We start from the raw sequence: 57,671 nt of genomic DNA, 5'->3' as shown, positions 1-57,671 counted from the left end.
GGCCCGCAGAGGCCAGGACATCGGAATGGAACGCGTCACCCCCGAGGATCCGGCGCACGCGGGGGTCAGCCCCGCGGCCCTGCCGGTGTGCGGGCGGAGTGAAGCCGTAGCGGTCCAGGCTGTGGTAGCGCTCCATGGCGTCCAGCAGGGGTGCTTCGTTGTGGTCCAACATGCTCTCGCTTCCTTGATGCTAAGTAGGCTTACGATCTTCGTAGTAAGCCATCGTAGGGGAAGCAGCGGGCGAAGTCAGATCCCGGAGCCGGGCCCTAGATCCACTTGTTGTGCCGGAACGTCCAGTAGAGAACCAGCCCCATGGCAATCATCAGGCCCAGTGCGAACGGGTAGCCGAACACCCAGTCCAGTTCCGGCATCGAGCGGAAGTTCATGCCGTAAATTGTTCCCACGAGCGTCGGGGCGAAGAGGATGGCGGCCCAGGACGAGATCCGTTTAACCTGCTCGCTCTGTGCGAAGCTGGACTCGGTGAGGCGGCGCATCTCGTCGTTCTGCCGCTGGGCCACGAGCGCCGCGTTGACGGCGAGCGCGTTCTGCAGCAGTGCGCGGAATGAGGCCACGCGTTCGTTGAGCCGCAGCACGTGGTCCAGCACATCACGGAGATGGTCCTGGAGTTCCGGATCGGGCACCCGCTCCGGCGTCCCGGCCGTCAGGACCTGCAGGATGCCCGCCAGGGGGCTGGTGGCGCGCTGGAAGGTGATGACCTGGCGGGACAATTCGTAGATCCGGCGGGAAACCTCCGGGTCGGCGCCGAAGAGGTCATCCTCGATCTCGTCGATGTCGTTTTCCAGCCCCGCCGCAACCGGCTCGTACTCGTCCACCACCTGGTCCAGGATTCCGTAGAGGACGGCGTCCGGGCCCAGCGCGAGGAACTCCGGCATCGCCTCCATCCGGCGGCGGACCCTCGCGAGGTCCGGAGATTCGGCGTGCCGGACGGTCACCACGTAGTCCTGTCCCACAAAGACGTGGATCTCGCCGAAGTCCACCTTTTCGACGTCGTCCAGGTACCGGGCGGGCCGCAGGACCAGGAACACGCATTCGCCGTAGTGCTCCAGCTTCGCGCGCTGGTGCCCTGCGAGGGCATCCTCCACGGCGAGGGGGTTGAGGTCGAACTCCTCTGCCACGGACTGCAGTTCCTCGGCATCCGGCCGGTACAGCCCGATCCACGCCATCCCCTCACGCTGTCGGAGCGCGAAGTAGGTTTCATCCAGGCTTCCAGGGTCCTGGGTGCGCAGCCCGTCCACGTACACGGCGTTATCGATGATGGTCACGGCGAACCTCCCGGGGACATGGCTGATGACGGTGCGGTGTCCCGGCCCCAGCTTTCGCGTTCCCGCTCCCATTCGTCCAGGAGCGAGGGCATGCGGGCCGCGAGGAACCTGTAGAAACGGCCCATTTCCGCGACCCTCGCACCGGCAGCCGATTCTGCCGGCAAAGCCTCCGCCACGCCGTCGGTCAGGGCAGCAAGGCTCTGGTAGACGGGGCTCCGGCGGGTGGAGGCGATGTACCATTCGTCGTCGTGGAGCGCATAGATGTCGCGGCGGCTGCCCGGCCGGGAGACGCGCTGGACGAAGCCCACCGTCTGCAGGTACCGGACCGCGCCGGACACCGCCGCCGCACTCGCCCCGAGCTTTTCCGACAGCTCCGCCGCGGTGAGCCGCCCCTCCTCGGACGAGACCAGGGCCATCAGCGCCCGGGCCGGCATCTTGGGGAAGCCTGCGGCGTAGAAACCTGCCGCAGCCAGTTCGACGGCGGCATGAACCTCCGCTTCGTTGCCCGCCGCAGCTACCCCCGCCTTCACGGCAACGCCGTTTCCCGCCGCTGCATAGCCGTCATGGCCACGGCTGCGGCGACCCCAGCGATGGCGAGCATCCACCACGCACCGCTCCAAGCCGCCGTCGTACCGCCGGATTGCTTGTGCAAACCCACGGTCCTGATGACGGTCTCCATACCCCGCACACTACTCAGCTTCAGGGATTTGTGAAGACAAAAAATACTCGCTTTCCGGACTGGCTCCGGCGCTTCTTTCGGACAGGCCTGCCGCCGAAATTCCCCAGGTTTCGGCCGCAAACTCGGCGCGCCCCGGCAACACGCCGAGTCAAACACCGGCGTCACAGCAAGACGTGGGGAATCCCAGCACCGGCCGAACCCCGCTGAGCTGGGCCGGGCTGGAACAGTTGTTACACTCGCCGATGTGACCCCCTCCGGCTCCCGCCTTGCCACCCGTCCCTCGACCGGCCCGCTCTATGCGGCAGGATTCGTCACCGCGTTCGGGGCGCACAGCATCGCGGCGGGCTTGGGCGCCCAGAGTGGAAACATCGGCCTCACACTGCTTAATCTGGGCATCCTCCTGGCGCTGTATGACATCTCGGAGGTGTTCCTCAAACCCGTCTTCGGCGCCCTCAGCGACCGGATCGGCCCCAAACCGGTGATTGTTGGCGGACTCTTTGCCTTCGCGGCGCTGTCGCTGATCGGCCTCTGGGCTGACCAGCCGCTGATGCTCGCACTGGCCCGGCTGGGGCAGGGCGCGGCGGCATCCGCATTCTCCCCGGCCTCGTCCTCGATGGTGGCCCGGCTGGCCCGGGGCGGCAAAGCCGGCACATATTTTGGCCGGTACGGATCCTGGAAGAGCCTGGGCTACATCATCGGCCCGCTGCTCGGTGCCGGCCTCATCCTGGCCGGTGGGTTCCCGCTGCTGTTCGGGACCCTGTCAGCGCTCGCGGTAGTCACGGCGGTGTGGGTCATGGCCGCCGTGCCGCACCTGGAGCCGCTCCCCCGCCACCGGTACACGGTCATGGACCTTGCCCGGCAGGTTGGCGAACGGCGGTTCCTGGTGCCCACGCTGGTGCTGGCCGCCTCCACGGCGGCTCTTGGGGCGGCAGTCGGATTCCTTCCCGCGCTGGCGACCCGGCACGGGCTCGGCGCCGTGGCCGGCACGGCCGCCGTCAGTGTCCTCGCGGCCGGGTCCGTGTTGGTCCAGCCGTGGATGGGGCGGATGCGGGACAGCCAGCGCATCACGGACAACAGGGGCACGACGGCGGGCCTGCTGCTCGTTGCGGCCGGCGTCGGTGTGTTGGCGCTGGCCCCAGGCGTGGTCACCATCTTCTTCGCCGCGGCAGTGATCGGTGCGGGCATCGGGGCTGTTACGCCGCTCGGATTCGCCCATTTGGCGGACACCACGCCCCCTGAGCGGATGGGACGGACCATGGGATCGGCTGAACTCGGGCGGGAACTGGGCGACGCCGGCGGCCCGCTGCTGGTGGGCGGCGTCGCCACGCTCACTGCCTTGCCGTTCGGGCTGGGCGCCCTGGCGCTGCTCGTTGCGGCGGCGAGCATCCCGCGCCTGGCCCCGGTCAAGCCGATCCGGCCCAACTAAGTAGCGGTAAGTGTCGTTTTGAGCCTCCAGAACGACACTTGGGGCTACCCAGTTGGGTTGGGCTGGCTCCCAGCTTTTTGTGACACCCTTAACCGGTGACGATTTCGCGGCAGACATCCACCAGGACACCCAGCAGTCCCGCTCCGGGCTCGGCGTTCCTGTTTGTGCTTGCCACGCTCGCCTGCATTGCCGGGTTGATCGCCACGTACCACTACTTCGTCCAGACCACCACGGGCCAGTTCATCGATGAGTCCGCGCTGGTGGAGGCCGTCGCGATCCACGGGCCCGCAGGCAAGGCGAGCACCAAGTTCCTGGACCTGCTGCCCACCATCTCGCTGGTGATGGCCGCCGTCGTGGTCCTGTTTGTCACGGTGATCCGGAAGCACTGGACCGAGGCCGGCATCGCCGTGGCTGCGTGCATCGGTGCAAACATCGCCACCCAGGTACTGAAGGATTTGCTGCCGGCCCGGCCGGACAAGGGCGTGGTGACGCTGGACCTGAACTCGCTGCCGTCCGGGCACACCACCCTGGCCGCCTCGGCAGCCGCTGCGGTGTTCCTGATGGCGTCGCCGCGATGGCGTCCGATGGCAGGTTTTGTGGGCGGTTCGTTTGCCATCGCCTCCGGGGTTTCCACATTGATCAACCAGTGGCACCGGCCGGCCGACGTGGTGGCGGCATTCCTCCTGGTGGGCGCTTTTATGATTCCCGCGGGCTGGCTGATCATCCGGCGCGGGGCATGGAACGCCTGGGACGGCTTCGACGCGCATGTTGGCTCGGCGAAGATCTGGCTGTCGTTGCCAGTGGTGATCGGGCTGACGTCCGCGGCCGTGGCCATGTACTCGCTGGCCCGGATCGCGCCAAGCCCTTGGCAGGAAACGAGCACCACCAACTACTTCTGGGCCGGCATCTCGCTCATAGTCATCGCCGGCTACCTTGCCACCGTGGCCACCACAGCCCTCTTCGCCTACGCCGCCCGACGGCGGGACCCGGCAAAGCGCTGACGTCGCCGCTGTTTCCGGGTTGCCAACACAGAGTGAAGGGGGTGGCCACCGGGCCACCCCCTTCACTTTCCGCTTGCAGTGCTAGCTGCGCTCTGCCTTTCTTATCGCGGCCTTTCCTACCGCGCGACCACGCTGGCCGAACGGGCGGACTCCGGGCTGGTACCCACCGCGTTGATGGCCACCACCACGAAGCGGTAGTTGGCGGCGGTGAGGGTCATCTCCAGGGACCTCGCCGTCGCCGGCAGGACTTCCGAGTCGGTTCTTGAAACCACGGTGGCGTTGTTCGCCCCCGAGCTCATCCGCAACGCGGTGACCCTGTAGCCGGTGATCGCTGAGCCGCCCGTGTTGGCCGGCGGCGTCCAGGCGATCGAGGCGGTCACGGGTCCGCGGTTGTCGCCTTGCCGTGCCTTCCCGATCACCGGAGCGTTCGGCCTGTTGGGCGTCGTAACCGCATTGGATGCTGCCGAGGCCGCACCCACTCCGCTACTGTTGACCGCCCTGACCACGAAGCTGTAAGTGGTGCCCGGGGCAAGCCCGGTCACCACCTGGCTGGTGGCGGCGGTAGTGAAGGTGGCAGTGGTGACCAACGTGGTTCCCGTGCGGACTTCGATCTTGGACCCCGTGAGCGGGGATCCTCCGTCACTGACCGGTGCCGTCCACGTGACCGTTGCCGAATTGATTCCGGCAGTCGCGGCCACATTGGTTGGAGTACCCGGAGCCGCGGCTGCCGGTGTAACCGGGTTCGACGCGGCCGACAGTGCGCCCGCTCCGAACTCGTTGATCGCGCGCACCTGGAAGGTGTACGCGGTGCCGTTGGTCAATCCGGCGACAACGGCACTGGTTGCCGTCGCGGAGATGCCGGTGACCGTCTGGACTACTGAGCCGCCCGTGCTGACGACGACCTCGAAGCCCGTGATCGGCGAGCCGCCTGCAGCAGGCGCCGTGAAGTTCACAGTCGCGGAGCCGCTGGTTGCGGTCACGGTGACGATGGTCGCCGCAGCGGGCACAGCCAGGGTGACCACCTGATCGGTGAACTTCAGCTGTTCGATGTTCCGCAGCGTGTCGATCCCGTCGCTGGCCCGCTGGCCGGCCACGTTGGCACCGGTCTGGGTGACCGTCACCTTGGCCAGCTCGGTTTCCGTTGCCGGGGTGGCAACGATGGTGTAGTTGGAGCGCGGGCCCGAGAAGAGCGCCGTGTCCGTGCCACCGGAGCCTGCGAGGATCTCGCGGACCGCCACAATGTTGCCGGGGTTCACAGTTCCCGCGAACACCGCTTCCTGCAGCGTGGGTCCGGTCAGCTGACCGGCACCGTCCCGCAGGTACTGGGTGGTCATGCCGGCCGCGCTGCCAACCTCGGAAGCGGGGTTTGCCGCGTCGCGGACGCTGAGCCGGACACTGAAGTACTTGTCGCCGTCGATGATGTCATCGGCGCCACGTCCTTCAATGAGGTCGCTGCCGCCGCCGCCGAGGAGGATGTTGCCATCGCCCCACACGTTGCTGTTGGGAACCAGCAGCGGGCAGTTCTTGGATGCCGACGCCGCGGTGACGGTCGCCACCGGCGTGCTGAGTGCCGGTACCAGCGCATCAAGGCCGGAAACCCGGTCAAGGCCCGCCTGGTCAAGCACGTCGCAGCCAATGAATCCGGCGCCGCCGACGGTGCTGGGAACCAGGTCGTCGCCGCGGAGGGTGTCATCCAGGTTCGCGCCCGAGAGCGCTTCAAGTTCGTTGAACTTGTCCCGGACTCCCACCTGAAGGATGTCCAGCGGCGGGATCGGAAGGCTCAGGTCCGCGTCCTGCGCTTGCGGGTCCTGAAGACCGATCTCCCAGTCGAATCCCGAGGCTCCGGCGACCTTTTCAATGCCGGGTCCTGCGAGACCTACGTCGTCGCCGCCCTCCATGTCGTAGTCGTCGTCGCCGCCCTGGCCGATCAGAATGTCATGGCCCGGCTTCTGGGAATCGTCCAGGAAGAACAGGTTTCCGCTGTCCCCCTGAAGAAGGTCCGGCTGATCGCCGCCCTCTTCCCAGTCGTCGCCGCTGTCTCCGAACACGGCGTCTTCTCCCTGGCCGGCAATGACAAAGTCGTCACCGGCACCGGCGAAGGTTTCGTTGATGTTGGCTCCGCCGTTGGAGAAGTCCTTGCCATCGCCGCCCATGACGATGTCCAGTCCGGGACCGGCATCAATTGCATCATTGCCGGGGCCTCCCTTGGGAACGTCGTCACCGGCGAGATCGGTGATGATGTCATCACCTTCACCGCCCAGTGCGATGTCGGCGCCGTCACCGCCCTGGATGATGTCGTTGCCCAGGCCGCCCCAGAAGGTGTCGTTGTCGTTGCCTCCGTAGATCCGGTCCACTCCGGCAGTGCCGTTGTAGACGCTCTGTCCGTTGATCCCGGAGGGATCCTCGGTGTTGATGGCGCGGTACTTGATGGTGCCGTCCGGCATCCGGATCAGCAGGGCTGTCTCGTTGCAGTCGGAATCAAGGTCGTCCGCCACGGTGTTACCGAATTGCGTGAATCCGGCTGTGGTGCCTGCCAGCTTCTTCAGCTCGAACTTGCAGTCCGCCGTGGCGAAGGCGTCGGCCTTCAGTGTGTGCACATTGGTGTTGCGCATCATCATTTCCGCGAACGAGTTGCCTTCCAGCTGCGCCCGCAGGTTCATGCCCGGCGTACGTGCCAGGTAGTACAGGCGGTCGCCGTTTTGCAGGTCGGTCAGCTGGTTCTCGAATACGTAGTTGAACGTGCTGCCCAGCAGGCCGCCGAACAGATTGGTCCGCTCAGCGAGGCCGCCAACCCACAGGTCAACCGAATCGAGTCCGGTGACCGACTTGGTTCCGTCGTCGTTCGCCCAAGTACCGATGCTGTTCATAAACGCCGCGGCGTCACTCGGACCGACTTCGCCGGCAAGGGTGTCGGGGCTGACGATCTTGCGGGCAGCGGTGCGGCGTGATTCGAGCGTGGCCGGTCCGTCGTCGCCGGTTCCCAGTGTTGCGTCGGGGCCGGCATCCGTGAGGATGGTCGGGTGCTGCCCGTAGGCTGCCACAAAGTTGATCAGCGACTCCGGGTGCTTGAGGTTCTCGCCGAAATCGATCCAGTTGGTGTACGGCTGAAGCTGACCGTCGTTGGTCGAACCGTAAAGCTCCCGCCGAAGGTTGTTCAACGACGGGATGCCTTCAGACCGTGCCCTGGTCATATTGATGGTGGGCAGGTCCAGTGGCAGGCCAAGCAGATTGTTCCGGAGCGTGTCGGTGACGAACTCGTCGAGCTCATTGCCTACCTGGTCCGACATACCCATGATGACGCTGCCGGCCGCTTCCTCTGATGTCAGCACGCCAGCGTCACCGCCGTCCGTGTAGGCCGGCGGGTTGAGGAACCCGTCGAGGAGCGAGATGTCGTTGTTGCTGCCGCGGATGTCATCAGCGGTACCGAAAAAGGTGTCGGGTCCGGCCTTGTCTTCGTTGCGGCGGGCGATCGTTTCCGTCAGCATCGAGTGGCCGAACCGGTACACGGCATGCGCGAACTCAGCCTTGATGGCCGGGTTGAGCTCGGTCTGGGTGAACGCGAAGGGCTGGAAAGGGTTGATTGCGGGCTGGATCTTGCGCGCGAACTCCTCGAAGACCAGGTGCTGGTACTCCATTTCCGTGATGAACCGTGCCGCCTGGAACAGGCGCTCACCGTTCCAGCCGTCGGCACCCAGTCCCAGGTGCCATTCCGCGAGGGCGGCAACGCCGCTGGCCGACGTGTCGCCGTTCAGGACGTTCTTGATGTCACCGACGAGGCGGTCATGCTCGGAGTGGAAGATCTGGTGGATGGTGGTCAGGCCGATGTTCTCGTTCACGCGGCCGTCGCCGGCGATGAAGTGGGCGTTCAGCATCTCATCGTCATAGGTTCCCGTCGGCTGGTGGGCGAAGTCGGCCGAGGCCACGTTGTCGTCATCCGGGGCCGGAGCTACCGGTGCTGTAAGCGGGTCGTGGTCGGTGTCCACTGGGGAGGGGTCGGCGTTGTGCGCGATGTCCGTCAGGAACGGTGTGTCGAAGTGCAGCGCGTTGGCCGGAACGGGGACGGGTCCCGGGTCCGGCTGGCCCAGCTCGTCGAGGCAGACGTCGGACGCCCGGCAGCCTTCCACCATGCCTGTCGTGGTGACGTACTGAGGCAGTCCACGGGCGGGGCCGGGGATGAACTTGCCGTAGGGGTCCGCGGCAATCATGGGGATGTTCGTGACGTCAGCGTCCTTGAGCTCGAGGCCGAGCAGTGATGCTGCCTGTTCCTTGGTGGTGGTCCAGGTGGCCATACCGCCGGCCGTCGGACCTGCGGGACCGCCGAGCAGCTTGCCGGTGGAGACAGGCTTGCCGTCGCTGTTGTTGACGTACTCGCGGACGAATACCTGGTGGGACGGGTGGGAGGTGTAGGTCTGGCTCTGGTCCACCCAGGGCGAGTCCGTGTTGACGGCGTCCTGGACGTCGTCGTCGGTTCCCAGGATGCCGTCCGCCCCGGGCTGGTTCTGGCCGCGGGTCAGCACCATAAAGCGCAGGCTCGGGGGCAGGTCATCTGCATTCCCCAGTACGTGGTCCGGGCCAGCGATGAGGGGATCGTCGGCCTTCAGCGGCACGAAGACAGTGCCGCCGCCCTTGACGGTCTGGTCCACGCCGTGGTCAAAGAACTGCCCGAACAGCGTGAACATCGAGTTGTAGGGCGGTGAGAGGCCTACGTCGGTGGTCACGTTGGGGATAAACAATGTTTCGTGGGTCGGCACACAGCCTGCTGGCAGGCCGGTCGTGTCCGGGGGTGTGGGATCTGTGGTGCAGGGCACCAGGCCTTCGGCGCCCTGGGTCCGCACGGGGTTTCCTGCCGCGGCCACGGCCGCCGGGTTGGTGGAGGTCTGGTCAACCACGAGGTTGCTGATGACCCGGGGCTGGGAATCGAAAACGACCCCGGACTTCTGCTCATAGGATGTCGGGGCGGGTGGTCCTCCCAGCGATCCGGACTCGGCCGGCCGGAATGATTTGGAAGTCAGGCGGGGGAACAGCTGGTCGGCGGAGCCGAACCTTTCCTGGCCGGCCACCAGGTTGTTGCAGGAGCCGTCTACTGTACGCAGACCCTTGGAGACGAGGGGGCTGGCGATTTGGTCAGGGCCGGGGCCGATCAGAGTGTCACAGGGGTGCGCCGGCGACAGCGTCGCGGCGTGCGCCTCGGCGATTTTGATCTGCTGCAGGATGAACGCCAGGTCGGAGGGGCTCACTGTGAACCCTTGCCCAGCCGGCGCCACGACGGCCTGGGCTCCGACGAAGGGCAGGCCCATGCCCGCCGGCATGACCAAAGCTGCGACCGCTGCGACCATACGAATCCGTGCGGGTCTCACTCGTGCTGAGCGGGCGGCTGCGCGCCGCCCCCTTCGGGTGGGGAAACTGTTGTGTTCAGTGGTTGGGGGCGCAGACGCCTTACCGCCGGCTGAGCCCAGGGGCATCCAATTGAAAGGTCTCATGACATACCTGCCGTTAGGAGGGATGGAACGAGGTCATGGTGAGCCGGGCACCTTGTAACAATCTTGACTGGCCCACGCTCCGGGCGCTGCTGATGAAGTGTCTGTGCGCTCTTGGAAGTGCCACAGAATGTTCAGGCGAAGCGGCAAAACGGAAAAGAATATGCGGCTACTCAGGGCTCCAAGTAACGACCCCCCGGCGCAATCAAGTAATGGCTACTCGTGTCCCCGGCCGGATAAATCACAACACTGTAGCAAACCGCCGCAACTGAATTGCAGGTTCGCAGATGACTTCAGCAGGGCTCGCAGTAGAAGGCCGAACGACGGAGACTGTCCTCACCGGGCCGGATCCTTGCCGGCTCGATGTGAGGATTATTGGTCCGCTCCGGATCCGGCGCGGGGAGACAGTCCTGGGGTATGGGGAACTGGGCGGCCCGAAGCCCCGGCAAATTTTCGAACTCCTTTTGTTGAACCTCGGCGTTCCCATTTCGAAAGACCGTTTGATTGACATCCTCTGGGCCGGGCAGGCGCCAGCCGAGGCACTCCCCACTGTGGAGAGCTACGTCAGCGTGCTGCGGCGCCGCCTCCAGCCCGGAATGGGCAAGGACGGACCTTTGCGGACCGTGGCGGGCGGCTACATGCTGGACAGGTCGCTGGTGGACCTGGACCTGGACCGCTTCGATGCACTGGTCCGGGCTGCCGAATCGGCGGTGCCGCAGCGTGCCATCGTGCTGCTCCAGGAGGCGCTTGGCCTGGCTACGGCCCCACTGCTGGGCGAAGAACTGGTCCCCTCCTGGGCTGAGTCTGAGCGGAGCCGCCATGCTGCCCGCGTCTTCCGCGCCCGCACCCTGGCAGCGGAGTCAGCGCTGGCACTGGGGAACACCAAGCTGGCTGTCATCTGGGCCAGGGAGGCCATAGCGGATGATCCGCTCAGCGAGCAGGCGTGGACCGCCCTGGTCCTGGGACTGGAGAAAAGCGGCCAGCCTACTGAGGCACTGCGTGTCTTTGACCAGTGCCGGCGGATCATGAACCGGGAGCTGGGCTGCGGGCCGGGTGAGGCCTTGCGGTCCATCTACGCCAGGCTGCTGAAGGCCACAACCCATGTCATCGATCCCCCTGCCGAACCGGTCCCCGACGGCAGGCCAACAATTCGCATCATGATCATCAATCGCCACCGGACGTTCACCGAACTGCTTGCCGCAGCGTTGGAGCGGGAACCCGACATGAGCAATGTGGGGACTGCCGACTCTGCCCAGTCGGGTGTTGACCTGGTCCGCGAACTGGAGCCCGACGTCGTCCTTCTTGGCAGCCGCCTGCGCGATGCCGACGGCATTGCAGCGGCGCTGCGCATTCTCGCTGACGCCCCGCGGACGCGCATCCTGATGTTGGGGGGAACGCCGAAGCCCGAGGTGCAACGTCAGGCAGCCGCCGCGGGCATCTCTGCCTTCCTGCCCAATGACGGCTCACTTGCCACGCTGCTGAGCGCCGTCAGGCGGAAGACCGCTGATGCCCAGGTGAGTTGACGGACCTGCCGCCCGACGGCGGGACTCACCAACAGCGCTGACGTCACCACGGCTCCGGCCGCCCACGGTAGGAACCGGGCAGGTTAGTCCGGGGCGTTGAGGCGCGCAATCAGCAGGGCCTCGGCGAGGATGGCCTTCTCGAAATCACCCAGGTGGATTGACTCGTTGGCCCCGTGGGCGCGGGAGTCCGGGTCCTCCGCCCCTGTGATGAGGACCTCCGCCCGGGGGTACAGCTTGGTCAGGATGTTAACGGCAGGAATTGATCCGCCCACCCCCATACAAACCGCGGGCACTCCCCACGTCTCCTCCATCGCCGAAAGCATGGCCCGGGCAGCGGGCGAGGACGCGTCGCCGGCGAAGCCCTCGGTCCGGCCGGCGGGCGTAAACGTCACGTCGGCACCGAACGGAGTGTGCTTCTCCACATGCCGCCGGACCGCCTCCATGGCCGCGCCCGTGTCGCTTTCCGGCGCCAGGCTGAGGCTGAACTTGGCCCGCGCCACCGGCTGCAGGGTGTCCGAGGACAAGGCAACCGACGGAACGTCCATCCCGATAATCACCAAAGCCGGCTTGGTCCACAGCCGCGATGTCAAAGATCCCGTGCCAACCAGCGGCACCCCCGGCCGGACTCCCGAATCCGCCCGGAATTCCTCTTCGGACAGCGAGGGCCCCGGCACATCAGAGGAGACCAATCCGTCTACCGCAACACTTCCGTCATCGTGATGCAGCGTGGAAATCAGCCGGGACAGCACGGTCACCGCGTCCAGCAAAGGCCCGCCGTACGTCCCCGAATGGAGCGCATGGTCCAGCACCTGCACCTCGATGGTTCCCAGAATGAGCCCGCGCAGGCTCGTGGTGAGCGCCGGAACCCCCACCTTCCAGTTTCCGGAGTCGGCCACCACCAGTACGTCGGCGGCGAGTAGGTCGCTATGCTGCTGGAGCAGCAGCGGCAGGCTGGGCGAACCCGCCTCCTCCTCACCGTCGATCAACACGGTAATGCCGAGCTCCAGGTCATCGCCGAGCACACGGAGCGCGTTGCGGAAAGCGGCCAGATGCAGCACCACGCCGGCCTTGTTGTCCGCCACGCCCCTGCCCCAGAGCCGGCCGGCCCGCTCCACGGCCTCAAACGGCGGGCTGTCCCACAGTGTGATGTCCCCGGCCGGCTGGACATCGTAATGCGCGTACAGCATGAGCGTCGGCTTGCCGTTCCGCGCGGGCCTGCGCCCGACCACCGCCGGTGCCCCCTGCCCGCCGTCGGGCCGCGGCGCCTGCAGGATGTCGACGTCGGCGATCCCGGCCTCCTGCATCAGCGCCGCCACGTGCCGGGCCGCCTTGTCCAGCTCGGAGGGGTCGAACGAGGCCCAGGCCATGGCGGGAATCCGGACCAGCTCCGACAATTGGCCGACGGCGGCAGTAAAGTCCGCGCCCACCGCTTCCCGGAGCGAAGACAACGGGGAGGTGGACGCAGGAAGGCGGCCCAAGGCTTAACCGACCCCGTGGTGCTGGAGCCACATCTCCAGCAGCGCCAGCTGCCAGAGCACGTTGCTGTTCACCGGGGTCCGCTGCATGTTCGGATCCGCCAGGAGGCCGTCGATATAGGCCGGCTGGAAGAGCCCGCGCTGTTTTGCTTCCGGTGCATGAAGGGCTTCGCGCACCATGCTGATGAACGGTTCCTCCAGGTGCCGGAGAGCGGGCACGGGGAAGTAGCCTTTGGGCCGGTCCACCACCGCGGCGGGAAGCAGCTGCCGGCCCAGGTCCTTCAGTATCCCCTTCCCGCCCTGCGAGGCTTTGAGCTCCGGCGGGCAGGCGGCCGCGAGCTCCACCAGTTCATGGTCCAGGAACGGGACCCGGGCTTCGATCCCCCAGGCCATGCTCATGTTGTCCAGCCGCTTGACGGGATCGTCCACCATGAGCAGGTGGGTGTCCAGGCGGAGCACCGCGTCCAGGGCGGTGTCGGCTCCGGGGAGGTTCAGGTTGGCGGCGAGGACCTCGCTGCTCACGTCGGACCCGCAGTACCACTCGGGTTCCAGGATGTTTAGGAGCTCCTCATGGCGGTGGTCCACGAAGCTGGAGGTGAATGCCGCCTGCGCTTCGGTGCGGCCTACGGCAGCAAGGGGCTGGTGGTACCCGTACCCGCCGAAAACCTCGTCCGCGCCCTGGCCGCACTGCACCACCTTCAGGTGCTCCGCCACCGTCCGGGAAAGCAGGTGGAAAGCGGTCACATCGTGGCTGGCCATGGGCTCGGACATCGCGCCAACAGCACTACCGATGGAGGGGGCGAACTCGGAGGTGCTGACGTGCAGCTGCTCGTGCCGGGTCCCGAACTCCCGTGCCACCAGGTCAGAGTAGGCGAACTCGTTCCCCGAGTCGCCGCCGGCACCATCGAATCCGATGCTGAAGGTGGACAGCCCGTGCTGGCCCTCCTCGGCAAGCAACGAAACCAGCAGGCTGGAATCCAGTCCCCCGGACAGAAGGACACCTACCGGCACATCGGCCACCATCCGGCGTCGTACTGCCGTCTTAAGCGCGGCATGGACCGCATCCTGCCAGTCCCCGGCGGACCAGCCCGCATGCTCCGCACGCCGGGTGTAGGAAGGCTTCCAGTATTCGCGGTCGTGCCAGGTCCCGTCGGGGCGGATGGTCCGGATGGTGGCGGCGGGCAACTTCTGGACGCCGCGCAGGATGCTCCGGGGAGCCGGAACAATGGAGTGCCAGCTCAGGTAGTGGTGCAGCGCCACCTCATCAATGGACGTGTCAATTCCGCCCGAGGCCACGAGCGCAGGCAGGCTCGAGGCGAAGCGGAGCCTGCCGTGCAGGTGGGAAACGTAGACGGGCTTGATGCCCAGCCGGTCACGGACCAGGAGGACTTCCTGGCGTTGCGGATCGTACAGGGCCACCGCAAACATGCCTACCAGGTGGTGGACAAAGTCCTCACCCCATTTCCGGTAGGCCTTCAGGATCACCTCGGTGTCGCTGGTGGACCGGAAGGTGAATTCGGGCTCAAGTTCCCGGCGCAGCTCCTTGTAGTTGTAGATGCAGCCGTTGAAGGTGATGGTCAGGCCGCCGTCATCCACCATGGGCTGGGCCCCTGCCTCGGACAGGTCGATGATGCTGAGCCGCTGATGCCCCAGTGCAACCCAGCCCGCCTCCCACGTTCCCCGCCCGTCAGGACCCCTCGACGTCATTGCCCCCATTATTTTCAGGACCGCCTCCGGGGAGGCCTGTCTTCCGTTAAAGGCGATTTCGCCGGCTATACCGCACATGCTGCTGTCCTCGTTCCTTGCGATTTACTGCGATCGGTGTGGTTCTTCGCGGACCACCCTGATGGTCTTGAGCGTCGGATCGGCGGGATCCGGCAGGACCATGCCTGCCTCCACGCCGCTTCTGAGGTAGTCGATGGCGGCTTTGTTGATCCGTTCGCCGGGCAGCAGGATCGGGATGCCGGGCGGGTACGGCGTGGCCATTTCGGCAGCGATCCGGCCGGATGCTTCCTCGCAGGGGATGACTTCCACCGGCCCGAAGAACGCGTCCCGGGGCAGCATCACCGTCTTCAGGTAGAGCTCCTCCTCGTCCGGAATGACGACGGCGGGCGGGCGGGGCAGGTCCGGGGCGGCTTCGGTGAGTGCGCGGAGCCCGCTAAGGAGGCGCTGCGCCGTTTCTTCGTCATCAGAGATCGAGATGATGGCTTCCGTCCGCCGGTGATCGGTGGTGCCCATGTCGATGCGGCAGTTTTCCCGCAGCCAGTCCGTGGCCTGGAACCCGCTGATGCCAAGGTCGGAAACGTCGATCATGATGTGCAGGATGTCCAGGTCGTGGGAGGCCTCGGCGTGGACCAGTTCGTCCTCGAGGACATGCAGCCCTGGGAGCGCCTGGATGTCCCGGCGAAGTCCTTTGGCAAGTTCCAGTGCCTTGTCGATCAGGGCCTTGCCGTCCTGCACCATTTGCCGGCGCCACCCGTCCATCGCCGCGTACAGCATCACGTTCGCGCTGGTGGTGGACAGTACATCGGCACACTGGTTGAGGCGGACGGGGTCCACCAGGTTGCCCTGCAGATGGAAAATGGAGCCTTGCTCGAAGCCCAGCCCCATCTTGTGGACGCTGACCACGCAGATGTCCGCCCCTGCAGACATGGCCCAGGTGGGGGTGTCCGGGTGGAAGGGCAACTGTGCTCCCCAGGCCTCGTCAACGATCAGCGGCTTGCCCCGCTTGTGGCAGATCTCCACGATCGCCTCGAGGTCCGCGCAGGTTCCGTAGGGGGTGGGGCTGACGATCAGGGCAGCCGAGGCGTCCGGGTACCGCTGCCACATCTCCTCCACGGTCTCGGGTGCCGGCGGATGGGCCAGCTTCAGCTCGTTGTCCCACTTCGGCTTGATCCAGCGCGGCTGCAGCCCGGACAGCACCAGGCCGGACACCACGGATTTGTGCGCGTCCCGGCCGATCAGGAGCTCACCCTCGCCGCGGGTCACGGCCAGGATTGCTGCCTTAATGGACAGGGAGCTGCCGCAGGTTGAGAAGAAGGCCATGTCCGCACCCACGGCTTCGGCCATCAGCTGTTCGGCTTTGGACAGGTAGCCGTTGGAGGATTTCCGGTCGTCCAGGCCTGAGGAGGCAACTACGTCGGACTTGAAGCTCTGCTCCCCCAGCACCTCCAGCACCCGCGGATCGACGCCGCGGCCCTGGCGGTGGGCGGGTGGCGTAAACCCGTACCGGTCGAGTTTCTGGTGTTCGGCCAGCGCATCAAGCACCGGTGTTTCGTTCTGGTCCATGTGTCCTCCCGAGATGGTTTTCTAGGAACTCTGGTCGCTGGCCAGCAGCGGTAAACCTCTTAGCTTCTGAAGCGGCGTGGCCGGCAGGCTGCTGATCCGGACGGCGTCGGCGATGACATCGCACAGGCTGCCCGCCTCGGCGAACGCTGTGCGCTGGCGGGCAGCGCCGGTGCCCCTGGTCAGCACCTGGAACAGCAAAGACTCCACAACATCGAACTCGCCTTGGCTCTTCAGCGCGGACTGGACATGGTCCAGCAGTGCCATGGCCACTTCGAAGGCGGGCCGAGGCTGGCCGGTCAGCGGGTCCAGCAGGTCGCCGTCAAGCCCGAAGCGGCCCGCCTGCCAGGAGGCAAGCCGGAGCTGCATGGCCGAGACCGGGGCGGGAGGCACGCCATCGCGCCACTGCCGCGCCGCCGTCTCCACAAGTCCCCGTACCAGGCCGGCCAGGAGGACGGCGTCGTCGGCAAAAAGGCAGACATCCCCCACCCGCACTTCGATGGTGGGGTGGCGGTGGCTGAGCCGGGCATCAAAATAGATTTGCCCTTTGTCCAGGAGCACTCCCGAACCCAGGATCTCGTTGACCTGCCGGTGGTAGGCCTCTGCCGAGCCAAAGATCTCGCACGGCCCGGCCGTGGGCCACCGGTTCCACGCCTGGGAGCGGTAGCTTGCGTACCCGGAGTCCGTGGCGTTCCAGAACGGGGAATTGGCGGTGATTGCCATCAACACCGGGAGCCAGACCCGGATCCGGTCCAGGACTGCCACGCCTTCCTCGTCCGATTCAATCTCCACATGCACATGGCAGCCGCAGGTCAGTTGTTCCACTGCCGTCAGGCCGAACCGCTCGATCATCCGCTGGTACCGCAGGCCCGGGCTGGTGGTGGATTTCACGGGAAGGGGTGACGTGGCAAGGGCCACTGACCGTGCCCCGACTGCCCGTGCCGTTGAATCGGCGCTCACCCGCCGCACGGTAATGTCCTGGGCGAGTTCGTCCAGGCTGATCCGCGGCAGCGTGCAGGTCTCAATCTGTTCCTGCTTCATCTCCCTGCTCAGCCCGTCGTCATCGCTCAGGCGCTCCAGCAGTTCGCCCAGCGGCACAGCATGCCCGTCAACGTCGTCGACAATGAGGAACTCTTCCTCAACGCCCACCCGGCGCATTACCGCCGCCCCTTTGTGCCGGCATCTCCCCTGCCCGGCGTACGTCCGTTGACAGGAGAATAAACGTTAAGGAAATTAGCCATCATTGCTCCTGGATCGAAACCCATGAAGCGTTGGCTTAACTCCAGTGTCTAAATCATACTAAGCATGCTTAGTTCTTGTCGCAAGCTGAAACACAGAGGACCGCCACGAACACCACGCACTTTGGCGCACTGGTTCGGGGCGGTCCTGCTGCTCGTTAAGGGGAAATTTCCGAGTTGACCGGGCGTGGTTAGCCTAGTACCGGCCCGGCCAGGCTGGCATTAATCTCCGCGGAGACCGGCGACACCGGTGTTGCCGGCACCAGCCGGGACAGGAACTTTCCGCGGGCTGCTTCCACAAAACCGCGGAACAGGCCGAAGTCCTCGGGCAGCTCCTCCGGGTGCCACTGGATGCCCATGGTGAAAGTATTGGCCGGGTATTCGATGGCTTCCACCACCTGGTCCTCGCTCCACGCAGCGGCAATGAGGCCCTCCCCCAGTTTGTCCACGGCCTGGTGGTGGGAGACGGGCACGGGGCCCGGGTTGGCGCCGATCAGCTGCTCGAGGCGGGAACCGGCTTTGATCTCCACCGGGATTCGGTTGAAGCTGTAGCCGCCGGGCTGGTAGAAGGCATTCCCAATCACATCGGGCAGGTGCTGGTGGAGGCTGCCGCCGAGCGTCACGTTCAGCAGTTGCTCGCCGCGGCAGATGCACAGCAGCGGAACGTCCTGCCGGATTGCCTCCTGGATGAGGGCCTGCTCCCAGGCATCCCGCTCGGGCCGCGGTGCGTCAGTTGCGGGGTGTGCTTCCTGGCCGTAAAGGGCGGGGTTGACGTCCCACCCGCCGGGCACCACCAGACCGTCAAGCCTGCCGACGAGCTGTTCAACCATGCCTGCCATCACGGGTTGCGGCGGCAGGAGGATGGGCATGCCGCCGGCGGCGATGATCGGTTTCAGGTACGTCTCCGGCAGGAAAGCTGCACTAACCGTGCCGCAACCCTCGGTGCCAGCCTGCTCGAGGTAGGTGGTGAGTCCGATGACAGGTTTCATCGCGGCGTCGGTGGTGTGCACTGTGGTCCCTCCAGGAAGATCTAACTGTCTCCAATTTTAGGGCCGGGGGGCGGCCGGAATGTTTCGTCAGTGTCAATTCCAGGTGTCAGGACCATCACACTTTTTTGGCCTGTTCCTCATCCCCTGGTATGACGCGGAAACGGCGGTTCCGCAGGGACGGGACGCGGGTCCGGACGGCCGCTATCCGCTCGGGCTCAAGCTGGGCAAAAACGACGCCGGGCAGCTCGCCGGCGTTGGCGATCACCACCCCGAACGGATCCACCACTATGGAGTAGGCCGTGGCCAGCGGTCCACACTGGTTGGCCGTCACCACGTAGGAAGTATTCTCGATGGCCCGGGCGCGCACCAGGGTATTAAAGTGGTCCTCCTTGCCCGGGCCGACGATCCACATGGCGGGCAGCAGCAGGACGTTCGCTCCGGCATCCACCAGGTAGCGGGCACTTTCCGGGAACCTCACGTCGTAGCAGGTAAGCATGCCCAGGCGGAGCTGGCCGTAGGAGATCAGGTCCGGCGGGTCAAAGGAGCCCTGGCTGGTTCCGTCACTTTCCCGGTAGCCGAACGCGTCGTAGAGGTGTATTTTCCGGTACCTGCCCTGGACAGCACCATCGGCGTCCAGGGCCACCAGGGTGTTGAACGGCAGGCCGTCGGGGTTGGCCTCGGTGGTTCCCACGACGACGGGCAATCTGAGGGCCCTTGCGAGGGCGGCGATACCGCTGATAAAAGGCCCGTCCAAAGGCTCCGCCACGTCCGCTAGGGCGGTGGGCGGTTCGTTGCCCGCGTAGAGGCTGGACTCCGGAAGCACCAGCAGGTCAGCGTTGCCCAACGCGGCAGCCTGCATCAGCCCGGCGATCTGCTGCAGGTTGTCCTGTGGCACTTTGCCGGCGCTGAACTGCCCGGAGGCGATCCTCACTTCAGTCCTCCTGCCACCGGGAAACGGGCCCCTAGACAAAGCGTGGCACACGCGGGTCTGCGGCAACAGGTCCGGGCCCCCATGACCTGAGCAAACATCGAAGAACTCTTGACAAAACCTTGACCGATTACGCCGGCGTAATTTGATCGACGCCGTGAATAGTTGCAGATGCCAGGCGAAGTGAGCCTGGCTGAATCACCGGCCGGCCCGACTGGGGGTGGGCCCGTCGCAAAGGACAGATCCATGGGCATCAGCATGAAAAGCACTCCGGGCAAGATTCTGGCTTCCGTCACACTGGTTGGTGCCGCAGCCGCCGTCGCGGGTCTGGGTACGTACGGCGCGTTCACCTCTACCACGAACGCGAGCCAGGAAGTGAAGGCCGGCAGGGTAGTCATCGAACTCGGCGGTACTGTGAACACCATCAGCAACCCTGTTGCCGGCCTGCTCCCCGGGGATTCTGTAGAGAAGTTCGTCACGCTAAGCAACACCGGCGACTCGGACTTCAACGCGGTGACTCTGACCACCACCGCCAGCACCGGCACCCTGCTCACGTCAGATGTCCTGAATGGGCTTCAGCTCACTGTTGAGGCCTGCACCACCGACTGGGTGGCAGTTGCAAATGGCCCGGACACCTGCGCGGGCTCCAAGACGGTGGTGGCCAGCACTCCCATCCTCGGCACCAGGGTCCTTACCGCTCCGGCATCCCTTACTGCCACCAAGTCAGACCATTTGAAGATCACCACCTCACTGCCCACGAACGCCGGTGACGCCTTCCAGGGCCTCACCAGCACGGTGAACTTCACGTTCGACGCCACACAACGCACCGCCAGCGTCAAATAGCCCCCAATCTCCTGGCGGCGCTATGAAGCGGCGCCGCCAGTGAATCTTCCCGCCTGACCTGCCTCTCCCTAAGGGCCGTACCGCTATGAACACACTGACAGAGGTCCAAGCATCCGGCGCTGCAGGTGCCCCCGAACCGTCCCGGCGTCGCAACACCCCCAAAGCGATGCCGGGACTTCGGCGGAGACAGTGAGAACCACATCAGGTGCAGTGAAGGCTGCCACCGGCAGAACGCTCAGTATCCTCAGCAGCCTGCTGGTCGCCCTCGCGGTAGCAGGCTTTTTCTTCCTTGCCGTCGGTCCACGCGTCCTGGGCTATCAGACCTCCACAATGCTCACCGGGTCCATGGCTCCGTTGATCAATCCGGGCGATGTGGTTGTGACAGTACCTACGCTGGTTGCGGACATCCGTGTTGGCGACGTCATTACCTACCGCATCCCTGTGGAGGATCAGCGAGTGGAGACCCATCGGGTAGCCGAGATCCTGACAAATACTGACGGTTCCGCGGCGGTCCGCACGAAGGGGGACGCCAACGACGGGGTTGACCCTTGGACCGCCAGTTTCCAGGGCGCAACCGTTGACAAGCAGGTACTTACCATTCCTTACGTGGGTCAGGCCATCCGTGCACTTCGCCAGCCAGTTGTCCTGAACACCCTGATGTACGGCGCTCCCGCCGTCCTGCTCATCGGGCTGCTGGCATCGATCTGGCGCAGGGACCCTGAGCCCGAATCCAATGACTAGGCTGCAGATGAGCCGCACCGCCAAAGCACTTGGCGTAGTCCTCTGCCTGGTGCTTGCAATATCGCTGTCCCCGGCGGCGAACGCCGCTTTCAATCCAAATGCAAAGGCCGCCGTGGGTTTCGCCACCGCGACGCTTCCGCCCGCAACAGACTTGACCCTTGCAGTGGCGGCAGCATGCGGCAGCAACAAGAAATCGCTGACCCTGTCCGTCGGGGCAAAAGCTGCGATAGCTTACGCCAACGAGTTGCAAGTCATTGTTTCCAGTGGCGGCGTTTCCTCCACGACCTACCAGGGCCTGTCAGAGAGCTCACGGACCTTCACTGCTGCCCAAGGTGGAAGTTCTGTTGTCTTCACCTATGAAATTCGGCCCCTTTACCGTCCCTTGGGTTCCACCAACTTTTGGCGGAGCCAGGTGCCATTCTCCGGAACCTATACCTGCTGAAAAGCTCAAGGAAGCGCCCGCCGCAGCCGCTCCGGCGGGTGCAGGTCGATAATCGGGAGGTGCCCGTCGGTGCGGATGGCGTCACCGCCGCCGTTGCGGTGGTGGTAGCCGCTGGAGTAGTTGAGGATGATGTGGATGGACTCCACGGCGTTGGCCGAGCGGAGCGTCTCGATGATGAAGTCGCGTTCCTCGTCGGTGCGGTCGGCGATCTTGTGGGTGATCTGGAACGTGAACAGGGACAGCCCCACGCTTCGGTCGTAGGTCCCGGCGCCCACCCAGTCCACGGCCAGTCCGCCGGGCAGCCGCCACCCGGGCGGGCATTTCCAAAACCGGACGTGGTGCCGCTTCCGCGGGTTCCCGTCGATTTCGCGCTGGAAGGCGAGGTCCTGCTTGTTGCCGAACACGTAGAGCGAGCTCACCGGGGCGGCCGCGTAGCTGTGACCCATGACGGTGGACGTGAGCGTGCGCCAGGCAGTGGCAGGCCTGATCGGATCAGCTTCCACCCACCCCGCCGTCAACATGGCCTGCCGCAATTCTTCTCTGGGCCCCACCACGGCGAGGTTCACGGGATCGCCCAGGACGCCGTCGCCCGTCCTTGTCCGCCCGATGAAGTAGTCCGGGATGTACAGGCTGCTGAGGATCCTGTGGACGCGCGGCAGCAGGGCATAGGCCAGGATCAGCCAGACCGGCAGGAACACCCACGCCTGCTCCGGGCCGCGGGACAGCCGGGCGAGCAGGAAGTAGTAGACGGCCCAGCCCACGGCGATGGTCACCACCAGGTACAGGAGCCGCTGCAGGACCGCCAGGACGGTGGCCCACCTGCTTTGGCGGCGCACCACCTGGCTGCTGGAACGTGAGTGGTCAGGCTCTTCCGGAACAGCCCGCTGGCCGCCAGGGGTGGTCACGGCGCATCTCCTTTCGGTTGCTCACCAACAGCCTAAAAGGTCCGCCGGGCAAACCGGACGTCCGGCGCTTACGCCGGAAGGCTCAGCTGCTCCACGATAATCCGCGCCGTCGCCGGGTCACCCAGGATCCGGAAGTGCCCGGCGGCAGGCAGCTCAATATTGGTGGCGCCCGGCAGGACGCTGCCCTCGGGGATGTGCGGATCGAACGGACCGTAGATGGACGTGATCCGGCTGTTGATGGTCTCCTCACGCGCCAGCTGGAGTGTCAGGGCGTTGCGCGGAGAGAAGATCCGCAGGCTGGGCAGCAGCATGTACCGGGCATAGCGGGACCCGGAAAACGGCGTGCACACGGCGATCATCCGCGCGATCCGGTGCTCGGGGTCCAGGTTCAGCATGGCGTACTTCCCGATCAGCCCGCCCTTGCTGTGCGCCACGATGGCTGCGTTCCGCAGGCCCGCTTCCTCCAGGTGCTGCGCCACCATCCGGGCAGCGGCGGGCACGTCCAGTTTGTTGCGCTGCAGCACCGTGACCACGTGGACGGGGTGGCCGGCGTCGTGGATCGACCGGATGAGCGGCATCATGAACTGCCAGTTTTCGTACACGCCCGGAATAATCAACACGGGATTGAGGTGGCCCTTATGGAAGGAACCCGGCTGCACCCGGGACACCGTGCCCTCGATCTGGCAGATCGCGGCATAGGCGTAGTCCTGCAGCCACCACCCGCCTTTTTGCAGCAGGCTGATGCGGGTGGGCGTGCCCGTTTCATTCATCTGTTGAGGATAGCCCCCCACCCGCGTTGCCCTGGCACTTTTGGTCCCCAAGGGGCGTTTTGGGGACCAAACCTGCTAGGGCAAGCGGGAGGGTCAGTAGTTCCGGCGGTGCTTCAGCCGGGGAATCACGACGGCGAACACGGCCGCCGCCGCGAACCCCAGGACGCCCGTGGCTGAGATCCCCGCGCCCAGGGAGGCGAGGGCCGTCACCCCAGAGAGGAGCACCGGCCCTCCGGTGTTCCCGGCGTCGGCCATGAACCGCCAAAGCCCCAGGAACTGGCCGCGCCCACGGTCCGGGGAGAAGTCGGCGCCCAAAGTCATCACCAGCCCGGAGCTGATTCCGTTGCCAAAGCCGATCAGCAGCGCCGCCAGCAGCAGCCCCACAAAGGACCCGGCCAGCGGAATCAGCAGCAGCGCAACACCCATCAGCAGCGTGGATGGAACGGCCACGAACTGCCGTCCCTTCCGGTCCATCAGCTTCCCTGCGGGGTAGAACACCAGCATGTCGATGGCCCCGGACAACCCGTAAATCAACGAGGCGGAACTCGCATCCATGCCCAGGTGGTCCGCCCACAGCGGGATGACCACCTGGCGCGACGAACGCAGCGCACTCAGCAGCAGGATGCCCACGCCCACGCTCAGGAACACCTTCGAGTGGGACACCGCGACGCTGCGGAGGGTGGGCTCCGGACCCTTGTGGCCGCCGTCAGGCGCTCCGGCCAGCTCCAGGTCAGGGATGGTGAGGGACAGCAGGGCAGCCGCAGCCATGGCCACCACTCCCACCCAGTACGCACCGCCGATGCCGGAGAACTGCATCACTCCGGCGCCCAGGAACGGCCCGATGAACACGCCGATCCTGTTCACCCCGCCCAGCGTGGACAGCGCCCGGGCACGGAACTCCACGGGAACCGCTTCGGTGAGGTACTTCTGCCGGGCCAGCCCGAACACCGCGCCGGACATTCCGACGACGGCCATCGCCACCGCGAGCAGCCACAGTCCGTTGGGGATCAGGGAGGACAACCCGGCCGCGGCGAGGGCCAGGCCGGCAGCCACCGCGGCGCCCACAATGGCCCAGCGTTCGCCGAACTTCAGCGTTACCAGGGATGCGGGCAGGTTGAAGAACCACGAGCCCAGCCCGATCAGCGTGACGATCAGCGCCGCGAGGGCCACGGAGGCGCCAAGGCCGCGGGCGGTCAGTGCCACCACCGGAAGAATGGCGCCCTGGCCGATCCCGAAGAGCAAGGTGGGGCCGAAAGCAGCCACGGCGATGGCGCGCAGGTTGAAGCGCTGGGGGTCATCCGGGGAAGTCATCAGATTTATTTTAGGGCGGCCGGCAGCAGGGACAGAAAGACACTCATTTGGGGGTCACAAACCCCTTGCAAAGGACTAGCGTTTGCTTTATGGGTGCTGACTCGCGCCCTCAACCAAAGGGGAGGTTCATTTCATGGGTGAAGTGTGGATCCGTACGCTCGGCAACGGGCTGGTCCGGGCAGACAATGTCACCGAGATTTCATCCACCCGGGGATCCCTCCATGAGGACCAGGGGTATTCGCTGAAGGTGATCGTGGACGGCAAAGGCCATGTCCTGATTGATGACAGCGACCTGCAGGGTGCGCCGGCCGAGCGGCTCGAATACGCCCGGCATATTGAAGACGCCCTGCTGCTGGCCATGGATGAAGCGCGTGACATCGGCGCCACCGTGGTGATCTCCTACGAGCCAGAGCGGGAGCGCTGGTCATCGGCCCCGGTCTCAGTCTTAACAGGACGCCTTCCCGAGGTGGTCTGAGCCCGCAAGGAATCCTGCAGAAGAGTACGACGGCGGCCGGGGGCATGGGTGCCGCCGGCTGCGGTTCCGCCACCGGCAGCTTGCCTCGCAGCCGCAGGCAAAGGCGTCACAACCTCAGCATCCACAATCGGTGTAATAAATACGTAACTGTTGCGTGGATCACATTCACCCCCTACTCTGAATGAGGCTTAAGAAACAGGCCAATGCAAGAAGCTGCAGCGTCGCAGCCAATGCCGGGGAAGGTTTTACAACTTGAATTCCAAGCTCAACATTGTTGTCCGCGTAGATCTCGACCATGCGAAAGCTCTGGTGATTGCAAAGGGGCACGTCACCGTCCACAGTATTAATGCGCTTTACGTCGTGGTCAAGCGCGCCAATTCCATCAAACAGGGCCTGTACCTGGAGTTGGATATCTCTCACGCCAGGGTGGATGTCGAGGCACTGGAGCAGCTGCAAGCCTGCTCCGAGACCCATCATCTGCCGGCAAAAATTGATCCTTACCAGAAGCCGTGCACCATCAGTGTCCTGGCACCGCGGCAGGAACATACCACCTCGCGGCCGGCTCTGCTCGCCGCATAAAGCTTTCAGGCCAAGGCACCCGCAGCGTCCACCAATCGGGCCAGGGTGCCGGCCGCACAGTTTCTTTGCTTTCACACTTTCCACGGACTGGAAGAGCAGCTGTATCCGAATAGACGGGTAGCTGCCTTCCCGGTCCGCTGGAATTCTTTACGCCGGAACGGGCAAGACGGATCTTGCCCCTACCCGATGATGGGCCGTTCCTCCGGAAGGCGGTACAGCCGCGGCCGGGCCGAGAGGGCAAGCGCGGATGCCACCGTCACTGTACCGATGCGGCCCGTGAACATTAGAGCCATCAGCACCCACTCGGCGGACGGGGGAAGGTTGTACGTGATGCCGGTGCTCATGCCCACGGTGCCGAACGCGGAGATTGATTCGAACAGGACCTTCTCGAGGCTGTAGTCGGTGAAGATCAGCAGCAGCATGGTTCCGATGACCACGGCGGCAACCCCCAGCAGTGCAACCGACAGGGCCTGCCGCTGGGAGGAGGAGCTGACGGACCGGTGGGCAATGGTCACCTGGTCGCGGCCGCGGACTTCGTTCCAGATGGCGAAGCCCAGCACCAGGAAGGTGGTGATCTTGATGCCGCCGGCGGTGCCGGCGCTGCCCCCTCCGATGAACATCAGGATGTTGGTGACCATCAGGGTTTCCGGGGCCGCGGCGCCATAGTCGATGCTGTTGAACCCGGCAGTACGGGGAAAAACGCTGCCGGCGAAGGAACCGAGGATCTTGCCCGTGAGGGAGAGCGGGCCGAGCGTTTCGTTCCGGTTCCATTCGAATGCCGCGAACAGTGCCATCCCGGCGATGAGGAGGAACAGTGTTCCGTAAATGGTCAGGCGCAGGTGGACGGTCCAGTTCCGGGGTTTGGTCTCACCGCGGGTGAGCTGGATGATCACCGGGAACCCGAGTCCGCCGGCGATGATGGCCAGGCAGATGGGGGTGATGATCCAGGGGTCCTCGGCGAAGCCGATGAGGTTGTCGCTGTAGACCGAGAAGCCTGCGTTGTTGAAGGCGGAGATGGCGTGGAAGATCCCGTGCCAAAGGGCTGTGCCGGGGTTCTGGTCATAGGCGATCCAGAACCGGGCCGTCAGGACCAGGGCCGTCACAGCTTCGAAAGTGAGCATGATCCTCGCAACCCGGAGCAGCACCGCCCGGACGTCGCCGAGGTTCAAAGTGTGGGTTTCCGACTGGGCCACGAGCTGGCCGCGCAGGCCGATGCTCTTGCGGACCAGCAGGGCCAGGAGGGTGGCCAGCGTCATGATGCCGAAGCCGCCCACCTGGATGAGCGCGAGGATGACCACGTGCCCGAAAGGAGTCCAGAACGTCGCTGTATCCACCGTGATCAGGCCCGTGACGCACACCGCCGAAACCGAGGTGAACAGGGCGTCCATCAACGCGCCCGCCTCGGGATCGGTGCGGGAGGCGGGGAGCATCAGCAGTGCCGCCCCGATGAGGATGACCATCAGGAAAGCCACAGGAACAGCCCTGACCGGGTGGGTCAGTATCCTGCGGACGAAGTTTGCCTTCCTGCCCTCCTTTTCGTTCCGGGCGTCCCGCAGCATCTTCCGGACGGCCGCCACGCTGGAGGCGTCGGGGCCTGCCGGGACCGGTCCCGACGGCGGGATGCTCCGTCGGAGGCTCATCCCACGTGGATGCCCGGGCGCCGGGCCGGGTCCGGTTCGTTTTCGCGGATGATTTCCCGGACCACCGGCGCAGTGTCACCGCGGCCCAGGAGCAGGTAGCGCATGAGGTGGGCCAGGGGGTTCCCTTCGGACCATTCGAAGTAGGCGTGCGGCTTGACGCCGGTGCCGTCCCGCAGAGCCAGGAGGATGGCGGCGATGGCGTTGGGCGCGGCGGGACTCTGGGCGCGCAGGATCCGGTGGCCGTCCACTTCAACGCCGTGGACCTGCAAGGTGTCGCTGAACTCTGACGGATCGGTGATGTCAATTTCCAGGAAGATAACATCCGCCGTTCCCGGCACGGGGTTGTTCTCCCGCTGCACCGCTTCCTTGTCCGCGTACTCTGCGCCATTGCGGGCCTGCGGCCGGTTGGCGATGAGGTTGATCCGGCCGTCGTAGTCCAGGGTGTCGCTGATGAAGCGGCGCGCGTCGTCGTCGAACTCTATCTTGTCCACACGCAGCTCGGTGGTGCGGCTAATGCGAGAGACGAGGGACACTGCCACGATGCCCAGGATGAAGAATCCGGAGATGGCCAGGCCGTCAGGTTTTTCGATGACGTTGGCAGCCAGTGCGTACAGCATCACCAGGGTGAGCACGGTGAAACCGACAGCGGCGGCCTGCCGCTTGCGGCGGATTGCTGAGATGGTGACGGCGATGGCGCCGGACACCATCATGGCCAGGATGCCGGTGGCGTACGCGCCGGCCTGGGCGTTCACGTCTGCCTTAAAGCCGATGGTGATCAGGATGCTGATGGCGGTGTAGACGAGTACCACCGGACGGACGGCGCGGGACCATTCCGGGGCCATGCCGTAGGAGGGGAGGTAGCGGGGGACGATGTTGATCAGGCCGGCCATGGCGGAGGCGCCGGCGAACCACAGGATAAGGATGCTGCCCACGTCATAGACGGATCCGAAGCCGTTGCCCAGGAGTTCATGGGCCAGGTATGCCAGGGCGCGGCCGTTGGCTCCTCCCCCGGCCTGGAATTCCCCGGCGGGGATCAGGACGGTGGTGACGAAGCTGCTTCCCAGCAGGTAGACGCTCATGATGAGTGCCGCCGTCGTCAGCAGTTTGCGGGTGTTTTTGACCCGGCTGGCCAGCTTTTCTTCAGCCGTGGTGCCATGTGAGGCAACCAGGGGCATCATGCTGACGCCGGTCTCGAAACCGGAGAGTCCCAGGACCAGCAGCGGGAATGCCATCAGGGCGGGGCCCACGATTCCGCCCGGCCCTCCGCCGGAGGAGGTCAGGGCTTCGGTCCAGGTGGTGAATGCGCCGGGAGTTGCCAGGACCTCTGCGATGCCGGCCCCGATGATGATGGCGTTCAGTACCAGGAACACGGCCACCAGGGGAATCGCGACGGCGACGGCTTCTGAGAAGCCCATCAGGAACACGGCGCCGAGCACCACGAGCAGGAACACGGTGATGGGAACTGCCTGGCCTTCCAGGAACGGCGGCAGGTAGGGGTTCTCGAGCAGGTGCACCGTGGCGTCAGCCGCGGAGAGGGTGATGGTGATGATCCAGGAGGTGGCCACGAAGCCGAGCAGGACCAGCACAAAAACCTTTCCCCGCCAGAAGGGCAGGAGCCGTTCCAGCATCGCCACGGATCCCTGCCCGTGCGGGCTTTCCTTGGCCACCCGCCGGTACATGGGCAGCATCCCCAGAAGCGTCAGGGCGACGATGAGCATGGTGGCCAGGGGTGACAGGGCGCCCGCAGCGAGCGCCGCGATGCCCGGCAGGTAGGACAGGGTGGAGAAGTAGTCCACCCCGGTCAGGCACATCACCTTCCACCAGCTCTGCTGCGCCCCGTGGCTCTCGTTGGCTTCGGGGCCGACGGGCTGGCTGACCCGGTGTTCCAGCAGCCACTTGGCTAAGGGGCTGCGCGGTTCGGTTTCAAGTTCCGGGTTGGGAACGGTGGCGGGAAGGGAAGACCGGGCGGAAGCCGTCAAGGACGTGTCTTTCTTTGTTGCCCGTCACGGGCACAACTTTCCCGGTTCCAGGCGCGACGCTGTGCTGATAACTAACGGAGCCTAGCACCGGGCCAGTCGCCTCCCGGGGCCAATTCCGGGGATCTTAACGCTTTCTTAACGCCTCCCGCCAAGGAACCCTGTTCAATCCTCAACGAACTCCAGCAGGTCGCCCGGCTGGCAGTTGAGGACGCGGCACATCGCTTCAAGGGTGCTGAACCTGACTGCCTTCGCGCGCCCGTTTTTGAGCACTGCCACATTGGCGGGCGTGAGGCCTACACGCTCGGCGAACTCCCCCACGCTCATCTGCTGCTTTGCCAGTTCGACGTCGATGCGCACCACGATGGGCATCAGATGACCGCTTCCAGGTCCGAGCGGAGGTCCGCGGCCTGCCGGAGCAGGGCGCGGAGCACCACCACCACCAGGCCGACGGCGGCACCCGCTACCAGCATCAGGATCAGCAGGAGCGGCACGCCAGGGTCATCGGCGTTCAGGACCACAATGGCGGAGAACACGGCGAGCATGGTCCAGGCCGCCGCGATGGCCCACATGATCGCGTCCACCCACACAAAGGCCCGCCTGCTGAAAATCTGGTCGCGCTTGACCATGGTGAGCAGCTTCCAGGTGCTGACGATCACCACCTGGAGGCAGGCCACCTCGAGGATGGCGAAGATGGTGAGCGGCCACTGGAGCCCGGCCTGCTCCGGGTTTTCCGCTGCCATGTGGGCGAACTGGCCGGGCAGCGACATGACCTGGAACAGGACCAGGAGGAGGAACGCCGCCACGAGGACGATCCGGAGGGCGGTGACCGCCAAATGAGTGATCTGCATGAATCGAGTTTCGGTTACTACCTATCGAAAGTCAATCGATACCGGAGTCGCAGCCGTCCCCCCTCCCACTTGCCTTATCAGGGTTGTACTGGCAGTACCTGTTTACGGCGGGCGTTGTGCTGTTACCTAGTCCATAGGCCCGAATCCATTCTTAAGCCCATAACAACCAACCCCAAGGAATAGGAACTAATGATGGCTACCTGGCTCATCACAGGATGCTCCACCGGACTCGGCCGGGCACTTGCCCAGGCTGTGCTCACCCACGGGCACAACGCGGTGGTTACCGCACGGGACGCCACCGCCGTGCAGGATTTCCCTGGCGCTTTCCCGGACACGGCGCTGGCCTTGCCCCTCGACGTTACAGACCGGGCCCAAATCAGCTCTGCCCTGGAACAGGCAAAGGCGCGCTTCGGCGGCGTGGACGTGCTGGTCAACAATGCCGGCTACGGGTACCGGGCGGCAGTAGAGGAAGCTGACGACGCCGATGTGCGGCAATTGTTCGACACGAACGTTTTCGGGGCGGTGGACATGATCAAGGCTGTCCTTCCGGACATGCGCGCGCGAAGGTCCGGGTCCATCGTGAACATCTCCTCGATCGGAGCCCGCATCACACCGGCGGGGTCCGGTTACTACTCAGCCACGAAGGCTGCCCTGGAGGGCATCTCGGGGTCGCTCCGCAGGGAACTGGAGCCGCTGGGCATCAACGTCACCGTCATCGAACCCGGCGCCTTCCGCACCGACTTCGCCGGCCGCTCGCTGACCCAATCCGCATCGCCCATCGAGGACTACGCGGAGACAGCCGGGAAACGGCGCAAGGAGAACGACACGATGGACGGCAACCAGCCCGGCGACCCGGCCAAGGCCGCCGACGCCATCCTGGCAATCGTGGACAGCCCCGCCCCGCCGTCGCTGGTTGTGCTGGGTGAAGACGCTTTTGGCGCCTTCACCGCAGTGGCGGACGCGCAGCGCGCCGAACTGGAGCAGTGGCGGGACCTCAGCCTCAGCACAGCAATCAATGACTAACCCAGAACCGCAGCAAAGGAACCCCATGAACAGCGTGACGCTCAACAACGGCGTCGAAATGCCCATCCTGGGCTTCGGCGTCTACCAGATCCGGCCCGAGGAAACCCAGGCCGCCGTCGAAGCTGCCCTCGCCGCCGGCTACCGGCATCTTGACACCGCCGCCGCCTATGGCAACGAAGAGGAATTGGGTGCAGCGGTCAAGGCGAGCGGCATCGCCCGTGAGGAACTCTTCATCACCACTAAGCTCTGGGTCCAGCATGCCCCCGCCGGCAGCGTCGAAGATGAAACCCGGCGGGCGTTTGAAAGCGCCCTCACCCGGTTGGGACTGGACTACGTGGATCTTTACCTGATCCACCAGCCGCTCGGGGACTACTACAGCGAATGGCGCGCCATGCAGGAGCTCAACAAGGAAGGCCGGGCGCGCGCCATCGGAGTATCGAACTTCCACTCCGACCGGCTGGTGGACCTCATCGACCACAACGAGATCGTTCCCGCCGTCAACCAGATCGAAACCCACCCCTTCCACCAGCGCACCGGGGAGCAGGAGTTGATGCGCGGGCGCGGCGTCCAGATCGAGTCCTGGGGTCCTTTCGCCGAGGGCCGGAACAACCTGTTCACCGATCCGCTGCTCAGCGAAATCGCCGAGGTGCACGGCAAGTCCGTGGCCCAGGTGGTGCTGCGCTGGCTCATCCAGCGCGACGTTGTGGTCATTCCCAAGTCCGTGCGCCCGGAGCGCATGGCCGAGAACTTCGACGTGTTCGATTTCGCCCTGACCGGAGAGGAAATGGGCAGGATCGCCACCCTCGACACCGACGAAAGCCTGTTCTTCGACCACCGCGACCCCGAAATGGTGACCCGGCTGGGCGGACACCGGGTGGACTGATCCGCTGCCTCCGCCAGCGGGGAGCCCGGGCTAGCCGGTCAAGGCCGTGTCGTCGTGGGCAGCGCCAACAGGCTTGGACTCGGGTGAGCCGCGCTGGCGGAGGTAGATGGAGAGGACCACCATGGACCCGACGGCGAGGAATTCCGACTGCCAGTTCTGCAGGGTGCGGTTCCAGAACTCTGCAGACACAAGGTACTCGGTCCAGGAAACGGGCTGCTGGAAGTTCCTGAGCTGCTCCTCGTTGTAGGCGCTGTTGCCGGCTATGGACTGGACCAGCCAGCACAGGACGAAGATCAGCCCCATGATGGTCCCTAGAGAATTCGAAAAGACCGTGCGGCGCCAGCCGGCGGCTTTGGCCCAGGCCGGCGATTTCTCGTTGCTGTACTCGCCCACCAGCTGGTCTTTGTCGGATTCGGTTCCGGTCTCATCCAGTTCCTTGGATTCGGGTGATCCTCTCTGGACCAGCCAGACCGTGGCAAGGATGTAGAGCAGGAACTGGAGGTATTCGGACTGCCAGTTTTCCGAGACGTCCACCGCAAAGTGGGAGGAGGTGAGGTACTGGCCCAGGCTGATCTCCTCAAGTCCGTTCGCGAGCTGTTCCTCGTTGAACAGGGCATGGCCGGTCAGCCCCTGCCCCAGCAGGGCCAGGAGGAAGATCAGCCCGAAGAAGAGGCTCAGTCCGTTGTTCCGAAGCGCTTTTTTCACCGCTTCCTCCTATCCGTGGACGAGTCCGACGACGGCCATGTAGGCCAGTCCGCCGAAAATCAGGATCAGGTACAGGGCAAAACTCCAACGCATGACTAGTTGCCTCCCACTTCACAGGTGTAGGGCGCGTCACCGTTCGGTGTGCACCCGGCTGCCGTGATCTTCCAGCCGCCTTCCGCAGCAGCCAGGAAGACTGCATCGTGCTCAAATTCCACAAAGGCGGCGCGCCCGTATATTTCGGTGCGCGTCACCGCTCCCGGCTCCTGGATCTGCAGGTTCCCCAGGTGGTCCTCGCAGGAACTCTCCTGTTCCTGGGCTGTCTTCCCGCGCGTATCGGATTGCAGCATGGCGCAGGCGGCGGACCAGTCGGACCGGCTCAGGTCCTGGTGGAATTCCTGTGCCGCATCGGCAGGGGCAGCTCCGTCGGGGGCGCAGCCGGATACGGCCAGCAGGGCAGCGATGCCTGCCACGGCCCAAACGTAAGTGCCGGGCCTGCCAACTGTCCCGGCGTCGGATCTGGTTCTACTTCCCATGCTTCTCCTTTCCAACTGCCAGTCTTTGGATATACCCGCACCCAGCGTGTATTTTCGGCTGGACCATCAGCCTTTCTCCCGCCCGGGACGCACTCCGAAAAGGACGTTCAGCCCCCAGCCCACCACGGTGATGAGCACGATGGCCCCGGCCATGGCCGCCAGTTCCGCGGGGCTGGTCAAGATGCCCAGGCTCACGATCAGGGTGGTTGCCCCTGCCGGTGGGTGCGGCGTCTTCAGCAATGTGAGCACCAGCGTGGTCAGCGCCACGGACAATGCCCCGGCCAGCAGGAATGCGGGGTTAAGTCCGGCCAGGGGCGCCGGCGGGCGGTCCTGCAGACCGAAGGCATAAAGCATGGCGACGCCGGCCACCAGCCCAACGCCGTGGCCGGCGAGGGTATTGACGGGCCGCGAGGCCTGCTGGGACGGGGACTCGAAGAACAGCATCACTGTGGGCCCCAGGCTGGGGAACAGCCAGGGCTGGCGGAGCGCCAGCCCCACCGCCCCGGCGGCTGCCAGCACCACCAGCGACAGCACGGCAGCGTATATGGCCACACCGGGGCGGCTCTTGGTCAGGCGGGAAACGTCGGTCACAGGGCACCTCCTCTAGGTACGGTCCGGGGCATGTTCTGTGCTTACTCGGCGACGATCAGGGCCTGGGGGGCGGCTTGTTTCATGCGGGTGGACAGCCACTCGAGCTGGATTTTTGTCTCGCCCTCACAGCGGGTGACCACGGCGAGGAGCTCCGCGTCGCGTAAGCCCTGGGCGGCCTGCTTGACGGCGGTCCACGTGATGTCCACCAGGGAACCCAGCAGGTAGAGGTCCTGCAGGTCCCGCAGCAATCCCACCGCCCCCGAGCGGGTGCTGGACAGGCCGTCCGCATGCAGCCGCTCGGGCTCGTCGTCCTTTTCAACCTCGCCGTAGCGCTCCACGATGGGCAGCAGATCCTGCTCGTGCTTTTCGCACTGATCCGCCAGGGACCGGCACAGGAAATACACATCCGGCTCATCGCCGTGGCCGTCGGCCACCTGCCGAAAGGATTCGGCCAGGGTGTGTTCGGAGCGGTGGAGCAGCCCCAGGTAGATGGGAAGCTTCATGGCCTTTCCTCCTCCTTGGGGGCCACAGCCGGCGGTTCGGTGGGGGCGATCGTCTCGCTCACGTCGCCGGCTGCCCCGCCCACCGTTGCGGGCACCCGGCCTGCACGGGCGGGACGGGATGCGGTGGTGGTGGGCGCTGGTGCCGGGCCGGTGGCGGTCACTGACTTTCGTGACCCGCACCGCGGCAGTCTTGTAGACGGGCTGCTTCGATACCGGGTCCCACTCGGTCAAGGTCAGTTCATTGGCCGCCCGCGGGCGCTGCTGCGGATCGGCGTCGGTGGGGTCCTCAATGTCCCAATACCCGTAGTGGAAGGGTGCAAAGACAGTGCCGGTACGGATGTTGGCGATCCGCACCGGGGCGAAGAGGTGGCCGCGGCGGGATTCGACCCGTACCACGTCGCCCTCCCCCAACCCCAGCGCACCGGCATCGCTCTCCGCCATCTCCACCCACATGGCCGGGGCAGCATCCTGCAGCTGCGGCGAGCGGCCCGTCTTGGTGCGGGTGTGGAAGTGGTAGGCCGTCCGGCCCGTGGTGTAGCGGAAGGGGTACTCGCCGTCGGGGGTTTCGTGCGCGCCCTGGTACGCCGCTGTTTTGAAGATGGCACGCCCGTTCGGTGCCATGGCTTTGTACGCCTGCTCCCCCACGGTGGCTCCGGTGGTGAGGTCGTGGCCGTATTCTTCGGCGACATCGGCGTGGGTGGGAAAGACCCCGTCCCCGTACAACCGGTCTGTACCGTTCGGGTGTTCCTCGTTGACCGGCCAAGGGATGCCGCTTCCGCCACGCCGCCGCTCATAACTGAGGCCGGTGTAGTCGCACAGCCGGCCTTTGCTGCACTCGCGCCAGGCGTTGAATCCGTCCTCAGGGCCTTCCCAGTCCAGCAGCGGACGGCCGGAGTTGGTGCGGAAGTCCATCCGCCGGGAGTAGTCCAGGAAGATCTGGAGGTCGCTGCGGGCCTGGCCGGGCGGTTCCACTGCCTGCTCGGACAGGTGGACAGTGCGGTTAACGTTGGTGAACGTCCCGGTCTTTTCCCCCCAGGCGGCAGCAGGGAGGACGACGTCGGCATACTTGGTTGTCTCGGTCAGGTAGAGGTCCTGCACCACCAGGAAGAGCTCTGGTTTGGCCAGGATTTCGCGGATCCGGGGCAGCTGCGGCATCGACACGGCAGGATTGGTGGCGGAGATCCACAGGAACTTGATGGAGCCCTGCTCGGCGTAACGGAAGATCTGCGCTGCGTGGGTGGGCGGGGCCCAGTGCGGGATAACGAGTTCGTCCACGTCCCACAGCTCGGCCAGCTGTTTGATGTGCTCGGAATTCTCCCAATTGCGGAAGCCCGGCAGATCGCCGTCGGCCCCTGCCTCGCGGGTGTTCTGGGCGGTGGGTTGGCCGTTCATCTGCAGGATTCCGCAGCCTGGCTTGCCGATCATGCCGCGCAGCAGGTGCAGGTTGTTGACCTGGCAGGACGAGGCGGTGGCCTGGGCGGACTGGTAGAAGCCCTGCAGCACCGTGGAGAGTACCCGCTGCGAGGTCCCGAAAATCCGGGCCGCTTCCACCACCGCGGCCGCATCCACTCCACATTCGGCCGCAACGGCCTCCGGTGTCCAGGCCTCGATTTTGTCCGCCAGATCCTCGAAGCGGAGCGTATGCGCGGCGATGTAGTCCTGATCAATCCACCCGTTGCGGATCACTTCGCGGAGCAGTCCGTGCATCAGTGCCAGGTTGGTGCCCGGCCGTACGGGCAGGTGAACGTCGGCGTGCCGGGCCACTTCGGTGGAGCGCGGGTCCACACACACCACCAACGGTTTGTTGGGCCCGGAGATCCGGTCCAGGACCCGGGCCCACAGCACCGTCTGGGTCTCGGCCATGTTATGGCCGTAGAGGAAGATCGCGTCGCACTCGTCGATGTCCGTGTAGCTGCCGGGCTGCCCGTCCGAGCCGAAGGACTCCTTCATCGCTGCCGCGGCCGTGGCCGTGCACAGCCGCGTGTTCCCGTCCATGTGCGGGGTCCCGAGTCCGGCCTTGCCGATGATGCCCAGGGCGTAGTACTCCTCCAGGAACAGCTGGCCGGACGTGTAGAAGCCGTGGCTCAGCGGTCCCTTCTCGTCCAGCAATGCCTTGCTGCGGGAAACGATCCGGTCCATGGCGGTGTCCCAGTCGGTCTCCACGAGTTCCCCGTTTTCGCGGATCAGGGGCCGGGTCAGCCTGTCCTTGTTGCTGACCCCCTGCCAGGAGGCGAAGAGTCCCTTGGGACCGAGCCGGCCGTGGTTGACCACATCGATCGCCCGGCCCCTGACGCCCACCATGGTGCCGTCCTTGACGGCGATGTCGATGCCGCAGCCGTTGCTGCATAGGACACAAGCGGACTGTACCCACCGGTCCACGTTCTGCTCGGTCAGCCCGGTGGCGAGGACCTGGTCCACCCGAACGGGCCACCGCTCCCCCCGGGCAAATGGCGTACGGGTCCCCCAGATGTCAGCGATCCGGTCCACCATGGCCGTTTTTCCTTTCGTCCGGGACATCCTTGTCCGAGTTCCAACGCACCGCGGGTGACCGGTTGAAAGTACTGTTTACGCAGGTCAGCCGTAAGATCATCCCGTGATTGACAGTAGCCTTACCATTCCGGCGAGTAAAGCACCGCCGCTTCCAGTGCTTACGTCACAGGAGAGATTTGTCCCGGAGATTCTTTTTCCAGATCCGGGCAGGCAGTAGGCTTCACGAATACTGACCTGTTGGGGCAGGGCTGGGGGGAACAATGTTTTTTAAGTGGCTCGCGCGCTACTTCCGCACGCTGGGGACCAGAGGCCGAACGGTCATGTTCCAGCTTCCGCTGTCCATCACCATGCTGCTGGTCCTCGTCCTGGCGGCGGTCCTGCACCCGGATTTCGAGTGGGCCGGACCATTCCCCTATACCTTGTGGGGCCATCTCGTCCTGCTGGCCGCCTGCGCCCTGGTGCCGTGGGAACGGTTTCCGAAACGGGCAACCCTCATCATCCCGGTGCTGGACTGCCTCGCCATTGGCCTGTCCCGCGAAGCCGGCGACCAATACCTGGCCGTGCTCGGCTTCCTCCTGGTCTTTCCGGTCGTCTGGTTGTCCCACGGCCCGCAGCGCAGCGGGATAATCATTGCTGTGCTGGCTGCCTTCCTCAGCGTCGCGCTTCCGCCGGCAATCCTTGGCACGGGCTACACGAGCGCCTCCTTCATCCGGATTGTGCTGCTGCCGGTCATCCTGACAGCGATGGCAATTACCACCTATGGACTTGCCGAGGCCCTCCGCCAGCAGCGGCTCCTGCTGGAAAAACAGGAAGTCGAGGTCCGGCGGCTGCTGGCAGCCAGCGAGGACCGGGAGCAGCTGCTGGGCACCGTCATGGACACCGTCAGTGTCACGGTCTGCGCCCTCGACGACAAAGGGCGCACCATCCTCACCAACCAACATCAGGCCAGTCACCCCGCCGGAGCCATCTGCGCGGAGCCACGTGCAGGTGACGGTCCAGGCCTACCGGTCTACGGCATTGACCGGAAACAGCCCCTTCCCCCGGAGCGGCACCCACGCACCCGGGCGGCGCGAGGTGAGCCCTTTACCGATGAACTGGTGTGGATCGGCAGTGGAACCGGCCAGCGCGCATACTCGGCCACCTGCAGGCTGATCAGAACTCCGGACGGCCGGCATTACGGGGCTGTCCTGGCCCTAACCGACGTCACCGCACTTGTTGAGGCGCTCTCTGCCAAGGACCAGTTTGTCGCAAGTGTCTCCCATGAGCTCAGGACGCCGCTGACATCGATCCTGGGCTACCTGGCCCTGGCGATGGATGACGACAGTCTTGATCCCGACGTCGAACATTGCCTGGGCGTGGCCAAACGCAACGCTGAGCGCCTGCTGACCCTGGTGGGCGACCTGCTCACCACAGCCTCCGGCACAGTGACCGTCACTCCCCGCCCGGCTGACCTGGCCGAAGTTGCCGCGCAGAGTGTTGAAGCCGCCCGTCCCCGGGCCAAGGCCGGAGGCGTCACCGTGCACCTGCAAGCAGAAGGTCCGGCCACCGGGCGCTTCGACCCTGACCGGCTGGGGCAGGCGATAGACAACCTGGTGTCGAACGCCATCAAATACACTCCTTCCGGCGGTTCTGTCACAGTCCGCGTCAGCACCAGCGGACAGAATCTCACCTGCGAGGTGGCCGATACCGGAGCCGGGATGACCGAGGAAGATCTGGCCCAGGCGTTCACCCGCTTCTTCCGCACCGCCAAAGCCCACTCCTCCGCCATTCCCGGCGCCGGCCTGGGACTCGCGATCACCAGGGCCATCATCGAAAACCACCGGGGAAGCATCACCCTCACGAGCACCCACGGAAAAGGAACCACTGCAACAATCACACTGCCGGACGCAGACGTACTGGCCCGCCCCCTGGTTTCTGCCCGGGACAGTTCCACAACTTGAGCCATTCTTGAGCAAGTCTTGATCGCACCTGCCCCGGCTCTTGAGCAACGCCGTGCACAGTATTCGGTGTAAGGCCTGAAGCGCGCGGCAACTGCAACTGGGATCTGGGCCCGGTAGCGCCAGGGCCTTGATTCGGAAACAACCGAAGGTCTTAGCGCTTGGCGGTGTCGAGAAGCCGGCACCGCCAAGCGGATCTTTCACGCACGGTTTCCGCAGCTGCGCCAGCCCGACTGGCTCCCCGCAGCAAAGGAACGCTTCTATCGCTGGTCCGGTCCCCGTCCAAGCGTGAGGGCCGTCGGCGCGGGTGTCGACTCCGATCCGCAGCCCGCACAGCACGCGGCGCCCTCTTCCGCTTCAGCAGGAGCTGACGGGAACCCGTAATCCATGCTTGCCGATGCGCAGCAGTCGTCACCTTCGCTGTGCTGCGCATCAGCACCGGGGATGGTGCAGCAGATATCCCCGCGCCAGGCGTTGATTCCTTCACGGACGGCAATGCCGGAGATCACCAGGGCGGCTCCGGCGTCGGCCCACCACCAGCCCAGGGCGCTGTTCAGGACCAGGCCTACCAGCAGGACGGCCGAGAGGTAGGTGCACAACAGCGTCTGCTTGGAGTCGGCAACGGCGGTCCGGGATCCGAGTTCCCGGCCCGCGCGGCGCTGCGCCCACGACAGGCCGGGCATGACCGCCAGGCTCAAGGCCGCGATGATGATCCCGGGAGTCGAATGCCGGGCCTCGCCACCGCCTGCAAGGGAACGCGCAGCGTCCCCGGCCACGAAAGCGGCAAGGGCGAAGAAGGAGACAGCGATAATCCGCAAGGTCAGATGTTCGCGCCGTTCCGGGTCTTTGGCCGAGAACTGCCACGACAGCGCCAGGGCTGACGTCACTTCGATCAGGGAATCAAGGCCGAACCCGATCAGGGCCGAGGAGTCGGCCACCCCGCCGGCCCAGAGCGCCACTGCCGCTTCGATGACGTTATAAGTGATGGTCGCCGCGGCGAACAGCCGGATCCTGCGGGACAGGACGGCCCGCCGCTGCTGGAGGGGCGTCTGGAGCACGGCCGTCATGCGAGGCACGTCCCGTCAGGGGCGCAGCAGGACGGATCCACTGCCAGGACAACACCGAGCAGGTCCTTGATCGCGTGGCCCAGCCGGGCATCCGCGAGTTCATACCGGGTCCTGCGTCCGTCCGCGACGGCTGCGACCAGGCCGCATCCGCGCAGGCACGTCAGATGGTTGGACATGCTTTGCCTGGACACGCCCAGGGCGTCCGCAAGATCTGACGGGTAGGACGGGACATCAGCGAGGGTCAGGAGAATCCGGGCTCGGGTGGGGTCTGAGACCGCGTAACCGAACCGGGCCAGCACGGGCGCCTGGGTGAGCGTTTCCATATCCTCAAAGTACATCCACGGATGTATTCAAGGAAAGCTGTATCACCACGGGGCCAAGACACTTCTGAGCACCCGGAGCTAAAACGCCCTTGAGCTGGCGGCCCTAAAAACTACTTTTCGGTATGCCTAACTTTCGGTTATCCTCGTATCAGAACGCCCCGATGATGAGGATTTTGACGATGGCTGCACCCGCTCTTGAACTTCGCCCCGCACCACGCAAGGTGTGGTCCAGGCTCCTGCTGCTCGGCCCTGCCTTTGTCGCCGCGATCGCCTACGTGGATCCCGGGAACGTCGCAGCCAACCTGACCGCGGGCGCCAACTACGGGTATCTGCTGGTGTGGGTCCTGGTGGTGGCCAATGCCATGGCAGTCCTCGTCCAGTATCAGTCCGCCAAGCTGGGCCTCGCCACGGGGATGAGCCTTCCGGAAATCCTGGGGAAGCGGCTGGGCACCAAACGGCGGCGCCTGTACTGGGTGCAGGCAGAGATCGTCGCCGGCGCCACTGACATGGCCGAGGTCATCGGCGGTGCGGTGGCCTTGAACCTGCTGTTCGGGTTGCCCCTGCTGGCCGGCGGCCTGATCATCGGTGTGGCGTCGATGCTGCTGCTGGCGCTGCAGTCCCGCCAGGGCCAGCGGACCTTCGAGTACGCAATCCTGGTGTTGCTGGGCGTCATCGCTGTCGCGTTCATGACCGGTCTGTTCGTCAACCCGCCCGACGGCGGAAGCGCCCTGGGCGGGTTGCTGCCGCGTTTTGAGGGCACGGACACCGTCCTGCTCGCCGCCAGTATGCTGGGCGCCACTGTCATGCCGCACGCGATCTACCTGCACTCCGCCCTGGCCCGGGACCGGCACGGATTCTCGGAGGATCCTGCCGTTCGGACCCGCCTGATCCGCGCTACCCGGTTCGACGTCCTGGGCGCCTTGCTGCTGGCGGGCGTGGTCAACATTTCGATGCTGCTGCTCGCCGCGTCCAGCCTCCGCGGCATCGAGGGGACGGACACCATCGCCGGCGCCCATGCCGCCGTCACCTCGGCCCTGGGTCCCGCCGTCGGCATTATTTTCGGCATCGGACTGCTGGCCTCCGGCCTGGCGTCGACGTCGGTGGGCTGCTACGCCGGGGCCACCATTATGGGCGGTCTGCTGAAGGTCCGCATCCCGTTGCTTACCCGCCGGATCATCACGCTGATTCCGGCCCTGATCATCCTGGGGGCCGGAATCGAACCCACCCTTGCCCTGGTCCTGAGCCAGGTGCTGCTCAGCTTCGGTATCCCGTTTGCCTTGATCCCGCTGATCCGGTTGACCGGCAAACGGGAAGTTATGGGCATCCACACGGACTCCAAAGCCTTGAAGATTGCCGGTTGGACCAGTGCCACGCTGATCGTGGGCCTGAACATCGTCCTCATTACCCTGACGCTCGCCGGCCATTCCTGAGCCAGGTTGACGGCGGAACGCCGGTTGATATCAGGGGCCCGCGAGGAACGAGGCAGCCGCAGTAATGGCCTGCTGAAAAGTCGAGTACCCGTTACTCGGGCACTCCAGCTCCCCTGCCCCGTAACGTGCAGCTAGAGGTATTGGGCGAGGACATGCGTTGGTGACGGGAGCAGGTTATGGGAATCGAGGTGCGCCTGAAGCGGGCGCATCATCATGACCGGGCCGGTGACGGAAGCAGCGGGGCATCGTCTTTGCGCGGCCAGTCAGCAGCCCCGCCGGCTTTCGGCATCCTTTTGGACCTGCGCGCCTGCAGCGACGAAGCTTCCCTCCAGCTCCTCTCGATGGCTGCAGCGTCGGCCCTGTCCGAGCTGGCCGGCTGCAGGTTGGACGGTACTGTTTCCCTTGTCCGCCCGCGCCAGGCGGCACTGACATCGGGCACCAGCAGCGGCGCCGCCTGTCTCGCACAACTGGATGAAAACAGCGGGGACGGACCAGTATCCCACGCATTGGCCGGGCATCTGGCCGTCATCGTCAAGCGCTACCCTGCGGATCCGCGGTGGCCTTCCAGCTACCACCGTCTCGGCGAGGCCGGCTACAGGTCGCTTCTGTCCTTGCCGCTGCGTCTTTACGCGGGGAGCAGGTCAGCGATGACCCTGGTCGCCCAACAGGACAACGTCTTCACTCCCAGCGTCATTGTTGCTGCCACCGCCTTCAGCAGACTGGCGGCCGCCAGTTACCTCTCGGCAGCAGAGCTCCGGGCAGCACAGGCGACGGCGGAAAATCTGCAGGCGGCCCTGCAGGGACGTACGTCCATTGACGTTGCCTGCGGAGTGATCATGGGGGAAAACCGGTGCTCTTACGAGGACGCCTTCCACATCCTTGCCGAGGCCTCCAGCCACCGAAACGTCAAAGCCCGCGTGGTGGCCGAAACAATGCTGCAGCAGCTGCCGGGCGGCACCCCTTTTACCCATTTCAAGGAATGAAGCAACGGGCCGTCCCCGCGGACGGCCCGAATTGACGACGACGGTCCCTCCTTCCGCCCACACGGATCCGGGGCGGTGGCGCGCAACCAAGAACCGCCGCCGTCAAGCCCGGATAGAGGACGCAATCGGCTGCCCGCCGGTGAAACGGACGGCAGAGACACCCCCACCGAATGTGGCGGAAACAATGGTTCCCGCCCCCGGAGAGGAGCGGACTTCAAGGGAACCGCCGGCCTGCTGAATCGTGTCCCCCAGGATCCGCAAGCCAAAATGGCCTTCGGCGCGGGGTTCGCCCGGGGTGAAACCGCGGCCGTTGTCCGAGACCGTGATCTGGGTGACCTGGCCGGACTGCCTGATCCGGATCCAAACGGATTGCGCGGAAGAATGCTTGGCGGCGTTAACCAGGGCCTCGCGCGCCACCCGATACACCAGCACAGCCCGGTCCCGGTCCAGCAGGAGCTTGTCCGGGATCTCGACGGTCAGCGTGATGCCGCGCTCTACGAGGGGCGCCTCAAGCCTGGTGAGGGACGCCTTAAGCCCGAGCTCGTCGAGATCGGGAGGATAGAGCTCGCTGGTCATGGCCCGCAGGGTGCGGATGTTGTCCTGCAACATGGTCCGTGCCTTCGAAAATACGGGCCCCTGCTCGTCCGGGCCGCGGTGCTCCACCGATTCCAAGGCATAGGCCAGCCCGGACAAGTCCTGGATTACTTCGTCATGGAGTTCGCTGGCGATCTGCCGCCGCTCGTGGTCTGATGCTTCGATTGCACAATGCAGCAGGGCGTTGCGTGCAGCCTGGTGGACCTGGATCCTTCGGGCCAGCCGGACGGCCGGAATCAGCTGTGCCAGCTGCAGGACCGCCAATGACAGCAGCATCGGCGGAATCATACCCATCAGGACTGCCTGCTGTTCCCCCCGGACTCCGTCGCCTGAAGAGTAGGTTTCGAAGATCATCGGGGCACCGCTTTGGGAAGCTGAGCGGACGTAAACCTCTACGAGTTCGCCGGAGCCGGTCTCGAAGGCGTTTTCTTCGGCGTCCTGTGGCTCCAGGGTGGCTGTCGCCGGCCCGCCTTCGAGCAGCCGACGCGCCCATTCCTCCTGCTGGAATTTCTGCCCTATGAGGGATTCGGCGTCTGAGTAGATCACCTCGCCGCGCGCATCCCACACTTTGATCCGTGTCACGCCGCTCTCCGCCAGCCATGGCTCCAGCCGCTCATCCAGCAGTTGCACCGCGGCAGGTTCGTGGGCCAGGAGCTGGTCCGTAATGAGGGGTCCCACTATTCTGTCCGCCAGACGCTGGGTGACGTCCCTTGCGTTGTCCAAAGCGTGCTGTTCCGCTGCGGCCCGGATCCAGAAGACAACGGGTGTGGCCACCAGGACCAGGGCTATAAAACCTGCCGTAAGAAAACGTGCAACAGCCGCCCTAACCTCGCGCCGCTCGGCGACAACGTTAGCGCTGTGGGTGGCCGGAGAGGCCTCTGGAGGATGTTGTGCACGCATGGCAGGCAGCCCTGGCTAGGCCGAAAGTCCCGGCAGGATCGAGGGCCCGCTGCCCAACCTGGCGAGCAGGGACGGATGCACAATCAGGTTGCCGGGATGGGCGTGCCTCAGGGCGTTCAGCATGACTCCCAGGGCGCCGTCCTTCGGGAGGAATGCGCACACCCCCAAGCCGGCGGCCTCGCGCAGCGCGTCCTGTGACGGGTTGCCGGTCAGCATAACGATCCGGGCTTCGGGATGTTCCGAGAGAATGCGCTCGGAAGCCTGGAGTCCTGAACCGTCAGCAAGATGCAGGTCCATAATTACGACGTCGGGCTGCAGGTCGTGGAACATCTCCACGGCGGATGTCACTGACTTGGCCGCTCCCACACTCTTGAGGTCCGGCTCCCGGTCCAGCGCTCCGGCCAGCAGGTCCGAAAACGTGGTGTGGTCGTCAACGATCAGGATCCGCAGGCGTTCCGCTTCCTGCTGGGCTGCTGTGGGAGCAGAGCTGCGGCTTTCCTTGACCACATGGATGGGGCCACGGATGTCCGGAGCTCCGGACGTTGCGGCGGTGCTTGTCAGGAGCCTGGCTTGTGCATCCCTCAGCGCCGCACCCGGGGCGCAGCCCAATTCCTCATCCATGACCCGGCGGAAGCGGTCAAAAGTCCGCAGGGCCTCGGTGTTCTCCCCATTGCACTCCAGCCCCAGAATCAGGACTGTCCATGCCCGTTCGTTGAGCGGATCTTCCTTCACCGCCGCGCGGCTGAAGGCAATGGCGTCGCCAACCTCGCCGACAGAAAGCGCGGCCTCTGCGGCCAGGACACGGGCAACGCCAACCTGCTGTGCATGCAAGGCGCGCTCGTGCTCAGCCCAGGCCGGCAGCAGTTCGTCCCCGAGCAGCGGAGCCGAAGCCAGGTCAAGTGCTTCCGTGAGCAACGCGAGCGCTTCACGCGGTTCGGCCTGGCCCGCCGTTTTGACCAAGGTTTCAAAACGGTCCAGATCGAGTTCCACCAGTGACCGGTCGATGGCATAGCCGCCGGTGACGGTCCGCAGGGGGCCTGTCCTGCCTGCGCCCGGCTGCAGGTGGCGCCGGAGGACGCTGACGTAGCTTTCGAGTGTGGGCAGCGCAACGGCGGGGTGGTTGCCGTCCCACAGCAGGTCCATGATGCGGGTCTTGGACACCGCCGAGCCGAAACTCAGCAAGAGGATTTCGAGTACCTGGCGGGGCTTGGGTCCGCCGAGGTCGTTGGCGGTCAGTTCCTTGGCGCCGCCGCGGATTGTCAGCGGTCCGAAAACAGAGATCTGAAGCGCCGGCGCCTGGATAGGCGCTTCACGAACGGTACCTGCATCGGCTGCTTTTTCCGCCAGTTCAATAGTAATCACGAAGGCTTCCCCCAAGTAGTCGAGTGCTGCTGGTCATCATTGAAGCGGCGGGCAAACAGGCGAACAACAGTGCCGGGTACTCGGTTCTTGAGGAGGCGCTACTTAGGTGACGGCCGCTTCTACGCACGGCGAACCAGCAACATTCCGCAAAGGACTGGATGAAAGAAAACCATCCTGGGAAGCGTTTCCGCCGGTCAGTCGATGAATTGGACAATCGAGGGCCAAATGTTGGGAAAACCCTAGGTAGCCCAATGTGGGGACGAGTGGCCTTGCCAAAGCTTTTCCCAACCGGTCCCCCCTAATTTTGCAGAAACACGAAACAGCAGCGGTTTGTGACAACGGCGGCTGCGAGGCAGGCGCGATGGGAAAGGACGTGGCAGTGGGGACGGCTACCAGCCACGGAGGTTCCGCCATCATGGGCCCGGCCTCACTCGCCGGGAGCTGGCACCGCTTTCGGGCGGGACTGCGGACGGTCCGTTTCCGGGTACTCGCCACGGTGCTGGCTTTCCTGGCGGGCGGACTCCTAGTTGCCGGCATCACCACACTCGCCCTTGACCTGCGTAACCTCAACAGCCGGGTCAGCGAGGAACTCCTGCTCCAGTCGGGGCGGCTTCAGAACATCGTGGAGCATGGTGTTCCGGGCGGGGGGCCTTATAGCTCCCTTGATGCACTGTTCACCGCCTTCCTCCAGGGGGACACTCCGGGCCGCTACGACTCCGTGATGGCCACCGTCAACGGGGGCAACGCTTTCCTGCCCGCAGGAGAACAGCCCACAAATCTTGCTACTGCCCAATTGCTGGACACCGCCCGCGCCGAGCACCGTGAAGGGCGGACCGTCTTCCATGACATGACCCTGGACGGCCGCCAGGTGCGCCTGGCCATCACCTCCGTTGCGCTGGGTGATGGAACCGTCGGTGGACTTTTAGTGGCAGCGAATGAAATCGGGCAGCAGCGGGAGCAGGCCATAAAGTCCTTCGGGACCTTCGCGATGGTTTCGCTTGCCACGCTGCTGCTGGCGGGGGCCGTGGGCTTCACCGTGACGGCACGGCTTTTTGTTCCCATCCGGCGCCTGCGCCAGGCCACCGAGTCCATTACCTTCGAGGACCTGAGCGGCAGGGTCCTCGTCCCGCCCGGCGATGACGACGTCTCGCAGTTGGCCACGGACTTCAACCGCATGCTCGACAGGCTGGAGACCGGCATCACGGACCAGCGCCGGTTCGTGGATGATGCCAGCCATGAGCTGAGGACACCCCTCACCATCATCGGCGGCCACGTCCAACTGCTCCAGGCAGGAGACCCCCGGGACGTCGCCGAGACGCAGGTCCTGCTCCTGGACGAGCTGGACAGGATGCAATCCCTGGTGGATGAGCTGCTCCTGCTGGCGCGCAGCGGCCGTCCGGACTTCCTCCGGCCGGACTGGATCGACGTCGACTCCTTCCTGGAGGCGGCCATGAACAGGATCCAGGTGCTGGCAGACCGCCGGTGGCAGATTGAAAGCATGCCCGGAGGGTGGTTCCGCGGGGACCGCCACCGCCTGACGCAGGCCGTGGAACAGCTCGCTGCCAATGCAGTACATTCCACGCGCCGGCACGATGTCATCTCCCTCGGTGCAGCCTGGACCGGGACAGGGGCTGAGAGCGGGACGCCGGATGGGACGACGCCGGGTGGCACGACGCCGGGTGGCACCGGGGCATTGAAGCATGGCGAACCTTCCGGTGCCGGCTTCGAAATCTGGGTTGCTGACACGGGCTGCGGCATCAGTGCAACGGACCAGGAACGGATTTTTGACCGTTTCGCCAGGGCCGGGGTTTCCCGCGGCAAGGAAGGATCGGGGCTGGGGCTGCCGATCGTCAAGGCCATCGCCGAGGCACACAGCGGAACACTTCGCGTTACTTCGCGGGTGGATGAGGGCAGCCGCTTTGTCCTTTCACTGCCAGGAGGAATTACATGACGAGGATCCTGATCGCCGATGACGAACCACGGATCGCGAGCTTCATCACCAAGGGGCTTACCGCGGCAGGTTTCACTACCGCATCCGTGGAAGACGGCATCCGGGCTCTGGACTACGGCAGCTCCGGGGAGTTCGACCTGCTCATCCTGGACATTGGCATGCCCAGAATGGACGGCTTGGCGGTGCTTGCAGCCTTGCGGGCGATGAACTGTGCGGTTCCGGTAATAGTCCTGACGGCCAAGGATTCACTCCAGGACACCCTTGCAGCGCTCGACGGCGGTGCGGACGACTACATGACGAAACCCTTCCGCTTCGAGGAGCTGCTCTCCCGGATCCGCCTGCGGCTCCGCGATAACCAGGGGGTTCGCGTGCCGCCAGTCCCTGTGCGCGGGGACGTCAGCCTGGACGTTGACCTTCGCAGCGCGAGGGTCCGAGGCCGGACGGTGCCGCTGTCCGCCAGGGAATTCGCCATGGCCCGGGCCTTCCTGGAAAACGAGGGCAAGCTGCTCACCCGGGAACAGCTGCTGAGCCGGGTGTGGGGATACGACTTTGACGGGTCCTCCAATGTGGTGGACGTCTACGTGGGGTACCTGCGCAACAAGCTTGGCCCGGAAAGGTTCCTGTCCGTCCGCGGCGCGGGATACCGCTTTGTGGCAGCGCCCGCTTCCCCATCTAAGACCTCTTCGGGCGCATGAGAGCTCTCTCATGAACGTCTCATCTCCCTCTCACCGTCTCCGGGCACAGTGATTACACAACCCAGGGTGGAAACACCCCAAGAAAGGCGAAACCCGTGAAAAAGTTCTGGTATCTCCCTGTTGCAGCCGCTGTGGGCGCAGCAAGCCTCACCGCCGTCCTGGCCCAGGCCAGCGCTGGCCCTCCCCCCGCCGTAGCGCCGGGCGTGGTGGTTGCCGACGTGAAGTCCGGCAGTGACACTGCCAAGGCGGAGGACTCGCTTTCCACTCCAACCCCCAGTGCCAGAATCACCGCGATACCCCAGCAGGCAGCGGGCGAAACGCTCGTCGCGGCCGAACCGCAGACTGTCGCGCCGGTTCAGATCACGCAGAACCCGCCGCCCCAAGGTTTCGATGACAACGGCGGCCTCCGCGCACCCGGTGTTTCAGACGACAGCGCCACCCACGACCTCGACGACGACAACGGCGGCCTCCGCGCACCCGGCGTTTCAGACGACGGCGCCACCCACGACCTCGGCGACGACAAGGGCGGGCTCCGCGAGGCCGGCGACGATAAAGGCGGCGACCGCTAGCACCTCACCACCCGCACCAAGGTTTTCCCTAGGAGGCCATAACAACATGGCCTTGTTTCGCCGGCTCTACTGGGGAGCCGGCCCTACGGGGGGAACCGATCTGGGATGCAGGCTTTTTCGCGCAAGTCACCGTCCACGCCACACCACCGAACCGCATCAGCAAGAGTGCGCTTCCTGGCCGCATCCGGAGCGCTCGGCCTGGCCGCCTCCATGGGCCTGCCGCCCGTCGCGGCCAACGCCGTGCAAGCGCCGGTGGGCGCTGGCTTCACCATCACACCAGCAGACTTGTCCTTCATCCTGAAGCAAATCAAGATCGCGGAAGCGCACGTGGCCAACACCACGTCCGAAACCGGGCCATGCGGCGCACTGGTGGGGACCGGCCCGAACCAGCTTGCCAGCCCACTGCTGTCCCACGGTCTTCGGACCGTGGACGGAAGCTGCAACAACCTCCAGCCCGGCCAGGAGACGTACGGCGCCTCAGACCAGGTGTTCCCGCGACTCGGGTCGAAGTCCTTCACGGCTGCCGAGAGCGGATCCTTCGGCGGTCCCCCCGCCACAACGGGCTACACGCAAAAATCGGGAAGTGTCTTCGATTCGCGGCCGCGCACCATCAGCAACCTGATCGCCGACCAGACGTCCACCAACCCCGCGGCGGTCGCCGCGGCCGGCTTCCCGGCCAGGACCCAGGGCAACGACGGCGTGGTGCCCTGCACTACGGACCCCAACCCCGACGCCACTCCCCCTGTCGCAGCCGCGCCGGAGGGCTGCGTCCCCTCGCACAACACGCTGTTCATCCCCAACGTGACTACCGACGTCGGACTGTCACCGCCCTACAACTCCCTGTTCACCCTCTTCGGCCAGTTCTTCGACCACGGCATTGACCAGACGGTCAAAGGCGGAGGCACGGTCTACGTGCCGCTCAAGGCTGATGACCCGCTGATCGCCGGGCCGGACCATGTCTTCGGCAGCGCCGACGACCTCGACCCGCATATGCGCTTTATGGTGCTGACCCGCGGCCAAAACCAGCCCGGCGGGGACGGCAAACTCGGGACCGCGGACGATGTTCAGGATGCCCTGAACACCAATTCGCCGTGGGTGGACCAAAGCCAGACGTACTCGTCGCACTCCTCGCACCAGGTGTTCCTGCGCGAGTACGCAAACAACCCCTCGGGACGCCCGGTAGCGACTGGGAATATGCTGGGTGGCCCTGAAGGCACGCCTGCAGCCGGCGGCATGGCCACCTGGGCTGACACCAAAAGGCAGGCCCGGGAGCTGCTCGGGATACAACTGCTGGACAAGGACGTCCTCAACGTCCCCATGATCGCTGCCGACGCCTACGGAAAGTTCATCCCCGGTCCGAAGAACGGACTCCCGCAGTTCGTCACGAAGTCCGGCCTGGTGGAGGCAGACGGGACCTCGAACGGGGGGCTGGGAACGGTCGTGCCGCAGGACGTGCTGTACTTCAACACGCCTTTCCTGACGGACATCGCCCATAACGCGGACCCGTCCCCTCAGGACTCCGACCACAACCCCGGTACCCCGCCGGCGGCTCCCTCCCCTGACGGCAACAAGACGGCTTCCGCGGATTTCGCCAGCCAGGCGCCAGGCACCTACGACGACGAGATGCTGGACGCCCACTTCATCGCCGGCGATGGCAGGGTCAACGAGAACATCGGGCTGACTGCCATCCACCAGGTGTTCCACTCCGAGCATGACCGTGTGGCCGCGGACATCAAGAGGGTCCTCGGTAATGACACGTCAGCCAAGGGGCTCGCCGCCCTGGCCGAGTGGAAGCTCCCCGATGGCGCAGGCGGCTGGAACGGCGAACGGCTCTTCCAGGCCGCGCGGTTCATCACGGAGATGGAGTACCAGCACCTGGTCTTTGAGGAGTTCGCAAGGAAGATCCAGCCCGGCATCAACCCGTTCGAACCCTTCGCTTTCGCCCAGACGGATATCAATCCGGCAATCAGTGCCGAATTCGCCCACGCCGTGTACCGCTTCGGCCATTCGATGCTCACCGAAACCATCTCCCGCCGCAACCAGGACAGTCCCGGAGCGGACAACGTGTTTGGAACGTCCGACGACGTCAGGGGCTCCCGGAACGATCTTTCCCTTCTCGAGGGCTTCCTGAATCCGCCGGCCTACACGGACGGCGGCCTCGCCGGCGCCCTCACCTCCGAGGAGGCCGCAGGCAGCATCATCATGGGCATGTCGGACCAGGTAGGCAGCGAACTGGATGAGTTCGTCACCGATACGCTCCGCAACAAACTGCTGGGGCTGCCCATGGACCTCGCTGCCATCAACCTCACCCGCGCCCGGTCAGAGGGCCTGCCCACCCTCAATAACCTGCGCCGGGAACTTCACGACGCCACCAACGACAGCCAGCTCAAGCCGTACACCAACTGGATCGACTTTGGCGAAAACATCAAACACCCGGCGTCCCTGGTCAATTTCGTGGCCGCCTACGGCAAGCACCCCTCCATCGTCCAGGCCACCACGCTCGAGGCCAAGCGCACGGCAGCCCGGCTGATCGTCAGCCCTGACGCCCTGACCGGCGAGGTTGCCCCGGAGGATGCTGTGGCCTTTATGAACAGCACGGACGCCTGGGCCAACACGGGAACAGCATCCATCACCGGACTCGATGACATCGACCTCTGGATGGGCGGCCTCGCCGAACGGACCAACCTGTTCGGCGGACTGCTCGGCAGCACCTTCAACTATGTTTTCGAAAGCCAGATGACCGATCTGCAGAACGGCGACCGGCTCTACTACCTGGCGCGCACGCCCGGCATGAACCTGATGGCACAGCTTGAAGGAAATTCCTTCGCCGAGATGATGATGCGCAACACCAACGCGCACGCATTGAAGGCCGATGCCTTCGCCACCGCCGACTGCAGATTTGAGCTGAAAAACCTCAACGGAACGGCCGCGGGCTTCGCCTCCGCCGGCAACACGGTGGCCGACGATCCGGCGTCGGAGTGCAACGAGTCAGCGCTGCTGATCCGCATGCCGGACGGCACCATCAAGTACCGGGCTTCCAACTCGGTGGACCCGGCCGGCATCAACGGCCAGGCCGTGTACAACGGCTCCGTCAATGCTGACCGCATCCACGGCGGGGTGGACAACGACACCATGTGGGGCGGCACTGGCAACGACGTCATCGAAGGCAATGACGGCGCCGACACCGTCCTGGGCGGCGACGGCAACGACATCATCACCGACTCGAACGGAGACGACATCCTGAAAGGCGGGCCGGACAATGACGCGATCGACGGCGGCCCCGGCCTGGATCTGCTCCTGGGCGGGGACGGCAAAGACTTCATCAACGGCGGGGCGAACTCGAACGAGACCTTCGCCGGTGAAGACGACGATTTTGTGATCGCCGGCGAAGGGCTGGACGCGGTGTTCGGCGGCGGCGGGAGCGACTGGGCTGAGGGCGGCGACGGCCCGGACCTGCTGATCGGAGACTCCAGCAACCTATTCTTCCTGGACGATTCCCAGAAGCCCGGCAACGATGTCCTCAGCGGCCAGGGTGGCGACGACGACTACGACATGGAAGGCGGGGACGACGTCGGCATCGCCGGGCCCGGCATCGAGAAAGTGGCTGGAGCCTCGGGCTACGACTGGGAAATCGGCCTTCACGATCCCCAGCCGCAGGATGCCGACCTTGCCCTCCCCATCGAGCCGCTGGACATCCTCCAGGTGGGCGTCCGCGATAGGTACAACGAGGTTGAAGCGCTCTCCGGTGGTCCTTTCGACGACAAGCTCCGGGGCGACGACGTCATTCCCAAGACGGTGGGCGGCGCCGGCTTCATCGGCTGTGATGCCCTGGACCAGTCCGGCGTGGACCGCATCGCCGGGCTCAAGCAGCTCATCCCCTCCCTGCCCACTCCCCTTGCCGATGTCATCAACGCTTCCGCTTCCAAGGAATGCCCCGTGCTGGCCGGCGCGCAGGTCTGGGGCGAAGGCAACATCCTCCTGGGCGGCGGCGGAAGCGACCTCCTGCAGGGCCGCGGCGGGGATGACATCATCGACGGCGACCGCTACCTGTCCGTCCGGCTCAGCGTCCGGACGGACGGCAGCAACCCGGCCACGGAAATTGGCAGCGCCGCGGGCATGACCTCCCGGTACCAGCGGGATTCCAGCGGAGCGCCGACGGGCCCGACACTCCAGCAGGCCGTGTTCGCCGGTATGGTCGATCCCGCCAACATCGTGGTTGTCCGGGAGATCCTTACCTCCAGCGGAGGGACCGACACCGCGGTCTTCTCGGACTTCGAATCCAACTACACCATCACCACCACGGGCGGTGATGGGACCGTGGGGTCACCTGGCTCCGTCACCACCGTTCAGCACAACAGCGGCGAGGATGGCACAGACACCCTTTCCAACATCGAAAAGCTCGTCTTCGGCGACGGGACCGATGGAGCTGGCGACGACCTCGGCGAAGAGGTCGAGGGTGAGGCCGGCGAGGATGAGATCGACGAGGTAGAGGACGGCCTGGACGAGGGAACCGACGAAGGCGCCGGTGACGGGATCGACGAGGTCATTCCCGGCGATGGGGAGGTTGTCGTGATCGTCACCCCGACGCCGGACACGAACACCGTTCCCGTCCCAGCACCAGCGGATCCAGCACCAGTGGACCAGGCACCCGCGAACCCCGCACCAGCCGATCAAGCACCCGCGAACCCCACACCCGCGGATCCAGCACCGGCGGAGCAGGCACCCCTGAGCGTCGCACCCCAGAACCCCGCACCAGTGGAGCAGACGCCCGGAGGCTTCTTCATCCGGACCGTCGATTCCACGGGGTCCCAGGTGGGAGAAATCATCAGTGCTGAGCCGGGTGGCACGAGGGTGGCGGTCCGGGGCCTGGAGAACGGTGCCGCTTACCGGTTCCAAGTGGCCCCTGCCGATGGCGGCAGCGAGCCGGTGTTCTCCGAGTTGAGTGAAGCCGTTATTCCCGGTGCCACGGAGGATGAGCGCCGCATCTTCAACCAGGACGTACCGCCCGCAGGAGCTGGTTCTGACCAACCTCTGGTACCCGTACCGGGCGCTGCACCATTCGGGGGCCCCTTCGGAACCGCACCGCTGATCACCTTGGCGGCACTGGCCCACTATCTGTCCACCAGTCCCGGAACCGCATTCCTCGCCATCACCACAGGAGGCCTGTTGGCTGCCTGCATCCTGCTGGCATCCAAGTTGTACCGTTTCCGGGCCATGGCCAGGAGAACAGCGTTCAAGGAGTCCACCAAGGCCTGAATCACGGACAGGGGACCTTGGACAGCCAGGAAAGGCTAAGGTCCTCTGTATAGGGTTCCCACAACATTCCAGCAGTAGCTTTCACCCTATGGTTACTTGCTCAGTCCTTCGGTGCACCAATCCCGGCTCCGCCTTCATCGTGGGCAGCCAACATCTGGCTTCCGGTTACCACGAGGCCTATGTCTGTGCCGGGCACAAGACGTTGATCGAGGCAGGCGCCCCCTGGGATATGGAAGGGCCCATGGTCCTGATGGGCCGGGACCTTGCACCAATCCTCGAGAACTGGCGCATCCGCCCCAGTGTTGGGTCTGAGGGCTTCACCGTCACCCTTGAAATCGCCGGCCAGATGAAACCCGTTGAGGTTTTCCTGATGCCCAGCGAGGTCCGGACGCTCTCCGGCTTCATCGAGGCAGCAAACAACGGCGGCGGTGTGTGCGCCTAGCAGTTCCCTGGCTATGGTGGCTGCGCCTCCTTGGGATGGTCAGCCAGAGTCGAACCCTCTCCCAAGCTTTTTCCAAGGCTCAGCCACCGGGACAACCTCCAGGCATCCCGGCCGACGTCATCCCAAGGTCGGACACAGCCTATCTCCAAGCCCGATGCTCAATATTGGACGCCATCAGCACCCCTTTCTGAGGAGAAAAAATGGTAGCCACACCAGCTGAAACAACAGGCATCCGCCTGACCCGAATAACTGCAACCCGCCGTGGCGTTGCCGCGGCGGCCGCCCTGATCCTGACCACCGCCGGCCTCAGCTCCGCTGTAGCCGCCACCCAAGTAACAGTTAAGAACCCGGGGCAACTGACCGCCGTCGGCCCGGTAAACACCGAATACGGTTTCCCGTCCTGGTATGAGGACAGCACGAAAACGCGCGTCGAGCTGTGCCTCGATGCTGAGAATCCCTTGTGCGGATTCCTTCCCGGCGACGTACCGGATGAAACGGCCCCCATCTCATTTCCGGACAACTTCCCGGACGAGGCCTTCTACATGCTCGCCAGCTCGGACTTGGACCTTCCTGGCGGAGGAAAAGCCGTGCTGGTTCTCGGCCTGGAGGCCGCCTTCGCGAACACGGTAACCGCCGGTGACCAGGTGGTATTCGGCCGCCAACGCATCGTTGTCAAGGGCGGACCCGCGAACAGTACGCTCGAGTTCAAACACCCGTACGGCACCATCACCATCGACACGGACGGTTCCGGTGCCGGCAAGCTGGTGGAAGATATTTCACCCGCCGCCGGTAACTTCACCACTGCCCTGAAGAGCAACGTAGGGCCCTTCCTGAAGTGGGATCCGGCCATCGCGCCGGCGGCGCCTGAGGGGTACCTTGGCGACCCGGGCCAGGTACACGCTGTTACTGGCAGCCCCATGAACTACAACAAGTTCTCGGTCAACGGCGGCGGACTTTCCCTCGAAACGGACCAGTTCGGCCTGCAGGGCAAGATTTCCACCAACCGCGGAGTCAGCGCTGACGGCGCCATCCATAACGGGGACATGATTGACGTCTTCGCCACAAGTGGACCGGACTCGCAGCTCCAGGTGGACGGACAGGGCTCCGTTTTCGAGACCACGCCCATGATCAGCGATCCCGGGAGCGGGCGGTACTACGCCCGGATCAAGCTCAACGGCACTGCCCCGGACAGCATCAAAATCACCAACATCGGGGACAAGCCTGCCAGCAGCAGCACCGTCAACGTCGCGAACCCAAGCACCATCTCGGTCACCAAGGCAACCTTCGACGGCACTACCCTGACCGTCGGCGCCGTGTCCAGCGAAGCCGGCTCATTGACGGTGAGCGATGTCGGCACTCTGGACAATCCTGCCCCGGGCACCGCCACCGAGAAGTCGTTCCCGGTCAAGGCACCTCCTGCAAATGTCACCGTGAAGTCGGCTTCGGGCAGCTCCGCGTCCCTGCAGGTCACAGTCAGTGGCGGCGGGGCCACACCCGTGGGCCTGGATCCTGTTGCTCCGCAGCCGGACTCCGGCCCGGTGGTGGTAACCGAGGGCGGCTCCGGAACTGTCACCCCGCCGCCTGCCGACCCGGCAACTACCGCAACGGCCACCGCAGCCTCTCCCACGCTGACCCGCGGCGGCACCGTCCAGCTGGACGGCAGCGCCTCCACCGGGGCCGTCACCTACCAGTGGCGCCAGGTCAGCGGCCCCGCGGTATCACTTTCCAGCGATACCGCAGCAAAGCCCGTTGTCTCCATCCCCTTCTGGGCCAAGATCACGGACACAAAACCCCTCACGGACCCGGCGGATGGCACGGTGCGGATCGAGCTGGTTGTCACCGATAAAAACGGAGTCAGCAGCGCCCCGGCCGGCGTTGACCTGGCCATCCAGACAGACACCGTAACCGTTGACCCGGGCTCCCGGCACCGGCTCGGGACGGAGCTGCGCATCACGGGCACATCAACACTGGGCACCACCACCCTGTTGATTCCGGCCACCACGGTGGTCATCTACGACACCACCTCGGGCCGGGCGGTCACCAAGCTCGGTACGGCCACGGTGGACACCCTGGGCGCCTGGTCGCTGAAGCTGAAGCCCGGCCCGACCAACCAGATCACCAGCGTGCTGGTCCAGACCAGCCGCGGCGGCACGGCGACGGGAGTTGTCTCCACCCGCTAGCCGCTGTACACGAAACAGTTCAGGGTCCTGTCCGCTCGGCGGGCAGGACCCTGAACTTTGTGCTGTCAGCCGCTCGGCCGATACGCCTAGGTGCTGTCAGCCGCTAGGCCGTACGCCTAGGTAGATCACCTCCCAGCCCGTGGCTGATGCTCACGTCCGAATTCATGAAGGAGTGCGGTGTGGCTGCAGGTACGAAAGCGGAGCCGTGGCGGCTGGTAACGGCCCCGGGATCATCCGAATACACTATGTACCGGATCCAGAGGCGGATCCCCCGGCGCTGGCGTGCCAGGTGGGTTGCCTGTCCGGCTAACGGGCATACCCCAGCACAAAAACGCCCCGGTCCTTGGACCGGGGCGTTTGCCGATTGGGGTTTTAGTGTGGCCCCTTACTTCTGGCCCGTCAGCAGGGTTCCCTGGATCGCGGTCAAGGGTATGGCTCCGTAGTCCCTGGAATCGATGGACACTCCGCGGTTGTCACCGAGGACAAAGACAGTTCCGGCTGGCACTTTCTCTGGTCCGAAGTACGTGGCGTCGATGCGGCTGTGGTCGATAAAGGCCTCTGGCACCGCCACGTCGTCGACGTACAGTTCCGAATCGCGGATGGCGACGGTCTGGCCTTCCCGGGCAATGATCCGTTTGATGGCTGTGTGACCGTCAAGGGGGCTGGTAAAAGCGACCACCACGCCGTTCTGGATCCAGCCGGCGGCGGCAGCCGGCTTGTACAGGATCACCACAGCGCCCTCAGGAATGGTGGGCTCCATGCTATCCGAGGACACGGTGAAAGGTTCCACCAGCCAGGCGCGGGCCGCCACTATGGCCAGCGCAGGAATCAGCGCCCTCACCAGAATGCGGGGCCAGCGTCCCTTAGCGAACAACACCTTTGGCAACGGCAACAGGCGGCGGCTTGGGAGCCGCCGCCTGCCGTGGCGCTTTACTTCTGCCGTCATCAATCCTTCTCGGTGTCCCAGGTTGCTTTGGCCGCGGTCATGGGATCGTTGTCGTCCACATCGCTCTCTTTCAGGCCCACCCGGAATTGGATCATCATGTCGTGGTCCTCGTGTGGCAGATTGTGGCAGTGCATCATGTAGACGCCCTTGTTGGGGGTGAATTTCATCAGGACCCTGACGGTCTCGCCTTCACCGACGTACACCACGTCCTTGGGACCGCGCTCGTGCGGGAAAGGCGCCTGTCCATTGCGGCTGATGACCTGGAAGTCCACCAGGTGGATGTGAACGGGGTGGAACCAGCCGCCCGATTTGTTCTCGATTTCCCAAATCTCCACCGAATTGAGGGCGGGGTCGGCAGCGACTCTCTTGTAACCGCTGGCGATGACGTCCTGCCAGCTTTCGCCGTTGATGGTCCACATGTTCGTAGTGTCATCCCGCTCCACCCGGAAACTGCGGGTTTTCACGGATTGC

The 57,671-nt window shown here is 65.1% G+C and carries 46 protein-coding genes and 1 pseudogene (2 of these 47 only partly in view); 19 read left to right on the top strand and 28 right to left on the bottom strand.

The window, feature by feature from the left end:
* The 3 genes from QF047_RS04440 to QF047_RS04430 form a co-directional block, all read right to left on the bottom strand.
* Nucleotides 1-172 carry the 5' portion of an aminotransferase class I/II-fold pyridoxal phosphate-dependent enzyme gene (locus QF047_RS04440; RefSeq protein ID WP_307274401.1) on the bottom strand. The gene continues 1,292 nt to the left of window position 1, outside the view, so 172 of the gene's 1,464 nt are visible here — the first part of the coding sequence; it begins with the start codon at nucleotides 170-172; the stop codon falls past the left edge of the window.
* Nucleotides 173-266: 94 nt separating this feature from the next.
* The gene (locus QF047_RS04435) at nucleotides 267-1,283 is read right to left on the bottom strand and encodes a magnesium and cobalt transport protein CorA (RefSeq protein ID WP_306635080.1); all 1,017 of its coding nucleotides are present in this window, start codon (nucleotides 1,281-1,283) and stop codon (nucleotides 267-269) included.
* Nucleotides 1,280-1,888 carry a GbsR/MarR family transcriptional regulator gene (locus QF047_RS04430; RefSeq protein WP_307274398.1) on the bottom strand — a complete coding sequence of 203 codons (609 nt, stop codon included), beginning with the start codon at nucleotides 1,886-1,888 and terminating at the stop codon, nucleotides 1,280-1,282. Before QF047_RS04430 ends, QF047_RS04435 begins: the two co-directional genes overlap by 4 nt.
* 318 nt (nucleotides 1,889-2,206) lie before the next feature.
* Between QF047_RS04430 and QF047_RS04425 the strand changes: the two genes are divergently transcribed.
* Together QF047_RS04425 and QF047_RS04420 are read left to right on the top strand one after the other, a co-directional pair.
* Nucleotides 2,207-3,388 carry an MFS transporter gene (locus QF047_RS04425; protein WP_307274396.1) on the top strand — a complete coding sequence of 394 codons (1,182 nt, stop codon included), beginning with the start codon at nucleotides 2,207-2,209 and terminating at the stop codon, nucleotides 3,386-3,388.
* 95 nt (nucleotides 3,389-3,483) lie between these two features.
* Nucleotides 3,484-4,389 (top strand): phosphatase PAP2 family protein, encoded by a 906-nt coding sequence (locus QF047_RS04420; RefSeq protein ID WP_307274394.1) that lies wholly within the window; start codon nucleotides 3,484-3,486, stop codon nucleotides 4,387-4,389.
* A gap of 116 nt (nucleotides 4,390-4,505) precedes the next feature.
* Here QF047_RS04420 and QF047_RS04415 read toward each other — a convergent pair whose 3' ends face one another.
* Nucleotides 4,506-9,725 (bottom strand): peroxidase family protein, encoded by a 5,220-nt coding sequence (locus QF047_RS04415; RefSeq protein WP_307274392.1) that lies wholly within the window; start codon nucleotides 9,723-9,725, stop codon nucleotides 4,506-4,508.
* Nucleotides 9,726-10,153: 428 nt separating this feature from the next.
* Between QF047_RS04415 and QF047_RS04410 the strand changes: the two genes are divergently transcribed.
* Entirely contained in the window at nucleotides 10,154-11,389 is a 1,236-nt protein-coding gene (locus tag QF047_RS04410; RefSeq protein ID WP_307274390.1) for a BTAD domain-containing putative transcriptional regulator, read from the top strand.
* Nucleotides 11,390-11,472: 83 nt separating this feature from the next.
* Here the strand turns inward: QF047_RS04410 and QF047_RS04405 are convergent, their stop codons facing one another.
* The 6 genes from QF047_RS04405 to QF047_RS04380 form a co-directional block, all read right to left on the bottom strand.
* Nucleotides 11,473-12,867, bottom strand: a complete 1,395-nt coding sequence (locus QF047_RS04405) for a M20/M25/M40 family metallo-hydrolase (protein ID WP_307274388.1) — start codon at nucleotides 12,865-12,867, stop codon at nucleotides 11,473-11,475.
* A 3-nt stretch (nucleotides 12,868-12,870) separates the two neighbouring features.
* Nucleotides 12,871-14,649, bottom strand: a complete 1,779-nt coding sequence (locus tag QF047_RS04400; RefSeq protein ID WP_307274386.1) for an N-acetylglutaminylglutamine amidotransferase — start codon at nucleotides 14,647-14,649, stop codon at nucleotides 12,871-12,873.
* A gap of 24 nt (nucleotides 14,650-14,673) precedes the next feature.
* Nucleotides 14,674-16,152 carry an aminotransferase class I/II-fold pyridoxal phosphate-dependent enzyme gene (locus tag QF047_RS04395; RefSeq protein WP_307274385.1) on the bottom strand — a complete coding sequence of 493 codons (1,479 nt, stop codon included), beginning with the start codon at nucleotides 16,150-16,152 and terminating at the stop codon, nucleotides 14,674-14,676.
* A 21-nt stretch (nucleotides 16,153-16,173) separates the two neighbouring features.
* Entirely contained in the window at nucleotides 16,174-17,307 is a 1,134-nt protein-coding gene (locus QF047_RS04390; RefSeq protein ID WP_307274382.1) for a glutamate--cysteine ligase, read from the bottom strand.
* A 271-nt stretch (nucleotides 17,308-17,578) separates the two neighbouring features.
* Complete coding sequence (locus tag QF047_RS04385) at nucleotides 17,579-18,397, bottom strand: gamma-glutamyl-gamma-aminobutyrate hydrolase family protein (protein ID WP_306635103.1); 819 nt, start codon at nucleotides 18,395-18,397, stop codon at nucleotides 17,579-17,581.
* Between the two features lie 94 nt (nucleotides 18,398-18,491).
* Entirely contained in the window at nucleotides 18,492-19,307 is an 816-nt protein-coding gene (locus tag QF047_RS04380) for a carbon-nitrogen hydrolase family protein (protein ID WP_307274380.1), read from the bottom strand.
* 243 nt (nucleotides 19,308-19,550) lie between these two features.
* Between QF047_RS04380 and QF047_RS04375 the strand changes: the two genes are divergently transcribed.
* The 3 genes from QF047_RS04375 (at nucleotide 19,551) to QF047_RS04365 (ending at nucleotide 21,330) form a co-directional block, all read left to right on the top strand.
* Nucleotides 19,551-20,147, top strand: coding sequence for a TasA family protein (locus QF047_RS04375; RefSeq protein WP_307274378.1), 597 nt, complete (start codon nucleotides 19,551-19,553; stop codon nucleotides 20,145-20,147).
* A 189-nt stretch (nucleotides 20,148-20,336) separates the two neighbouring features.
* Nucleotides 20,337-20,888, top strand: a complete 552-nt coding sequence (locus QF047_RS04370) for a signal peptidase I (RefSeq protein ID WP_307274376.1) — start codon at nucleotides 20,337-20,339, stop codon at nucleotides 20,886-20,888.
* Entirely contained in the window at nucleotides 20,881-21,330 is a 450-nt protein-coding gene (locus tag QF047_RS04365; RefSeq protein WP_307274374.1) for a hypothetical protein, read from the top strand. The genes QF047_RS04370 and QF047_RS04365 overlap by 8 nt, the downstream gene beginning before the upstream one ends.
* A 5-nt stretch (nucleotides 21,331-21,335) precedes the next feature.
* Here QF047_RS04365 and QF047_RS04360 read toward each other — a convergent pair whose 3' ends face one another.
* The 3 genes from QF047_RS04360 to QF047_RS04350 form a co-directional block, all read right to left on the bottom strand.
* Nucleotides 21,336-22,235 (bottom strand): LssY C-terminal domain-containing protein, encoded by a 900-nt coding sequence (locus QF047_RS04360; protein ID WP_306635109.1) that lies wholly within the window; start codon nucleotides 22,233-22,235, stop codon nucleotides 21,336-21,338.
* A 68-nt stretch (nucleotides 22,236-22,303) separates the two neighbouring features.
* Nucleotides 22,304-23,005, bottom strand: coding sequence for a triacylglycerol lipase (locus tag QF047_RS04355; protein ID WP_306635110.1), 702 nt, complete (start codon nucleotides 23,003-23,005; stop codon nucleotides 22,304-22,306).
* A gap of 93 nt (nucleotides 23,006-23,098) precedes the next feature.
* Nucleotides 23,099-24,316, bottom strand: a complete 1,218-nt coding sequence (locus QF047_RS04350; protein ID WP_307274371.1) for an MFS transporter — start codon at nucleotides 24,314-24,316, stop codon at nucleotides 23,099-23,101.
* Nucleotides 24,317-24,449: 133 nt separating this feature from the next.
* Here QF047_RS04350 and QF047_RS04345 point away from each other — a divergent pair, with 133 nt between their 5' ends.
* A complete protein-coding gene (locus QF047_RS04345) occupies nucleotides 24,450-24,791 on the top strand; it encodes a hypothetical protein (protein WP_306635113.1) in 342 nt (113 codons plus the stop codon).
* A 252-nt stretch (nucleotides 24,792-25,043) separates the two neighbouring features.
* Nucleotides 25,044-25,370, top strand: coding sequence for a hypothetical protein (locus QF047_RS04340; protein ID WP_306635114.1), 327 nt, complete (start codon nucleotides 25,044-25,046; stop codon nucleotides 25,368-25,370).
* 179 nt (nucleotides 25,371-25,549) lie between these two features.
* On the opposite strand, the gene QF047_RS04335 is transcribed toward QF047_RS04340, so the two are convergent.
* The 4 genes from QF047_RS04335 to QF047_RS04320 form a co-directional block, all read right to left on the bottom strand.
* Complete coding sequence (locus QF047_RS04335) at nucleotides 25,550-26,929, bottom strand: TrkH family potassium uptake protein (RefSeq protein WP_373427794.1); 1,380 nt, start codon at nucleotides 26,927-26,929, stop codon at nucleotides 25,550-25,552.
* Between the two features lie 77 nt (nucleotides 26,930-27,006).
* On the bottom strand, nucleotides 27,007-28,989 hold the full coding sequence (locus tag QF047_RS04330; RefSeq protein WP_306635117.1) for an amino acid transporter: 1,983 nt from the start codon (nucleotides 28,987-28,989) through the stop codon (nucleotides 27,007-27,009).
* A gap of 162 nt (nucleotides 28,990-29,151) precedes the next feature.
* Complete coding sequence (locus QF047_RS04325; protein WP_307274366.1) at nucleotides 29,152-29,358, bottom strand: helix-turn-helix transcriptional regulator; 207 nt, start codon at nucleotides 29,356-29,358, stop codon at nucleotides 29,152-29,154.
* A complete protein-coding gene (locus QF047_RS04320) occupies nucleotides 29,358-29,837 on the bottom strand; it encodes a DUF2975 domain-containing protein (protein ID WP_307274364.1) in 480 nt (159 codons plus the stop codon). The genes QF047_RS04325 and QF047_RS04320 overlap by 1 nt, the downstream gene beginning before the upstream one ends.
* A 192-nt stretch (nucleotides 29,838-30,029) precedes the next feature.
* Between QF047_RS04320 and QF047_RS04315 the strand changes: the two genes are divergently transcribed.
* Both QF047_RS04315 and QF047_RS04310 read left to right on the top strand, forming a co-directional pair.
* Nucleotides 30,030-30,860, top strand: a complete 831-nt coding sequence (locus QF047_RS04315) for an oxidoreductase (protein WP_307274363.1) — start codon at nucleotides 30,030-30,032, stop codon at nucleotides 30,858-30,860.
* A 25-nt stretch (nucleotides 30,861-30,885) separates the two neighbouring features.
* Entirely contained in the window at nucleotides 30,886-31,743 is an 858-nt protein-coding gene (locus QF047_RS04310) for an aldo/keto reductase (RefSeq protein WP_307274361.1), read from the top strand.
* 30 nt (nucleotides 31,744-31,773) lie between these two features.
* On the opposite strand, the gene QF047_RS04305 is transcribed toward QF047_RS04310, so the two are convergent.
* The 5 genes and pseudogenes from QF047_RS04305 to QF047_RS04285 form a co-directional block, all read right to left on the bottom strand.
* Nucleotides 31,774-32,448 carry a DUF6766 family protein gene (locus QF047_RS04305; RefSeq protein ID WP_307274359.1) on the bottom strand — a complete coding sequence of 225 codons (675 nt, stop codon included), beginning with the start codon at nucleotides 32,446-32,448 and terminating at the stop codon, nucleotides 31,774-31,776.
* 95 nt (nucleotides 32,449-32,543) lie between these two features.
* Nucleotides 32,544-32,981, bottom strand: a complete 438-nt coding sequence (locus tag QF047_RS04300; RefSeq protein ID WP_307274357.1) for a hypothetical protein — start codon at nucleotides 32,979-32,981, stop codon at nucleotides 32,544-32,546.
* A 66-nt stretch (nucleotides 32,982-33,047) separates the two neighbouring features.
* Nucleotides 33,048-33,572, bottom strand: a complete 525-nt coding sequence (locus QF047_RS04295; RefSeq protein ID WP_307274355.1) for an HPP family protein — start codon at nucleotides 33,570-33,572, stop codon at nucleotides 33,048-33,050.
* Nucleotides 33,573-33,613: 41 nt separating this feature from the next.
* Nucleotides 33,614-34,075 (bottom strand): hypothetical protein, encoded by a 462-nt coding sequence (locus QF047_RS04290; RefSeq protein ID WP_307274353.1) that lies wholly within the window; start codon nucleotides 34,073-34,075, stop codon nucleotides 33,614-33,616.
* Nucleotides 34,072-36,565 (bottom strand): annotated as a pseudogene (locus QF047_RS04285) (molybdopterin oxidoreductase family protein). Before QF047_RS04285 ends, QF047_RS04290 begins: the two are co-directional and overlap by 4 nt.
* A gap of 320 nt (nucleotides 36,566-36,885) precedes the next feature.
* On the opposite strand from QF047_RS04285, the gene QF047_RS04280 reads away from it, so the two are divergent.
* Nucleotides 36,886-38,505 (top strand): cell wall metabolism sensor histidine kinase WalK, encoded by a 1,620-nt coding sequence (locus QF047_RS04280; RefSeq protein ID WP_307274351.1) that lies wholly within the window; start codon nucleotides 36,886-36,888, stop codon nucleotides 38,503-38,505.
* Between the two features lie 257 nt (nucleotides 38,506-38,762).
* Here the strand turns inward: QF047_RS04280 and QF047_RS04275 are convergent, their stop codons facing one another.
* Together QF047_RS04275 and QF047_RS04270 are read right to left on the bottom strand one after the other, a co-directional pair.
* Nucleotides 38,763-39,569, bottom strand: coding sequence for a cation diffusion facilitator family transporter (locus QF047_RS04275; protein ID WP_307274349.1), 807 nt, complete (start codon nucleotides 39,567-39,569; stop codon nucleotides 38,763-38,765).
* A complete protein-coding gene (locus QF047_RS04270) occupies nucleotides 39,566-39,892 on the bottom strand; it encodes a helix-turn-helix transcriptional regulator (protein WP_306635134.1) in 327 nt (108 codons plus the stop codon). The genes QF047_RS04275 and QF047_RS04270 overlap by 4 nt, the downstream gene beginning before the upstream one ends.
* Before the next feature lie 179 nt (nucleotides 39,893-40,071).
* Between QF047_RS04270 and QF047_RS04265 the strand changes: the two genes are divergently transcribed.
* A complete protein-coding gene (locus QF047_RS04265) occupies nucleotides 40,072-41,322 on the top strand; it encodes an Nramp family divalent metal transporter (RefSeq protein ID WP_307274347.1) in 1,251 nt (416 codons plus the stop codon).
* 176 nt (nucleotides 41,323-41,498) lie between these two features.
* Complete coding sequence (locus QF047_RS04260; RefSeq protein WP_307274344.1) at nucleotides 41,499-42,305, top strand: ANTAR domain-containing protein; 807 nt, start codon at nucleotides 41,499-41,501, stop codon at nucleotides 42,303-42,305.
* Between the two features lie 102 nt (nucleotides 42,306-42,407).
* Here QF047_RS04260 and QF047_RS04255 read toward each other — a convergent pair whose 3' ends face one another.
* Nucleotides 42,408-43,673, bottom strand: coding sequence for a sensor histidine kinase (locus tag QF047_RS04255; RefSeq protein ID WP_307274342.1), 1,266 nt, complete (start codon nucleotides 43,671-43,673; stop codon nucleotides 42,408-42,410).
* Nucleotides 43,674-43,814: 141 nt separating this feature from the next.
* On the bottom strand, nucleotides 43,815-45,161 hold the full coding sequence (locus QF047_RS04250) for a BTAD domain-containing putative transcriptional regulator (protein WP_307274341.1): 1,347 nt from the start codon (nucleotides 45,159-45,161) through the stop codon (nucleotides 43,815-43,817).
* 361 nt (nucleotides 45,162-45,522) lie between these two features.
* Between QF047_RS04250 and QF047_RS04245 the strand changes: the two genes are divergently transcribed.
* The 6 genes from QF047_RS04245 (at nucleotide 45,523) to QF047_RS04220 (ending at nucleotide 56,254) form a co-directional block, all read left to right on the top strand.
* On the top strand, nucleotides 45,523-47,112 hold the full coding sequence (locus tag QF047_RS04245; protein ID WP_307274339.1) for a HAMP domain-containing sensor histidine kinase: 1,590 nt from the start codon (nucleotides 45,523-45,525) through the stop codon (nucleotides 47,110-47,112).
* Nucleotides 47,109-47,807: a response regulator transcription factor gene (locus tag QF047_RS04240; RefSeq protein ID WP_307274337.1), complete on the top strand. Its 699-nt coding sequence runs from the start codon at nucleotides 47,109-47,111 to the stop codon at nucleotides 47,805-47,807. Before QF047_RS04245 ends, QF047_RS04240 begins: the two co-directional genes overlap by 4 nt.
* Nucleotides 47,808-47,902: 95 nt before the next feature.
* A complete protein-coding gene (locus QF047_RS04235; RefSeq protein ID WP_307274335.1) occupies nucleotides 47,903-48,376 on the top strand; it encodes a hypothetical protein in 474 nt (157 codons plus the stop codon).
* Between the two features lie 105 nt (nucleotides 48,377-48,481).
* On the top strand, nucleotides 48,482-53,632 hold the full coding sequence (locus QF047_RS04230; protein WP_307274333.1) for a peroxidase family protein: 5,151 nt from the start codon (nucleotides 48,482-48,484) through the stop codon (nucleotides 53,630-53,632).
* Nucleotides 53,633-53,720: 88 nt separating this feature from the next.
* On the top strand, nucleotides 53,721-54,074 hold the full coding sequence (locus QF047_RS04225; RefSeq protein WP_306635147.1) for a hypothetical protein: 354 nt from the start codon (nucleotides 53,721-53,723) through the stop codon (nucleotides 54,072-54,074).
* A 200-nt stretch (nucleotides 54,075-54,274) separates the two neighbouring features.
* Entirely contained in the window at nucleotides 54,275-56,254 is a 1,980-nt protein-coding gene (locus QF047_RS04220) for a hypothetical protein (protein ID WP_307274330.1), read from the top strand.
* Nucleotides 56,255-56,639: 385 nt separating this feature from the next.
* Here QF047_RS04220 and lepB read toward each other — a convergent pair whose 3' ends face one another.
* Both lepB and QF047_RS04210 read right to left on the bottom strand, forming a co-directional pair.
* Nucleotides 56,640-57,200, bottom strand: a complete 561-nt coding sequence (gene lepB, locus QF047_RS04215; RefSeq protein WP_307274328.1) for a signal peptidase I — start codon at nucleotides 57,198-57,200, stop codon at nucleotides 56,640-56,642.
* On the bottom strand, nucleotides 57,200-57,671 hold the end of the coding sequence (locus QF047_RS04210; protein WP_307274325.1) for a multicopper oxidase family protein. Its footprint extends 1,139 nt past the window's final position; only the last 472 of its 1,611 coding nucleotides appear in the window; the start codon falls outside the window, past its right edge; its stop codon occupies nucleotides 57,200-57,202. The genes lepB and QF047_RS04210 overlap by 1 nt, the downstream gene beginning before the upstream one ends.

This window comes from Arthrobacter sp. W4I7 (genome assembly GCF_030816215.1).
Lineage (GTDB): Bacteria > Actinomycetota > Actinomycetes > Actinomycetales > Micrococcaceae > Arthrobacter > Arthrobacter siccitolerans_A.
This window is presented reverse-complemented; position numbering and strand designations above follow the sequence as displayed.

What these genes read in the sequence shown, in the direction of transcription:
- QF047_RS04415 (WP_307274392.1), bottom strand. Translation starts at nt 9,725, where the DNA reads ATGGTCGCAGCGGTCGCAGCTTTGGTCATGCCGGCGGGCATGGGCCTG.
- QF047_RS04410 (WP_307274390.1), top strand. Translation starts at nt 10,154, where the DNA reads ATGACTTCAGCAGGGCTCGCAGTAGAAGGCCGAACGACGGAGACTGTC.
- QF047_RS04400 (WP_307274386.1), bottom strand. Translation starts at nt 14,649, where the DNA reads ATGTGCGGTATAGCCGGCGAAATCGCCTTTAACGGAAGACAGGCCTCC.
- QF047_RS04395 (WP_307274385.1), bottom strand. Translation starts at nt 16,152, where the DNA reads ATGGACCAGAACGAAACACCGGTGCTTGATGCGCTGGCCGAACACCAG.
- QF047_RS04390 (WP_307274382.1), bottom strand. Translation starts at nt 17,307, where the DNA reads ATGCGCCGGGTGGGCGTTGAGGAAGAGTTCCTCATTGTCGACGACGTT.
- QF047_RS04375 (WP_307274378.1), top strand. Translation starts at nt 19,551, where the DNA reads ATGGGCATCAGCATGAAAAGCACTCCGGGCAAGATTCTGGCTTCCGTC.
- QF047_RS04365 (WP_307274374.1), top strand. Translation starts at nt 20,881, where the DNA reads ATGACTAGGCTGCAGATGAGCCGCACCGCCAAAGCACTTGGCGTAGTC.
- QF047_RS04355 (WP_306635110.1), bottom strand. Translation starts at nt 23,005, where the DNA reads ATGAATGAAACGGGCACGCCCACCCGCATCAGCCTGCTGCAAAAAGGC.
- QF047_RS04350 (WP_307274371.1), bottom strand. Translation starts at nt 24,316, where the DNA reads ATGACTTCCCCGGATGACCCCCAGCGCTTCAACCTGCGCGCCATCGCC.
- QF047_RS04345 (WP_306635113.1), top strand. Translation starts at nt 24,450, where the DNA reads ATGGGTGAAGTGTGGATCCGTACGCTCGGCAACGGGCTGGTCCGGGCA.
- QF047_RS04335 (WP_373427794.1), bottom strand. Translation starts at nt 26,929, where the DNA reads ATGCTGCGGGACGCCCGGAACGAAAAGGAGGGCAGGAAGGCAAACTTC.
- QF047_RS04325 (WP_307274366.1), bottom strand. Translation starts at nt 29,358, where the DNA reads ATGCCCATCGTGGTGCGCATCGACGTCGAACTGGCAAAGCAGCAGATG.
- QF047_RS04320 (WP_307274364.1), bottom strand. Translation starts at nt 29,837, where the DNA reads ATGCAGATCACTCATTTGGCGGTCACCGCCCTCCGGATCGTCCTCGTG.
- QF047_RS04315 (WP_307274363.1), top strand. Translation starts at nt 30,030, where the DNA reads ATGGCTACCTGGCTCATCACAGGATGCTCCACCGGACTCGGCCGGGCA.
- QF047_RS04310 (WP_307274361.1), top strand. Translation starts at nt 30,886, where the DNA reads ATGAACAGCGTGACGCTCAACAACGGCGTCGAAATGCCCATCCTGGGC.
- QF047_RS04300 (WP_307274357.1), bottom strand. Translation starts at nt 32,981, where the DNA reads ATGGGAAGTAGAACCAGATCCGACGCCGGGACAGTTGGCAGGCCCGGC.
- QF047_RS04290 (WP_307274353.1), bottom strand. Translation starts at nt 34,075, where the DNA reads ATGAAGCTTCCCATCTACCTGGGGCTGCTCCACCGCTCCGAACACACC.
- QF047_RS04280 (WP_307274351.1), top strand. Translation starts at nt 36,886, where the DNA reads ATGTTCCAGCTTCCGCTGTCCATCACCATGCTGCTGGTCCTCGTCCTG.
- QF047_RS04275 (WP_307274349.1), bottom strand. Translation starts at nt 39,569, where the DNA reads ATGACGGCCGTGCTCCAGACGCCCCTCCAGCAGCGGCGGGCCGTCCTG.
- QF047_RS04270 (WP_306635134.1), bottom strand. Translation starts at nt 39,892, where the DNA reads ATGGAAACGCTCACCCAGGCGCCCGTGCTGGCCCGGTTCGGTTACGCG.
- QF047_RS04265 (WP_307274347.1), top strand. Translation starts at nt 40,072, where the DNA reads ATGGCTGCACCCGCTCTTGAACTTCGCCCCGCACCACGCAAGGTGTGG.
- QF047_RS04260 (WP_307274344.1), top strand. Translation starts at nt 41,499, where the DNA reads ATGGGAATCGAGGTGCGCCTGAAGCGGGCGCATCATCATGACCGGGCC.
- QF047_RS04245 (WP_307274339.1), top strand. Translation starts at nt 45,523, where the DNA reads ATGGGAAAGGACGTGGCAGTGGGGACGGCTACCAGCCACGGAGGTTCC.
- QF047_RS04240 (WP_307274337.1), top strand. Translation starts at nt 47,109, where the DNA reads ATGACGAGGATCCTGATCGCCGATGACGAACCACGGATCGCGAGCTTC.
- QF047_RS04230 (WP_307274333.1), top strand. Translation starts at nt 48,482, where the DNA reads ATGCAGGCTTTTTCGCGCAAGTCACCGTCCACGCCACACCACCGAACC.
- QF047_RS04225 (WP_306635147.1), top strand. Translation starts at nt 53,721, where the DNA reads ATGGTTACTTGCTCAGTCCTTCGGTGCACCAATCCCGGCTCCGCCTTC.
- QF047_RS04220 (WP_307274330.1), top strand. Translation starts at nt 54,275, where the DNA reads ATGGTAGCCACACCAGCTGAAACAACAGGCATCCGCCTGACCCGAATA.
- lepB (WP_307274328.1), bottom strand. Translation starts at nt 57,200, where the DNA reads ATGACGGCAGAAGTAAAGCGCCACGGCAGGCGGCGGCTCCCAAGCCGC.